The sequence below is a fragment of the Leisingera sp. SA215 genome (genome assembly GCF_055902035.1).
Window position 1 is genome coordinate 1 of the sequence record NZ_JBVVXU010000027.1, and the last position, 56738, is coordinate 56738.

The 56738-nt window shown below is 59.1% G+C and carries 53 protein-coding genes, 1 tRNA gene and 3 pseudogenes; 34 read left to right on the top strand and 23 right to left on the bottom strand.

The genetic code is table 11. The features are described from left to right. Both AC0KW6_RS19620 and AC0KW6_RS19625 read left to right on the top strand, forming a co-directional pair. The coding region (locus tag AC0KW6_RS19620) for an integrase core domain-containing protein (RefSeq protein WP_474035795.1) at positions 1 to 484 on the top strand (484 nt) is incomplete at its 5' end. Positions 485 to 550: 66 nt separating this feature from the next. After that, positions 551 to 778, top strand: a pseudogene (locus AC0KW6_RS19625) (type I restriction-modification enzyme R subunit C-terminal domain-containing protein); the annotation flags it as partial. A 189-nt stretch (positions 779 to 967) separates the two neighbouring features. Here AC0KW6_RS19625 and AC0KW6_RS19630 read toward each other — a convergent pair. The 7 genes and pseudogenes from AC0KW6_RS19630 to AC0KW6_RS19660 form a co-directional block, all read right to left on the bottom strand. After that, a complete protein-coding gene (locus tag AC0KW6_RS19630) occupies positions 968 to 1459 on the bottom strand; it encodes a helix-turn-helix domain-containing protein (protein WP_474035796.1) in 492 nt (163 codons plus the stop codon). A gap of 445 nt (positions 1460 to 1904) precedes the next feature. Continuing rightward, positions 1905 to 2102 carry a helix-turn-helix transcriptional regulator gene (locus AC0KW6_RS19635; protein ID WP_474035797.1) on the bottom strand — a complete coding sequence of 66 codons (198 nt, stop codon included), beginning with the start codon at positions 2100 to 2102 and terminating at the stop codon, positions 1905 to 1907. 130 nt (positions 2103 to 2232) lie between these two features. Beyond that, entirely contained in the window at positions 2233 to 3255 is a 1023-nt protein-coding gene (locus tag AC0KW6_RS19640; protein ID WP_474035799.1) for a hypothetical protein, read from the bottom strand. Then, on the bottom strand, positions 3252 to 4439 hold the full coding sequence (locus AC0KW6_RS19645; protein ID WP_474035800.1) for a tyrosine-type recombinase/integrase: 1188 nt from the start codon (positions 4437 to 4439) through the stop codon (positions 3252 to 3254). Before AC0KW6_RS19645 ends, AC0KW6_RS19640 begins: the two co-directional genes overlap by 4 nt. Positions 4440 to 4959: 520 nt before the next feature. Continuing rightward, positions 4960 to 5274: pseudogene (locus AC0KW6_RS19650) on the bottom strand (transposase); the annotation flags it as partial. Between the two features lie 802 nt (positions 5275 to 6076). Continuing rightward, positions 6077 to 6574 (bottom strand): cytochrome b/b6 domain-containing protein, encoded by a 498-nt coding sequence (locus tag AC0KW6_RS19655; protein WP_474035801.1) that lies wholly within the window; start codon positions 6572 to 6574, stop codon positions 6077 to 6079. A gap of 117 nt (positions 6575 to 6691) precedes the next feature. Continuing rightward, complete coding sequence (locus tag AC0KW6_RS19660) at positions 6692 to 7558, bottom strand: LysR family transcriptional regulator (RefSeq protein WP_323776341.1); 867 nt, start codon at positions 7556 to 7558, stop codon at positions 6692 to 6694. Between the two features lie 104 nt (positions 7559 to 7662). Between AC0KW6_RS19660 and AC0KW6_RS19665 the strand changes: the two genes are divergently transcribed. After that, positions 7663 to 8910 (top strand): NAD(P)H-dependent flavin oxidoreductase, encoded by a 1248-nt coding sequence (locus tag AC0KW6_RS19665; RefSeq protein WP_323776343.1) that lies wholly within the window; start codon positions 7663 to 7665, stop codon positions 8908 to 8910. An 865-nt stretch (positions 8911 to 9775) separates the two neighbouring features. On the opposite strand, the gene AC0KW6_RS19670 is transcribed toward AC0KW6_RS19665, so the two are convergent. Further along, a complete protein-coding gene (locus AC0KW6_RS19670; RefSeq protein WP_323776345.1) occupies positions 9776 to 10660 on the bottom strand; it encodes a LysR family transcriptional regulator in 885 nt (294 codons plus the stop codon). A 109-nt stretch (positions 10661 to 10769) separates the two neighbouring features. On the opposite strand from AC0KW6_RS19670, the gene gstA reads away from it, so the two are divergent. From gstA to AC0KW6_RS19690, 4 genes are all read left to right on the top strand, one after another. Continuing rightward, positions 10770 to 11381, top strand: a complete 612-nt coding sequence (gstA, locus tag AC0KW6_RS19675; protein ID WP_474035803.1) for a glutathione transferase GstA — start codon at positions 10770 to 10772, stop codon at positions 11379 to 11381. Next, positions 11378 to 11758, top strand: a complete 381-nt coding sequence (locus AC0KW6_RS19680) for a nuclear transport factor 2 family protein (RefSeq protein WP_474035804.1) — start codon at positions 11378 to 11380, stop codon at positions 11756 to 11758. The genes gstA and AC0KW6_RS19680 overlap by 4 nt, the downstream gene beginning before the upstream one ends. A gap of 3 nt (positions 11759 to 11761) precedes the next feature. Continuing rightward, on the top strand, positions 11762 to 11995 hold the full coding sequence (locus AC0KW6_RS19685) for a tautomerase family protein (protein ID WP_323776350.1): 234 nt from the start codon (positions 11762 to 11764) through the stop codon (positions 11993 to 11995). A gap of 318 nt (positions 11996 to 12313) precedes the next feature. After that, a complete protein-coding gene (locus AC0KW6_RS19690; protein WP_474035805.1) occupies positions 12314 to 12721 on the top strand; it encodes a nitronate monooxygenase in 408 nt (135 codons plus the stop codon). 376 nt (positions 12722 to 13097) lie between these two features. On the opposite strand, the gene AC0KW6_RS19695 is transcribed toward AC0KW6_RS19690, so the two are convergent. Continuing rightward, positions 13098 to 13616 (bottom strand): UvrD-helicase domain-containing protein, encoded by a 519-nt coding sequence (locus tag AC0KW6_RS19695; RefSeq protein WP_474035806.1) that lies wholly within the window; start codon positions 13614 to 13616, stop codon positions 13098 to 13100. Between AC0KW6_RS19695 and AC0KW6_RS19700 the strand changes: the two are divergent. Further along, positions 13569 to 13982, top strand: a pseudogene (locus AC0KW6_RS19700) (transposase); the annotation flags it as partial. The gene AC0KW6_RS19695 and the pseudogene AC0KW6_RS19700 overlap by 48 nt on opposite strands. 673 nt (positions 13983 to 14655) lie before the next feature. On the opposite strand, the gene AC0KW6_RS19705 reads toward AC0KW6_RS19700, so the two are convergent. After that, positions 14656 to 15624, bottom strand: a complete 969-nt coding sequence (locus tag AC0KW6_RS19705; protein ID WP_474035807.1) for a LysR family transcriptional regulator — start codon at positions 15622 to 15624, stop codon at positions 14656 to 14658. A gap of 112 nt (positions 15625 to 15736) precedes the next feature. Between AC0KW6_RS19705 and AC0KW6_RS19710 the strand changes: the two genes are divergently transcribed. The 8 genes from AC0KW6_RS19710 (at position 15737) to AC0KW6_RS19745 (ending at position 22636) form a co-directional block, all read left to right on the top strand. After that, positions 15737 to 16531, top strand: coding sequence for a transporter substrate-binding domain-containing protein (locus AC0KW6_RS19710; RefSeq protein ID WP_474035808.1), 795 nt, complete (start codon positions 15737 to 15739; stop codon positions 16529 to 16531). Positions 16532 to 16631: 100 nt separating this feature from the next. After that, positions 16632 to 17351, top strand: a complete 720-nt coding sequence (locus AC0KW6_RS19715) for an ABC transporter permease (protein WP_323776356.1) — start codon at positions 16632 to 16634, stop codon at positions 17349 to 17351. After that, a complete protein-coding gene (locus AC0KW6_RS19720; protein WP_323776358.1) occupies positions 17344 to 18018 on the top strand; it encodes an ABC transporter permease subunit in 675 nt (224 codons plus the stop codon). Before AC0KW6_RS19715 ends, AC0KW6_RS19720 begins: the two co-directional genes overlap by 8 nt. A 22-nt stretch (positions 18019 to 18040) precedes the next feature. Next, positions 18041 to 18787, top strand: a complete 747-nt coding sequence (locus AC0KW6_RS19725; protein ID WP_416361481.1) for an amino acid ABC transporter ATP-binding protein — start codon at positions 18041 to 18043, stop codon at positions 18785 to 18787. Between the two features lie 10 nt (positions 18788 to 18797). Next, positions 18798 to 19268, top strand: coding sequence for an arginase family protein (locus AC0KW6_RS19730; RefSeq protein WP_323776362.1), 471 nt, complete (start codon positions 18798 to 18800; stop codon positions 19266 to 19268). After that, positions 19265 to 20761, top strand: a complete 1497-nt coding sequence (locus AC0KW6_RS19735) for a M81 family metallopeptidase (RefSeq protein WP_323776364.1) — start codon at positions 19265 to 19267, stop codon at positions 20759 to 20761. The genes AC0KW6_RS19730 and AC0KW6_RS19735 overlap by 4 nt, the downstream gene beginning before the upstream one ends. Beyond that, positions 20754 to 21893, top strand: a complete 1140-nt coding sequence (locus AC0KW6_RS19740; RefSeq protein WP_474035809.1) for an NAD(P)/FAD-dependent oxidoreductase — start codon at positions 20754 to 20756, stop codon at positions 21891 to 21893. The genes AC0KW6_RS19735 and AC0KW6_RS19740 overlap by 8 nt, the downstream gene beginning before the upstream one ends. Before the next feature lie 185 nt (positions 21894 to 22078). After that, a complete protein-coding gene (locus AC0KW6_RS19745) occupies positions 22079 to 22636 on the top strand; it encodes a hypothetical protein (RefSeq protein ID WP_474035810.1) in 558 nt (185 codons plus the stop codon). Positions 22637 to 22998: 362 nt separating this feature from the next. On the opposite strand, the gene AC0KW6_RS19750 is transcribed toward AC0KW6_RS19745, so the two are convergent. Continuing rightward, positions 22999 to 23133: a hypothetical protein gene (locus tag AC0KW6_RS19750; protein WP_474035811.1), complete on the bottom strand. Its 135-nt coding sequence runs from the start codon at positions 23131 to 23133 to the stop codon at positions 22999 to 23001. A 180-nt stretch (positions 23134 to 23313) separates the two neighbouring features. Further along, positions 23314 to 23550 carry a hypothetical protein gene (locus tag AC0KW6_RS19755; RefSeq protein ID WP_474035812.1) on the bottom strand — a complete coding sequence of 79 codons (237 nt, stop codon included), beginning with the start codon at positions 23548 to 23550 and terminating at the stop codon, positions 23314 to 23316. 157 nt (positions 23551 to 23707) lie between these two features. Between AC0KW6_RS19755 and AC0KW6_RS19760 the strand changes: the two genes are divergently transcribed. Next, positions 23708 to 24442 (top strand): Crp/Fnr family transcriptional regulator, encoded by a 735-nt coding sequence (locus AC0KW6_RS19760; protein WP_323776370.1) that lies wholly within the window; start codon positions 23708 to 23710, stop codon positions 24440 to 24442. Between the two features lie 51 nt (positions 24443 to 24493). On the opposite strand, the gene AC0KW6_RS19765 is transcribed toward AC0KW6_RS19760, so the two are convergent. Continuing rightward, on the bottom strand, positions 24494 to 24682 hold the full coding sequence (locus tag AC0KW6_RS19765) for a hypothetical protein (protein ID WP_323776372.1): 189 nt from the start codon (positions 24680 to 24682) through the stop codon (positions 24494 to 24496). Between the two features lie 810 nt (positions 24683 to 25492). On the opposite strand from AC0KW6_RS19765, the gene AC0KW6_RS19770 reads away from it, so the two are divergent. The 4 genes from AC0KW6_RS19770 to AC0KW6_RS19785 all read left to right on the top strand — a co-directional run bounded on the left by AC0KW6_RS19770 (position 25493) and on the right by AC0KW6_RS19785 (position 27349). Next, positions 25493 to 25780 carry a hypothetical protein gene (locus tag AC0KW6_RS19770; protein WP_474035813.1) on the top strand — a complete coding sequence of 96 codons (288 nt, stop codon included), beginning with the start codon at positions 25493 to 25495 and terminating at the stop codon, positions 25778 to 25780. Continuing rightward, entirely contained in the window at positions 25777 to 26130 is a 354-nt protein-coding gene (locus tag AC0KW6_RS19775) for a hypothetical protein (RefSeq protein ID WP_474035814.1), read from the top strand. Before AC0KW6_RS19770 ends, AC0KW6_RS19775 begins: the two co-directional genes overlap by 4 nt. A 435-nt stretch (positions 26131 to 26565) precedes the next feature. Then, positions 26566 to 26724, top strand: a complete 159-nt coding sequence (locus tag AC0KW6_RS19780) for a hypothetical protein (RefSeq protein ID WP_323776377.1) — start codon at positions 26566 to 26568, stop codon at positions 26722 to 26724. A 55-nt stretch (positions 26725 to 26779) separates the two neighbouring features. Then, on the top strand, positions 26780 to 27349 hold the full coding sequence (locus AC0KW6_RS19785) for a hypothetical protein (protein WP_323776379.1): 570 nt from the start codon (positions 26780 to 26782) through the stop codon (positions 27347 to 27349). 24 nt (positions 27350 to 27373) lie between these two features. Here the strand turns inward: AC0KW6_RS19785 and AC0KW6_RS19790 are convergent, their stop codons facing one another. The 5 genes from AC0KW6_RS19790 to AC0KW6_RS19810 all read right to left on the bottom strand — a co-directional run bounded on the left by AC0KW6_RS19790 (position 27374) and on the right by AC0KW6_RS19810 (position 33013). Then, on the bottom strand, positions 27374 to 27652 hold the full coding sequence (locus AC0KW6_RS19790; protein ID WP_416361482.1) for a hypothetical protein: 279 nt from the start codon (positions 27650 to 27652) through the stop codon (positions 27374 to 27376). Between the two features lie 307 nt (positions 27653 to 27959). Further along, complete coding sequence (locus AC0KW6_RS19795; protein ID WP_323776381.1) at positions 27960 to 29000, bottom strand: GlxA family transcriptional regulator; 1041 nt, start codon at positions 28998 to 29000, stop codon at positions 27960 to 27962. A gap of 4 nt (positions 29001 to 29004) precedes the next feature. Continuing rightward, positions 29005 to 30969, bottom strand: a complete 1965-nt coding sequence (locus tag AC0KW6_RS19800; protein WP_323776383.1) for an ABC transporter permease — start codon at positions 30967 to 30969, stop codon at positions 29005 to 29007. Then, positions 30966 to 31997 (bottom strand): quaternary amine ABC transporter ATP-binding protein, encoded by a 1032-nt coding sequence (locus AC0KW6_RS19805; protein ID WP_323776385.1) that lies wholly within the window; start codon positions 31995 to 31997, stop codon positions 30966 to 30968. The genes AC0KW6_RS19800 and AC0KW6_RS19805 overlap by 4 nt, the downstream gene beginning before the upstream one ends. 68 nt (positions 31998 to 32065) lie before the next feature. Continuing rightward, on the bottom strand, positions 32066 to 33013 hold the full coding sequence (locus AC0KW6_RS19810; RefSeq protein WP_323776387.1) for an ABC transporter substrate-binding protein: 948 nt from the start codon (positions 33011 to 33013) through the stop codon (positions 32066 to 32068). Positions 33014 to 33199: 186 nt separating this feature from the next. Between AC0KW6_RS19810 and AC0KW6_RS19815 the strand changes: the two genes are divergently transcribed. Continuing rightward, positions 33200 to 33892: a response regulator gene (locus AC0KW6_RS19815; protein WP_323776389.1), complete on the top strand. Its 693-nt coding sequence runs from the start codon at positions 33200 to 33202 to the stop codon at positions 33890 to 33892. Here AC0KW6_RS19815 and AC0KW6_RS19820 read toward each other — a convergent pair. Continuing rightward, the gene (locus AC0KW6_RS19820; RefSeq protein WP_323776391.1) at positions 33873 to 36800 is read right to left on the bottom strand and encodes an ATP-binding protein; all 2928 of its coding nucleotides are present in this window, start codon (positions 36798 to 36800) and stop codon (positions 33873 to 33875) included. The two genes, AC0KW6_RS19815 and AC0KW6_RS19820, sit on opposite strands and share 20 nt — an antisense overlap. A gap of 92 nt (positions 36801 to 36892) precedes the next feature. Between AC0KW6_RS19820 and torT the strand changes: the two genes are divergently transcribed. The 5 genes from torT (at position 36893) to AC0KW6_RS19845 (ending at position 42943) form a co-directional block, all read left to right on the top strand. Continuing rightward, on the top strand, positions 36893 to 37945 hold the full coding sequence (gene torT, locus AC0KW6_RS19825) for a TMAO reductase system periplasmic protein TorT (RefSeq protein ID WP_474035817.1): 1053 nt from the start codon (positions 36893 to 36895) through the stop codon (positions 37943 to 37945). 143 nt (positions 37946 to 38088) lie between these two features. Next, on the top strand, positions 38089 to 39294 hold the full coding sequence (locus tag AC0KW6_RS19830) for a YcaO-like family protein (protein ID WP_474035818.1): 1206 nt from the start codon (positions 38089 to 38091) through the stop codon (positions 39292 to 39294). Beyond that, positions 39291 to 40628, top strand: coding sequence for a TfuA-like protein (locus AC0KW6_RS19835; protein ID WP_474035819.1), 1338 nt, complete (start codon positions 39291 to 39293; stop codon positions 40626 to 40628). Before AC0KW6_RS19830 ends, AC0KW6_RS19835 begins: the two co-directional genes overlap by 4 nt. A gap of 42 nt (positions 40629 to 40670) precedes the next feature. Next, entirely contained in the window at positions 40671 to 41969 is a 1299-nt protein-coding gene (locus AC0KW6_RS19840; RefSeq protein WP_474035820.1) for a gluzincin family metallopeptidase, read from the top strand. A gap of 149 nt (positions 41970 to 42118) precedes the next feature. Next, the gene (locus AC0KW6_RS19845) at positions 42119 to 42943 is read left to right on the top strand and encodes a hypothetical protein (protein ID WP_323780913.1); all 825 of its coding nucleotides are present in this window, start codon (positions 42119 to 42121) and stop codon (positions 42941 to 42943) included. Positions 42944 to 43019: 76 nt separating this feature from the next. Here the strand turns inward: AC0KW6_RS19845 and AC0KW6_RS19850 are convergent, their stop codons facing one another. After that, entirely contained in the window at positions 43020 to 44792 is a 1773-nt protein-coding gene (locus tag AC0KW6_RS19850) for a tetratricopeptide repeat protein (protein WP_474035821.1), read from the bottom strand. Positions 44793 to 44863: 71 nt separating this feature from the next. Continuing rightward, positions 44864 to 45514 (bottom strand): GNAT family N-acetyltransferase, encoded by a 651-nt coding sequence (locus AC0KW6_RS19855; protein WP_323780907.1) that lies wholly within the window; start codon positions 45512 to 45514, stop codon positions 44864 to 44866. A gap of 308 nt (positions 45515 to 45822) precedes the next feature. Between AC0KW6_RS19855 and AC0KW6_RS19860 the strand changes: the two genes are divergently transcribed. Continuing rightward, positions 45823 to 45899, top strand: a tRNA-Arg gene (locus AC0KW6_RS19860). 621 nt (positions 45900 to 46520) lie between these two features. Here the strand turns inward: AC0KW6_RS19860 and AC0KW6_RS19865 are convergent. Continuing rightward, a complete protein-coding gene (locus tag AC0KW6_RS19865; RefSeq protein WP_474035822.1) occupies positions 46521 to 46877 on the bottom strand; it encodes a hypothetical protein in 357 nt (118 codons plus the stop codon). Between AC0KW6_RS19865 and AC0KW6_RS19870 the strand changes: the two genes are divergently transcribed. From AC0KW6_RS19870 to fdhF, 4 genes are all read left to right on the top strand, one after another. Then, entirely contained in the window at positions 46852 to 47229 is a 378-nt protein-coding gene (locus AC0KW6_RS19870) for a winged helix DNA-binding protein (RefSeq protein WP_323780901.1), read from the top strand. The two genes, AC0KW6_RS19865 and AC0KW6_RS19870, sit on opposite strands and share 26 nt — an antisense overlap. 53 nt (positions 47230 to 47282) lie before the next feature. Next, positions 47283 to 48191: a LysR family transcriptional regulator gene (locus AC0KW6_RS19875; RefSeq protein ID WP_323780898.1), complete on the top strand. Its 909-nt coding sequence runs from the start codon at positions 47283 to 47285 to the stop codon at positions 48189 to 48191. Between the two features lie 95 nt (positions 48192 to 48286). Continuing rightward, positions 48287 to 49975 carry an NAD(P)H-dependent oxidoreductase subunit E gene (locus AC0KW6_RS19880; RefSeq protein ID WP_323780895.1) on the top strand — a complete coding sequence of 563 codons (1689 nt, stop codon included), beginning with the start codon at positions 48287 to 48289 and terminating at the stop codon, positions 49973 to 49975. Positions 49976 to 49978: 3 nt separating this feature from the next. Continuing rightward, complete coding sequence (gene fdhF / locus AC0KW6_RS19885; RefSeq protein ID WP_474035823.1) at positions 49979 to 52753, top strand: formate dehydrogenase subunit alpha; 2775 nt, start codon at positions 49979 to 49981, stop codon at positions 52751 to 52753. Between the two features lie 139 nt (positions 52754 to 52892). On the opposite strand, the gene AC0KW6_RS19890 is transcribed toward fdhF, so the two are convergent. Beyond that, the gene (locus AC0KW6_RS19890; protein WP_474035825.1) at positions 52893 to 53507 is read right to left on the bottom strand and encodes a TetR/AcrR family transcriptional regulator; all 615 of its coding nucleotides are present in this window, start codon (positions 53505 to 53507) and stop codon (positions 52893 to 52895) included. 139 nt (positions 53508 to 53646) lie between these two features. On the opposite strand from AC0KW6_RS19890, the gene AC0KW6_RS19895 reads away from it, so the two are divergent. Both AC0KW6_RS19895 and AC0KW6_RS19900 read left to right on the top strand, forming a co-directional pair. After that, complete coding sequence (locus AC0KW6_RS19895; protein ID WP_474035826.1) at positions 53647 to 55692, top strand: oxidoreductase; 2046 nt, start codon at positions 53647 to 53649, stop codon at positions 55690 to 55692. 1 nt (position 55693) lies between these two features. After that, a complete protein-coding gene (locus AC0KW6_RS19900) occupies positions 55694 to 56419 on the top strand; it encodes an NAD(P)-binding domain-containing protein (protein WP_474035827.1) in 726 nt (241 codons plus the stop codon). Positions 56420 to 56738 lie beyond the last annotated feature (319 nt).

The window sequence follows — 56738 nt, forward strand, 5'->3', positions numbered from 1 at the left end:
GACCTACGTCGACACCTATTGCAAGGTGGCGCATGCCAAGCTCTACACCACCAAAACGCCCATCACGGCGGCTGATCTGCTCAACGACCGGGTTCTGCCGTTCCACGAAGAGCACGGCCTGCCGGTGCTGCGGATCATGACCGACCGGGGCACGGAATATTGCGGTCGGGCCGACAAGCATGATTACCAGCTCTTCCTGGCGATCAACGACATCGACCATACCAAAACCAAGGTGAAATCGCCCCAGACGAACGGGATCTGCGAGCGGTTCCACAAGACGGTGCTGCAAGAGTTCTACCAGGTTGCGTTCCGCAAGAAGCTCTACGATAGCATCGACGCGCTTCAAACCGATCTCGATGAATGGCTGAATTGCTACAACCACGAACGCACTCATCAGGGCAAAATGTGTTGCGGCAGAACGCCGTTCCAGACCATGATCGAGGGCAAGGAAATCTGGAAGGGAAAGTTCCTGAACCAAACCTGACCTGACAGACGCCGCCGGAAATCCGGGCAACTGTCAGATCACATCTGAACCACTACAGCTAAGGAGGCCTTCAGCACCTTCGTATCACAAAATCAGCTGAATTCAGACCAAGCTGAATTCCTTGATATGGTTGTAGACAGTCTGACAGAAAGCGGCTTCGTTGACCCTGTGTCCTTCTACGAAAGTCCCTTCACGGATCTGGATGACATGGGCATTGCGGGTATCTTTGACCGTGAGCAAGCTCAAGAGATCATCAAGATCGTTAGAACGCTGAACGAAGCGGTGGCAGCCTGACAGCTAGCGGTTTTCGATCTGGATCAGGTCCGTGCTTGGCTGCAAGTTCGCTGATGTTTGCTTTTGTCGAGAAGAGCGCTCTTTCGATTTTTCAGGTTCGTAGAAAGTCGGCAAGGCCCAAAAGGGCCCTGCCTATGGCTAGATGTATATATGTCCTGCTTTTTGTGCCGCCCAAATTGAGAATTAGACCTATCCCGTCACGATTTTTAGGACGGGGAGCTCTCGTCCAGAGGTGTTTTCTGGCGTAGCGTCACATTGTTTGGGTCGCTTGTGCACAGAGTTTGTGCGGGGCTTTTCAGCTCCAGTCCAGCGCATAAATGCCTTTCGAGCAGGTTTGCTGTCTTGGGTTGGCAATTCATCCAATGCCCAATGCGCAGCCTCTCCTATTCCAGCAGGACCAAGGCAATAGCCGCGCGTCGCGTGGATGAGGCCCCGTTCCTCCAGTTCCCTGAAGTAGTCACCCACTGTGTTGCGGTGCACATTCAGAGCCTTTGCTGCGTCCCGGTGACTCAGAATGATCGCTCCATTATTATTGCCGTTGTAGCGGCGCTTCAGTTCAATATAGAGCGCGCGGGGGCCCGGCTTAAGGCTCCTCCATGCGAGGGAAGCCTGTAGCCACTCATGTAGTTGCACATGTCGGCCAGTGCCGCGCTTTTTCCTTTTGTACGGTTTGCGGCTCATGGTGCGGGCTCCTGCTGCGCTGCGGTCTTAGCCATCAGCCTGGAAATCCAAAGGCTTTTGCGATTTCCCAATTGCCGCAGGGCAATATCCGGCCCGCATTCTTTCTGTTGGCTAGGTGCGAGCTCTAGGTGGTCGCAGGATGACCAATCAACATTTCTCATGGGGGTGCCCTCCGAAATGGAGTTCTGCGTAGAGGGCAGCCTGAGAGCGGTTCAGGCCGAACCGTGTTTGTAAGTGCCGTATCTGGGTTTCGTGTGCTGCGGGGTGGTTGATACGTTTTTGATTCACACCGCAAGCGTTTCGGAACGGACTGCTGTAGCAGTGACCATTGCTCATTTGATATCCTTTGCTATGTCGGGGCAAAGGGCGTAGGATTGCGGGTGTCAAAGCCCGTAAGCAAATCACGTACAGCCCGCGCCCCAGTATTTTAGGGGGGCGGGTTTTGTTATGCCGCTTCGCGGCTATTCAGCCATTCGGTGATGACGCTTTCCGGCCATGCCACGGCCTTGCGTGTCAAACGCACAGGGCGAGGAAATTCGCCCCTGTTCATCATCGCGTAAATTGTGGTGCGGCTCAGGCCAGTGATCGCTTCAACATCGGTTCGGCGATAGTGTTTCTCGGGCATCTCGGCATACTCCTGCATCTGGTGGTCGATGCAGGAAGGGTGTGTCAGGCAATCATTTTTGTGAATAAAGGAGAGAGCCCAAATTCCGACGAATTGGCCCAGAACTCGCCACGTGTAGCTCGCGATTAATGGGCATATTTTTGGGCATTTACTTTGTCATCTTGGAAAATAAGGGCTTAAGGTGTCTCTGCAGGGTGGCGCGGGACAAGTCTTCTTCGAACAAATCTTGGACCCACGCGCGAGCTTCCTCAATGATTGCTTCTTTTTTTTCAGGTAGGTCCGAAGCAGCATGACGCTTTGAGAAGTGATTCAGGACAGCAGTCTTCACTGCTCCGCCACCCTTGAGTGGCCTCCCCTTCCCGCGGTCTTGGCCGGTGCCTCGGCTTTGGGGGGCGCCAATGTGTGTTAATGTCCTGCCGTATCTTGAGACGGTTAGGTTTTCACCTGGAAGGTCCGGCTGAGGAAACAGGGCCAGGAGTTCTTGGAATTTTACCCGGACAGCTACCCAAGATGGAGAACTATCCTCCCTTTTCCCGAGATTAGCACGTTGCCAGTCGATTTCACTCATGCGCCAGTGGCTGGTATTGATGCTTCGCTCCTCCCACCGAACCGTTTCAGAATTATCATCTTCTTGCGTGCACATGTGCCAACCGATGGCGTCAAGCTCTCCGGCTGATAGCGCATAAAACAATTTTGCCTTTGCCCGTTCTTCGTAGCTCAGGAGAGTTTCAATGGTCGGCTGAATGACTTTAGCTAACTCCATTTCACGATCACAGCGAGCTAAATTTTCGCGCAACATTTGAATGCGTATTTCCGAAAATTCAGGAGTGCTCCCGCTCTCATCAATGATGCCTAGCATGTTCTCATAGTTCTGGCGTTGTCGCTTAATCTCCTCGATTTCTGTTCCTAGCGTAGTGCCCAGTGCCTCCTGAAATGTTTGGAGGTCGATCCCTGAGAGGACTTCAGGAATCGCTTCTGGTAGATTTTGATAATCAACGTCGACCGCTGCTTTCAAGAATTCGAGCTCGGCACTTTCATCGCCGCGGATATCGAATTCGTCCCCCCACTCTGGAGAGCTATAGAATTCTGGAATCTTTCCGAATGCGATCCACTGGGCCGCTTCGTGTATGTAGGCGGTCTCCGGGGGCTCGATCTCAACAAAAAATCTCACACAGCTATCCTTATAATTCCACTGCGCCCCTTGGTCACAAAATCCGCCCAGCGTGCCATAAGCACGCGGCGCTGTTCTAAGTGGTCCGTGCGGCGGTAGGCGCGTTCAACGCTGCCGCCGACAACATGACCCAGCGCGGTTTCCGAAACCTCAAAGGACGTGTTGGTGGTCTCTGCCACCCAATCCCGAAAGCTAGACCGGAACCCGTGCGGACGGGCTTCCATCTCTCTGCGCTCCATCAGCCGCGCCATCGTCGCATCGCTGATGACCCCTTTACGCACGCTGGGGAAAAGAACCCCCTCGCGCTGGCGCTCTTTTGCGGCCTCAATGACTTCCAGCGCCTCCGGGCTGAGAGGCACGCGGAAATCCGATGTGGCATCCTTGCGGCCCTTCACGGTCTCCGCTGGGATGGTCCAAACATCGCCGTCAATCTGGTCAATATGCAGGTGTCGCAGCGGACCAGACCGAACCGCCGTCAGGATGAGCAGGCGCAGGGCAAGGTGGGTAACTGTGCCTTCATTCAGGCTGGCATAGAAGGCAGGCACATCGGCCCAGGGCAGCGCCGGGATATGCTTTGCCTTGTGGCGCTGTTTGCCTAGCAAGGCGCGCGCTTTCTCTACCGCCTGCAAGTCAACATCCAAGCCCAGCGCAGCGGCGTGCTTCAAGCAGATGCCTAGCCGGTTCATCGCCTTGCGGGCGGTTTCGGCCTTCTCGTGCCAAATGGGGGCCAGCGTGTCGCGAATGTCGATCTGGTCAATATCCGCCACGGGCACAGCTCCCAGGCGCGGCAGGACGTGGATTTCCAAGGGGGAGAACCAGCGGCCCGCCTTTCCGTCGCCTTTGAGTTCAGCTTTGCGCGCCTCGAAGGCGTCGGCGGCAATGTCCCGCAGTAGGTGCATGTTGCGCTCCGCCTGCCTGCGCTCCCGCTGGCGTTCCTTGATCGGGTCCAGCCCCTGCCGGGCCAAGGCGCGCCATTTCGCCGCTTCCTCGCGGGCTTCTTTGAGGGATACCTCAGGGTAAGGGCCAAGCCCCATTTCCCGGCGGCGGCCATGCACGGTCACGTACAACAGCCATTTGCCGCGGTCCGGGGTGCGCTTGTGAAGCCACAGATTGCCGCCGTCGCCATGTTTCCCGGCTGCGGCAGCCTTGACCCTCGCGGCGCTGAGTTTGTTCGTTTCCCTCATTGGGCTTGAACCGCTCCCGATTTCTGGCCCCACTTTTGGCCCCATTCCTTTATGTTGTAGGTAGAGGAACTCAGCGGAACAAGCGGGAATGGCGAGAATCCGTTAAACGGTTGAAAATACGTATGCCACCTCCGGTGCGGGAATGTCCGGGAACTGTTCAGAACCGATGTTCAAAGCAGCCCCCGGGCACCATTAGATCAGTCTTAAGTCTCTGTTTCTTCTGCAAAATCTGATGCAGGAGCTTAAGCGTTTGTCACACATTCCGTACACAATTCTGAGAAGTAACGTGCCATCAGTTCGCGGGGGCGGGTCGAACCTGGCGCTGGTCCGGTCGGCGTTTCCAGCCGCAGAACCTCCCGAAGCCGTCGAAGGGCATGGAGAAGTTCATCGTGGCGTTGGCCCCGGCAGAGGACGCCAACGGGCGCACTTTGTCGGAGTTTGAGCGCGCGAAGATCGGGTTTGGCATTCTGTGCGACGACATCGAAAACCTGACGATCCCTGAGTTCTGGGCAAAGTACGAAGCGTCCGATGTGCGGTGTGCCTTCAGATAGGTCGCATCGATCATTACCGTCTTTTTCTCGCCGTGTTCGGCGGCCAGCCCGGCCATCATCCGCGCGAAGATACCTTTTTCGCTCCAACGCTTCCACCGGCTGTAGAGCGTTTTGTGCGGCCCGTAGGCGTCGGGGGCATCTCCCCAGCGCAACCCATTGCGATTGATGAAGATAATCCCGCTCAGCACCCGTTTGTCATCGGCCCGAGGCTTGCCATGCGGCTTCGGGAAAAAGGGGGTGAGCTTGGCCATCTGCTCGTCGGTCAGCCAGAAAAGATCGCTCATGTCACAGCTCCATTTTCCGAGCCGTGAATCATGCAGTGCGGCGGAAATCAATGCATCCTGACCTGTTGACCCCATCTCTACGAGGCTGATAACCCTTAAATTGCTGGTGCTTACCGTGCTGACGGTGCCTGTGACGGGAACTGAACCGGATTGCACTCGGATCTAGACCAGATTTAGAACAGCCCCCGGACACCATTTTTATCGAATGAAAACAGCAACTTGACTGCATGTCTTGTCGGTTAGCCACCTTTGTAAAATGCTTTGGGTGTCCATTGGGCGTCTCAGTGCCACTCGAGCAATTCTGACCAGCTTCCAGCCGTAGCGTTAATTGCACCCATTTTGGTTGCGAGAGATTTTCACACCGTCTGGACACGGTTCGGTTGAGGAGGCACTCTCAGAGCAAAACCAAGAAATGTGAGTAGTGCGTTGTCAAAAGATGATTTTCCAACACCATCTGAATTTATGCGGGGGCGACGTCCGGAACAGTATTCGGCCTCGCGAGGCGAAGAGAACATCGATTTGGATGCAGGTTTTCTCGAATACAAGCTGGAAAGCATAACAAGCCGAAGTGAAGAAAAACAATTTGAACATCTTGCAAGGCGTCTCGCTGAACGACTGATTTGCCCTAACCTCATACCTTATACCTCAGACAGGGCCAACTGGCGGTGGCGACAGCAAAGTTGATACCGAGACATACCCTGTTCACGAGGATAACTGCGCCGATCAGCGTAAACACCAACCGGACTCCGGTCGCGGCTGGATGAAACTTCAGTGGAAGGTCAAGGGCCGTTGACATCGCGGATCAAAGCTCGGTGGTTATTCCCACCATGCGCTTCAGACTGTCACCCTTGAACTTGCACACATGGGTATAGACTCCGAAGAGGTGCAGCAGCAGGCCTAGCAGACAGCAAGTGAAGCCCATCCAGAATAGAGACGCGTACCACCAAGTCTGACCAATTGGGGACGCGATTGCGTCGCATTCCTTGAACCAGAACATCATCGGCAGCACGATGCCGGCCAGGAGCATGCCCAAAGCCACACCGCGCCCAACCAAAACCTGGGCCGGATTAGCACCGCCCAATGGGGCTGGGTGATAGTTTCTCAAACGCCAGATCAACCGGAACAGATGCAGGCAGGCAGTGAGCGCACCGATATGCAATGTCGCGTTTCGGATTTCATTCGCCTCGGTGATGGCCTCCCACAGGACGCCAGTTGCAAAAGATAGAATGCAGGCGGCGCCCACCCAATGCATGATCACGGTCACAAGGCCAAAATGCAGGCCGGTGTCTTCGAGCTTCATGGTGGTCTCCTCTGTGATTGAGAAGACCATACGGCGCGCCTTTAATCTCAAGTAGCGTGAAATAATGATGAATACGATCACAATTCCAGAATGATAAACGTCACAAATGACCGCGTTTTAATTTGCAAACAGTGTCGTTCGTGTGGTCTGTAGAAACGCATCCACCGCGCCATTGCGGACAGACTTAGGATTCAGCATAGCATAAGTATCGATGAAACGCTCCGGATCGTCCAATGTGTGAATGCGCAGCAGGTTGCGGGCCTGGCTGCCGTCTACGACAGAACGCGGCAGGCAACTGACCCCGACACCGGATGCAACACATCCCAGAATGCCATCCAGCGTCCCCAGTTCGAATACCTCGTTGGGCGCCAGGCCAGACATGCGCATCCAGCGCCGGGTATAGTCGCGGTAGGAACATCCCAGTTTGAATACGATCACCGGGAGGGAGCCCAAGTCCTCCAACGATTCGAATTCAAGCGCTGATATCATCACCATTTCTTCGGCGAACAGCGGGTGCCCCTGGAGATCGGCATGCCTGAACTTTCCACCAACCAAGGCAATATCAATTTGATCTTGAAGAAGTTTTTCGATCAACTCTTCAGTGGGCCCCGATTGGATCTGTAGCCGAAGGTCCGGGTTTTCCGCGCGAAATGATGACAGGACCCCAGGCAGGCGTACTGCAAGCGTGCTTTCCATGCTGCCGATCCTCAGCAACCTGACCGAGCTTTCGAAGGCCTCGACCGAAGCGCGGGCGCGTTCTTCTGCCTGAATGACCTCTTGAGCGTAGGGCAGGAATGCCACGCCTGCTGAGGTCAACGCCATTCCCGCCCGGCTCCGGTTGAACAGGCTGACCCCCAATTCCGCTTCCAACGCCTTGATCCGGGTCGTCACATTGGACTGGACGCAATTCAGTTCCTTGGACGCACCGCCAATGGTTCCGATGCTGGCGACAGTAGCGAAGGTGTGCAGTGTTTTGAGTTCCATTTCATTCTCATTTACAGAACGTACTATTTCATTATGTTCTGTATACAGGATGTTCAGCTGCCTGTCTAATGCAACAGCAGTTCACTGTAAGGGAGGTTGCTTGGATGAAGCAGGAAGCACACTGGGGAACAGGTGAGAAGGTCAGGCAGCCGTCGGCGGGCAATCAAGCCGGAACAGGCCTTGCTGAGACCTGCGGAATTTCAACTCCCGTCTTTCAGGCAGCTATGGCTGGCCTCAGCGGGCCGGATCTTGTCGCCGCCGTCAGCAACGCAGGCGGGCTTGGCCATCTGGGCGCCCTGCGTGTCCTGCCAAAAACGCTTAGAGGATGGATCCACCGCACCCGCGAATTAACGGACAAACCCTTTGGAGTGAATTTGGTGCCGCAATATGGCGGCCCCGAATTTTTCAATGCCGCTCTCTCGGTTGTTCTTGAAGAGCGCCCCAAGGTGCTTTCATTGTTCTACGGCGATTTTCAGGACGTCATTCCCAGGGCTCGGGATGCAGGGATTGTCACCATGGTTCAGGTGGGGTCCTTGGCCGAAGCCAAAAAGGCCGTGGCTGAAGGTGCCGACATACTGATTGCCCAGGGCATTGACGCCGGCGGGCATATCAGAGGACGGGTTGGCCTGATGGCATTGCTGCCCGCGGTGGCCGACATTGCAGGTGACAGACCCGTCATCGCCGCAGGTGCGATCAACGATGTCCGTGCTGCGCGGGCGGCGCGATGCCTCGGGGCGTCTGGAGTTTGGTGCGGTACCGCCTTTCTAGCATCGCTAGAATGCGATGCACACGATGCCTACAAAGAGAAACTCGTCAAGACCGACACGGATGGACCCAAGTTCAGAACCGGGTATTCTTACGGATGGAAGTTGGGCACGCCGCATCGGTCCCTCGATGGAAGGGGCGGTTGGAACTTGCTGCGTTTCATGGGCGGCGGCATTCGCAAGGTGGACAATCCGAAAATGGCAGAAAAGCTGAGTCTCTATGCCGGTCAAGGTGTCGGACAGATTCAGTCGATTAGGCCTGCGGCTGAAATCGTCGATGAGTTGTCCCGTGCATTTGATGTTAGGCCAGCCCTTCGTGCGGTATCCTCCGCACCAGAGAAGAATGAAGGGCATGGGTATTCGGACGCGGCTCTTCACTGCATTCGCCAGGAATGCCAGGCCGGGATTGACGCAAAAGCGCTAATTGAAAAGCATGGAGAGGATATGGTCGCGAAGGCAAGGGAACTTTGTCACAATGGCGCCATGCCGATACTCGATGAATCCATTTTGTCTGATGTGTCGAAAGAGTTGTCAGTCCTGACCTGCACGCTGCTGGATTTGCCGCCGCTAGACTGCAAATCAAGCTGACGCCAGCCAGTATTTTCCTGTGAACTTCGTGGTGCGCCGTATGGCCTCGTGCTGCGCCGTCGTTGACCTTTCAGCGGCAAGATACCTAGGAATAGGTACTTGCGGTTTTCTTGCTCGAGCAACGCTTGGAAAATGGGGGGGCGGCAGGTTGAGGCCACCTGCCAAACGGAGCCTGCAGAATCTAAGAGACTTGCAAAAAAAACGTTTGCGACGTGTCTTGGGGGGAGGGCCGATGTTGAGCGAGGCTGCGGACGTCGAGCGGTGTCGGCAGTGGGGCGACAACAAAAAACTCGGAATCCTGCTGGCAGCCGGTGCTGCCGGTGTGACACGGGCACGGGCTGCCCAGCACTACGAGGTGGCACGACCCTATACTTTTGGGCGCCGGCGAGACCTGAACAAGAAGGGCATCTGTCGCCCGGTCAGGGGACTCATTTTCTGCCGGTGAACGTCGATGGCATTCCGGCCCCGCCTGCTGCGGTTGAGCGGAGCAGAAATTCGTGCATCGCGCAGCATTGGTCACAATGGGCTCAGACTGCCAGTTCGTTGGATCGGGCACGAGCGGCCGATCCAGGGCTGAGCCGCTATTCGCGGCGACTGGCACGAATTCACCCCTGGCGGACCAACCAGACCTTCGCTGCAAAAGCAGCCTGGACAACCCAGCAGGTCAACATTTCGCAGGTAGCGCCCTTTGCAAACTCACCCGCCTGCCACCTGTCAGGTGCGCAAACTTACTTCACAAGGCTGCAGCGCGGCAGTTTTCACCGGGCCGGTCGCTCGAAGTTGTTTAGCTTGGAGGGAATGCGAACCGCAATTTTGCTGCGGCCGCTTCAATGACCGGGATCCGCAGTGCTGGACATAGCCTGCACTAGGCCGGTTTGACCTCCCCGATCTTGTCCCAAAGCTCACTGGCCACCACCCCGGCTGGCCGGTCTCTGCGCCTCATCTTGAAAATCATTGTCCGGCGCACGGCGAACCTTTCCAAGTTTAACGCAAGCAAAGCCCCGGACCGCCGCTCCTCTTCCGTCATATGGTCAGGCAGGCCGCCCCAGCCGAGACCGGCGAGGATCACCTTTTTCTTGGCCGCTAGATCGGAAACTGTCCACTTCAGCCCGCCTGGAAGCAAATCGCGGCTTTGGTCATGCCCAGCACCGCCGGTGCCCGCTGCGACCACTTGCACATGGCTTTGCAATTCGGCTGCCGAAATCGCGCCGGAGCCGGCCGGCAGGTTCAGATCGGGGCTGGCCACCGGCCGTATGGTCACCTCCGAAACCGGCTCGGCCTCCACTTCGTCAAGCGACACCCCGTCGAGCGACGCAAGCGCGATATCCGCCTTGCCCTCCATCAGCCGGGCGATCGGGCCGCCCATCATCTCCATCCGCAGCCGAAGGTGGGTTGCCGGGTGGCGCCGCCCGGTGCCGGCAAGCGCGGGCAGCAATGTGTCCAGATCCAGTGTCGCACTGACGGCAATGTTCAGCTCCGGCTCTTCACGGGCGCGCAGCCGGGCGGCGGTGGTTCCGAGCCCCTGCATCTGGCGCAGCACCCGTGATGCCTCGCGGTAGAATATTTCGCCGGCCGGGGTGAGCGCGGGCCGGTAGGCCGCGCGGCTGAACAGCTCCAGCTCCAGTTCCTCTTCCAGCTGGCGGATGGTGTGGCTGATAGCGGATTGTGACTTGTGCAGCCGATCAGCCGCGCCGCGGAAGGTGCCGGTCGCGACGATCGCCTCCAGGGCAAGGAGCTGCTCGTGTTTCATGGGTCCTCATCATGATCAATATTTCTCATCATAAGTGTGAAAACACAATATTATCAATCAATCATGTCGGGAGGTAGTCAGAGGGCATTGCTCAACACAGGAGACTGTCATGAAACTCTACTACAAACCCGGTGCCTGTCCGCTGGCTAGCCATATCGCCCTGCATGAAACCGGCCGCCCGTTTGAAATCGAAGCCGTGGATACCGCAGTAGGCCGGACCGATAGCGGCGCGGACTACCGCGCAATCAACCCCAAAGGCTATGTTCCGGCCCTGGGCCTGGACGATGGCAGCATTCTCACTGAAGGGGCGGCTATTTTGCAGTATATCGCAGACAGCCACCCGGAGGCAGGCCTGGCGCCGGCCGCCGGTACCTTGGCTCGCGCCCGGATGCAGGAACAGCTCAACTGGATCGGGACCGAACTGCACAAGGCCTTTGGCCCGCTGTTCCGCGAGGCTACATCCGAGGCAGGCAAAGACGACGCGCGCACCGCTGTGGCGGGCAAGTTCGATTTCATAGAGGCCCAGCTGGAGGATGGCCGCGAGTGGCTGGTTGCCGGCCGGTTCTCAGTCGCCGATGCCTATCTGTTCGTAGTCTCGAACTGGGCCAGTTTCACCGGCATAGATCTGGCCCGCTGGCCCCAGCTGGCCGCCTTTGTGGGCCGCATTGCCGCCCGTCCGTCGGCTCAGGCGGCAATGCGCGCCGAAGGGCTGATCCAATGACGCCCGCTGACCACAAAATGGTCAGCAACCTGATGGAGGCCTATTTCGAGGGCCTCCATCAGGCCGACAGCGCCATGCTCCGCAAGGTCTTTCATCCGCAGCTGGCCTATGTCTGCGCCACCGAAGGCGATGAACTGTATCTGAATCTGGAAACCTACATGCGCCGCGTGGACGGGCGTGAGCCGCCGGTCAAACGTGGTGACCCGCGCGAGGAGGAGATCCTGGAGATTGCTTTTGCCAGCGACCGGCTGGCCCGTGTCAGCGCCCGGATGACTATGATGGGGCGCGACTTCCACGATTTGCTCACCCTTGTCCGCTACGGCGCCGAATGGCGCATCATTGCAAAAGTGTTTTCCTATGTTCCGCGAAAGGACTGACCGATGCCCTATGTGAATATCAAAGTGACCCGCGAAGGCGGCCCCGACGGCACCGGCCCAAGCGCAGACCAAAAAGCGCAGCTGATCGCCGGGGTCACCGATCTGCTGCAGGACGTTCTCGGCAAAAACCCGGCGACAACCTTCGTGGTGATCAATGAGGTCCCGCTGGAGGATTGGGGCGTTAGCGGCCTGCCGGTGCAGGAGTACCGGAAGCAGGCGCAAAGAGGACGCGGCTGACAGAGGCGCTGGGGATCATCTGCCCGGTGATCCAGGCTCCGATAGCCTTTACGGCAGGCGGCGCGCGGCGGGCTGGGCCTGATCGGCGGGCTTACTGGGATGCCGCGTGGATCGGCCAGCAGTTCGACATCGCCGCGGGCGCCCGTGCGGGCTGCGGGCTGATCACCTGGAAGCTGGCGGAACAGCCGCAACTGCTTGATCAAGTGTGGGCGCGCATTCCAGCGGCACTGTTCCTGTCCTTAGGCCACCCGGCGCCTTTTGCGCCTGCGATCCGGGACGCCGGTGTGCCGCTGATCTGCCAGGTCCAGACCCTGCCAGATGCGCGTCAGGCGCTGGAGTGCGGACGCCGGCGGACTTGGCAAGGCGCGCGGCACCTTTGCACTGGTTCCCGAAATCGCTGATGAGATCGCGCGCCGGAACAGCAAGGCGCTGCTCTGTGCTGCAGTCGGTATCACGCATGGGCGCGGTCTGGCTGCGGCCTTGATGCTGGGAGCGGATGGCGCGGTGATCGGCACACGGTTCTGGGCCTCGCGCGAGTCGCTGGTGCATCCGCGCATTCTGGATCGCGCGCTGGCGGCGACGGGGACGACACAATCCGCAAGGGGGTGGTGGACGTGGTCCGCGGCCTCAAAAGGCCCGGCCGCTACAACGACTGTGTTCTGCGCAACACGTTTGTCCAGAAATGGCAAGGCTGCGAGGGCGCCTTGTGGCAGGATGCGGGTCTGAAGCGGCTAAATGGGCGGCGGCTCAGGATGCCGGGGATCCGGATGTTGCAACCGCCTTTGCCGGCGAAGGCATCGGGCTGATTTGCCCGGCGCCGCCTGCCAGCGATATCCTGGCGACCCTCACGGCGGATGTGCAGCGGTGTCTGGCAAGGGCAGCTTCATAGCTTGCGGTGATCCGGAAAGCGCCGGAAACACTTATACTGGAACAGGCGGGGGCATGGTTGCCGCCGCCTGCTCAGTTCGGGTGGGGATTTGCCGCTGTGGTCCAGAACGAACTTGCCAGTATGCCTGGGCGTTTTCAGCCATCGGTGCGTCTCTGCGATCCGATCCCGCGGCAGGAGGTCTTCGATCTCCGGGGTCAGGACGCCCTGGGCCAGTTAACATGCCAATGGAACCAGAACCTCCTGGCTGGCCCGGTTCTGAACCGTCACCGGCGTGATACCGCGCGATGCCGTGAAAAACCCGCCCGGCTTCCACCATTGCAGAACTATAGTTACATAGGCGCCGACATCCTTCACCGCAGCAAAAGCCTGCTTCGCATGCGCGCGGCCGCGCACGCCGAGACGGTGGCACCGGTCGCATCGTCGCCCATCAGCGCGGCGCCGCACTTGGATCTCGGCGGCGGCATGCCTGCTGTAGGCTAGAACTAAAATGCCCCGCGGATCCTCCCACTTCATGCGCAGCGGGTAGGAGATCCGATGCGCCAGCACCCGCGTCTTGCCCGGCCCCGGCCCGGCCAGGACCTGCACGTTCGTTCGCTCCCGATCATTGGTCACGATGTCCTGTTGGACCTTGTTGCCAAGCTTCTCGAGGATTGTATCCTTGGACTTTCTGGTGGTCAGGTGCATGGACGCCTGATTGGGCGAACCAAAGACGGCATGAACACGAAGCTGCATGAGATCTGCGACAGCCGCGGATGCCTTTTCAACCTGTTCGTGACGGCATGGCAAGTCGGCGACGACATCGGGGGGCGGGTGTTGTTGAGCAGCCTGCCGGATGCCGGCTGGCTGCCCGGAGGCCGTGGTTCTGATGCCGGCTGGTTCCGGGACGCGTTGAAAGACAAAGGGGTACGCGCCTGTATCCCTGACCGGAAACAGCGGAGAAAACCGGTGAAGTACGGCAAGTGCCGCTACAAACGCCGCAATCGGATCATGTTCGGCAGGCTGAAGGATTGGCGGCGCATGGCGACCCGATACGACAGATGCCCGAAGGTCTTTTTCTCAGCAATCGCGCTGGCCGCCCTCGTCACTTACTGGATGTGAGGTGCTGTAACGGGGCTTGCGTTGCACACCGCCCGTTACCGCTTGCATGCTGACAGGTCAGCTGCCGACGCGCCCCGTATCGGATCGACTTGGAGGGCTATGGGATGAGAATGTTTGTCGGACTGGACATGTCATTGGCCAAGACCGCGATCTGCGTGATCACCGAGCACGGCAGCCCAGCTCGCAGAGCGCCGTGGGCGCAAGCGCGCGATGGTTGACTTGGCTCGCCGTATTGCGGTGATACTCCATCGAATCTGGGCCGAAGGCGCAGTTTTCCAGCCGGATACCGCGCCGAACATGGGCCGACCGAATGCTGCACCACCCGCTGCCTGCCTGATCGCAGGCTTTCGAGGTCCCGCAGGGGCGTGGTTCCGGTGATGCCCCTCCCATGGTTAGCCTTGTTAACCACTGCCGGGCAGCGGAGGTCAGGACTGTCGCTGGCTTCCGTCAAGCACGCCAATGAGGTGGGCGCATCGGAATTGCAACGAACCAGCATCATGTTGGCAGCCAGCGCGCTGACCATGGACCGAAGCATGTACCCGAAGGACCTCAGCCGAAAGCCGCGGCAGAAAGCAGGACGGGCTACAATAGAACCGGTGAAACCGCTTTGGCGGATCAATTTGCCTGCTTAGAACCGCTTGACTGGTAGGTCCCCGTTACCGAAATCCTGACGCTAAAAGTCCTGTAGTTTCGTCACCTCGTTTTCCAACCAATCCCGGAACAGCCTGATCGACGAATTAGATTCTGCGCGCTCCTGCTTGAAGATGAATTTGTAGGAAGTTTCCGGGCGAAGATAATTCTCCGACAGGATGACGATCCGGCCGCGGGTGACATCCTCCCGGACCAGCGAACGATCGGCCACACCGATCCCCTGGTCTGAGCGTATGGCTTCCAGAATGGTGTGCTGGTCATCGAAGATGAGGTTCTGCGTGGCCGTGCGGCCGTTGCCGCCATAGAGTTTCAGCCAGTCGTCCCAGTCGCTCATGTCGCGGTAATGAAGCCGGGCGATGCCTGTGTCAGCGATGATCTCGTCATAGGCCTTGCCTTCCGCGGTCAGGGACGGGTTGCAAATCGGAACAAGCTTTTCCTTCAGGATTTCGACCGATACGGAGTTTGCGGGCGGCTGCACGCAATACTTGATCAACACGTCCTCGGACCCCAGCGATGCTGAATCCGGCTCAAGGTTGCTTAGATGCAGCTGCAGGCCGGGATTGGCGCTGAGAAATTCGGAGATCCGTGGCGCGATGACCTTCATTGCAAAAAACGGACCCGACCGGACCCGTAGAAGCTGCGTTTCCCGTCGTTGGCTGATCAATGACAGGGTTTCGCCAATCTCGTCAAAGCCTCGGCCGCAGACCTCTTTCAGCAACTCGCCCTCCGGTTCCAGTAAAACACCGTGGCGCGTTCGTTTGAACAGGCGGGTGCCGAAACGCTCCTCCAGCTGTTTGATCTGATGGCTGACCGCCCCTTGGCTGACCGCCAGTTCCTCGGCGGCAAGTGTGAAACTTTGATAATGTGCCACGGCTTCAAAGGCACGCAGGCCGCGCAGGTGGGTCAACAGGCGCCGAAGGCTTCGGGTTTGGCCATTAGTTTTTATCATAGTTAGAAATAGTTCTTTTGCTTTGATTTTTTCAACAGCCAACAAATATTTATGTGCTGAGTATGCGTCCTTTCGGCATCTCTAAAAAAACTAATTCCTATTCCTGGAGGGGATCAGGGACCGGCACAAAAAATTCAATCCAGGAGGAAAGACCATGCACACACCCATCAAACCCTTTACCGCCGCGGCAATGGGGCTGGCGCTGAGCGCCGGGCTGGCCCATGCCGAAAAAATTCATATCGGCACCGAAGGCGCCTATGCGCCGTTCAACTTCGTGTCGGAAAGCGGTCAGATTCAGGGGTTCGACATTGATATCGTCAATGCGATCTGCGCCGAAATGAAGGTTGAGTGCGAGTGGAGCACCCATGAATGGGGCGGCATCATCCCGGCGCTCAACGCGAACAAGTTCGATGTCATGGCCGCCTCTATGGCGATCACCGAAGCCCGCATGGAGAAGGTCAACTTCTCGGACCCCTATTACTTCAACACCATGCGTTTTGCCGCGCTGAAGGATCTGGGCCTGAAAGAGGCAACCCCGGCGTCGCTGAAAGGCATGGTGATCGGCACCCAGTCGGGGTCGGTTGCCGGCCAGGTGCTGCAGGAGTATTTTCCCGACAGCGAGGTCAAGCTCTACCCGAAACTGGGCGAAGCTTTCCTGGACATGGAAAGCGGGCGGCTGGATCTGGTTCTGGAATCGAAGTTTACCATTGGCGACTGGATGGCGGACGGCGTCGACTGCTGTGACTTTGTCGGTCAGGAATTCCTGCTGGACGGCACAATCGGTGCTGGTCTGGCCTTCCGCAAGGAAGACATCGATCTGCAGGCACGGGTAAACACCGCACTGGCCACGATCATTGAGAACGGCACCTATGACAAGGTCCGCGCGCAGTACTTTGCCTTCGACATCATGGGCCAGCCCCAATTCGTAAGCCAGCTTTACGGTCAGTAAGCTCGGCACCTGGCCGGGCATGCGCAATCTCAGCGGGCTGATCTTCGCATGAACAGCCCGCCTTTTTGGTTTCTTTTCCGACGCGAGGTTTGAGGTGGATGTGTTTTCTCTACTTGCCTACGGCGATGCAGGATGGGGTGATGAGCTTCTGCATGGGCTGATCGTTACGCTGGTTCTGGCGATTGCGACCTTTCCCGTGGCGATCCTGCTGTCCTTCATCATTCACTGGGCCAAGGTTTCCCCATTCCGGGCCATCCGCATCCTCGGACGCATTTATTCGACGGTTTTCAAGAGCCTGCCCGAGATCCTGACGCTGCTGATCATATATTTTCAGTCGCAGATCCTGATCTCCGTGGCAGCGAACTGGATCGTGCCGGGCAGTTCCTTTTCCATCAGCCCGTTTGCGGCAGGGCTTATCGCTCTCAGTCTGGTGATTAGTGCGTACGGCAGCGAAGTTGTGCGCGCGGCTTTGAACGCGGTGGGCCGGGGACAATTGGAGGCAGCACAATCCTTGGGATTGTCACCATTCAACGCCTTCTTCAAAGTAATCCTGCCGCAGCTCTGGCGACATGCCATTCCCGGATTCGGAAACCTTTGGGTAATCCTGCTAAAAGACACTTCTCTGGTGTCGGTCATCGCACTTAGCGACATCACCCATGTTGCCAATCTGGCCATTAACACAACCCGCGAACCGTTTTTTTTCTACCTCTTAGTCGCCTCGGTCTACATCCTGCTCGTCACGCTCTCCTCGCGTGCCCAGAAACGGCTGGAACAACGGTCTTCCAAAGGATTTGTTAGAATGGAGACCGCCAATGCTTGATCTGTGGCTCGACTTCCGAGGCCTGTGGTGGAACGGTCTTGCGACCACTGCATCGCTGACGGGGCTGGCGATTTTCTTCGGCTTTTTCCTCGCTCTGCCCATTGGCGTTGCGCGCTCGAAGTCCAAGGGTATCGTCGGGGTTTTGGCACTTGGATACACCAATCTGTTCCGCGGCATGCCGCTGCTGGTGCTGCTGTTTCTGGTCTATTATGGTGTTGGTCAGTTCAGCCGGGAATTGCGTGCGGCAGGCCTGTGGTGGTTCTTCCGCGATGCCTGGTACTGCGGGCTGCTGGCGCTGGTACTGAACACCGCCGCCTATCAGGCTGAGATCATCCGCGGCAGTCTTGATACCATCTCCACCTCCATTCTGGAGGCCAATCAGGCGTTGAACCTGACGCGCTGGACCGCCTTCCGCCGGGTGCTGCTGCCGATCGCCTTTGCCAAAGCGCTCCCTGCGATCGGGAACGAGTTCATTCTCCTGCTGAAGGCGACCTCGCTGCTGGCGATCATCACCGTTTTCGATCTGATGGGGCAGGCCCGCTACATCTTCTCAGAAACCTTTGATTTAAAGGTATATTACGTCGCTGCCGTGCAGTATCTGCTGCTGGTTCTGGTAATCGAATGGGTCCTGCGCCGGATGGAAGTGCGCATCAAATGGATGGCCTGACATGCTGCAAAAAGGTGAAATAATGTCCTCTTCCGACATCGCTATCAAGTTTAGCAACCTGAACAAGCACTACGGCGCCTACCATGCGCTGAAGGACATCCAGCTGGATGTCGCACGCGGCGAAAAAATCGTGGTCTGTGGCCCCTCCGGGTCCGGAAAGTCGACCCTGATCCGTTGCGTCAACGGGTTGGAGCCGCATCAGTCAGGTCAGCTGACCGTGGACGGGATTGTCCTGGACAACAGCAAGAGTGCAGTCCGCAATATCCGCGACCACGTTGGCATGTGTTTCCAGCATTTCAACCTGTTCCCACATCTGAGCGCGCTGGACAATTGCACCCTGTCTCCGGTTTACACCCGCAAGACGCCCAAAGCCGAGGCCGAAGCCGCCGCCATGGAGTTTTTGGCCAAGGTGCGCATGGAGCAGCACGCGCATAAATACCCCTCGCAGCTCTCTGGCGGGCAGCAGCAGCGCGTCGCCATTGCCCGCAGCCTGTGCATGAAGCCCGATATCATGCTGTTTGACGAGCCGACCTCGGCGCTGGACCCGGAATCCATCTCCGAAGTACTGGAGGTCATGAGCGATCTGGCCGACGCCGGAATGACCATGATGTGCGTCACCCATGAAATGGGCTTTGCGCGCAAGGTAGCGGACCGGATCGTCTTCATGGACGCCGGAGAGATCGTTGAAGTTGCTGACCCTGAAAGCTTTTTCACCAATCCGCAGCACGCGCGGTCGTGCAAATTCCTCGACCAAGTAATTAACCACTAAGGCCAGAAACATGAAAACTCAGAGCGATATTCTTTCCTTCGGGGAAGAGGGTGTCTTTTCGCGCGCGACCGGTCCCGGTGGCACCCATGTGGAGATGCCCTATTCCGGCATCCGCACCTTCTATGACGATGATCACCCGATTGCCGTGCTCTACCGCGACTGGCTGCACGATAACGGCTGGCGTGGCGCGCCGGCCAAGATGCGCGAGGTGGTGGGCAATCGCCCAGCCTATTTTTCCATCCGCATCGACAGTCTGTATCCGGCCTATGCGCCGGGCACAGGCACGCCGGTGGTGGACGGGCTCAGCCCCAATGACATCATACAGTTCCTGCGCGGCAGCGTGGACATGAATTTTGTTGGCAAGGATATTGTTGAGGTTTCGCCGCCTTATGACCACGCCGATGCGACTGCGGTGCTCGGGGCGTCGCTGGCGTTGGAATATATCGGCGCGCGTGCAGAACAGCCAAAGGCGGCAGCATGACCTACCGCGTGGCTATCATAGAATTCATAAACGAAAGCAATACGTTCACCGTGATGCGTACCGGGATGCAGGATTTTCACGCTTCGCATTATTTCAAGGGAGAAGAGATCCCAGCAAATTTCCGCGGCACCGGATCGGAAGTGGGTGGCGCAATCGACGTGGCCGAGGGGCGCGGCTGGACGCCAGTCTATATCACCGCCGCCCATGCTGAACCCGGCGGGCCGGTAACTGAGGCTGCGCGGCAGGAAATCACCGCTGAATGCCTGCGCCGGCTGCGCGAAGGCGGGTGCTATGACGGGGTGTTTGTGGCACTGCACGGGGCTATGGTGACCGAAAGCGACGAGGACGGAGATTGCCAGTTTCTGCGCGCGGTCCGCTCCGTCACCGGCAACGATATCCCGCTGGCCGTCACCTTGGATCTGCACGCCAATGTCTCGGATGAGCTGGCGGAGCTGGCACAGATCGCGGTCTCCTTCCGTACCTACCCGCATGTGGATATGCGCGAGGTCGGGGTGGAAGCCTGCACGCTGCTGCATCGGGCGATGCAGGGCGTGATTGCGCCGTGCCTTTCAATTGCCCGCCCGCCGATGCTAGTGGGCTGCGATGACGGACGCACAACTGATGACGGCCCGATGTGCCGCCTGCTGGACTTTGCGGCGACAGAAATGGAAGCCCCTGGCATTTTGAATGTGGCCATCAACGCCGGCTTCACCGATGCAGATGTCTGGGCCTCCGGGCCCTCCGTTCTGGTGACCCATGATACATATGCGGCGGACGCCCCTGCGGCAGCGGCTGTTGCAGACCGGGTCTGCGCGCAGATATGGTCGCACAGGGACAAATGGGACCGGCCCGTTCCGCTAGAGGACGGCATTGCTCGGCTGACGCAAGCCGCTCCCGGCAACGGCCCGATTGTGGTCGCCGATTATTCCGACAATCCCGGATCAGGCGCATACAGCGACTGCACCGCGCTGATTGCCGCAATGCTGGATGCCGGGATTGAAAACGCAGCAGCCGGGGCGCTTTATGATCCCTCAGCTGCGGCCGAGCTCGCCGCTCATGGGGTTGGCGCTGATGTCATGCTTTCCATCGGCGGCAAAACCGACCCAACCGTGGGCGGAGGGCCCCTGCAGGTCACCGGCCGGGTCGTGACCGTCAGCGAAGGCCGTTTCACCTTTGAAGGGCCTATGTTCACCGGATTACCGGGCTCTACCGGGCTTTCGGTTTGCCTGCGGGTGCAGGGTATCGACATTATGATCGTTTCCGACCGGATGCAGATGCTGGACAAGAACGTGTTTCGTGCCGCCGGAATCGAACCAGCTGAAAAATCCGTTCTGGCGGTGAAATCCATGCAGCACTTCAAAGGGGCCTTTGCGCCCATTGCCTCGGAAATCATCGTCACCGATGCGGGCGGGCTCTGCACGCCTGACGTCAGGCGGCGCAGCTATGCCCGGCTGCGGCGGCCTGTTTTTCCACTGGATCAGATCAATGACTGAAATCTATGATATCGCCATCATCGGTGGCGGCATCACCGGCACCTCTGTTGCGTATTTCCTCGGAAATCAGCGCTCGGTTGTGCTGCTGGAACAGGAAGCCTCGCTTGGTTACCACGCGACGGGGCGCTCCGCTGCCGAGTTTACCCGCCGCTTCCATTCGGATGTTACTGGACGGCTGACGCAGGCCAGCGCCGCCTTCATGACGTCCCCGCCTGAAGGGTTTTCCCAGGTCGACCTGCTGCGCCGGCGCGGCAACTTGCTGATTGCGCAGGCCGAAAAGGCGGACTACCTGCGTCAGGTCTTTGAGAAGGAACAGGCGAACACTCCAGACGGGGCTGCACCGGTTGAATTTCTGTCTGTCGAGCTGGCACTGGAGAAAATGCCCTTCCTCGACCCGGACTGGGTCAAGGGTGCCTTCTACGATCCAGATTGCTGGGATGTGGAGGTTGAAAACTTGCTTCAGGGCTATTCGCGCTCCTCCAAGAAAGCAGGGACTGAATTCCGCCAGTCCGCCGCCTTGATCTCTGCCAGGCGCGAAGGAAGCAATTGGATCCTTGAGACTGCGGGCGGAGAGCTGCGCGCCCGGACCGTCGTCAATGCGGCTGGCGCATGGGCCGATCCGGTTGCGCAAATGTGCGGCGCATCTCCCTTAGGTATCATCCCGCACCGCCGCACTGCTATCAGCGTTAAGGTACCAGGTTATGACACCGCCGAAATGCCGGAAGTAAACGAGATCGACGAAGTCTTCTATTTCAAACCTGACGCTGGCCAGCTGATGGTCAGCCCGGCGGATGAAACCCCGGTCGCCCCCCATGATGCCTGGCCCGAGGAACTCGATATTGCCTATGCGGCGCATTACCTCAGCGAATGCACCACGCTGGAAGTGAACCATGTGGCTCACAGCTGGGCCGGCCTGCGCACCTTTGCGGCTGACCGCCTGCCGGTCATCGGGTTTTCCGGCCAGGCCGAGGGGCTGTTCTGGCTGGCTGGCGTTGGCGGCTACGGCATCCAGACCTCGCCCGCCGTCGGCCAGATCGCCGCTGCCCTTCTGACCGGCGCGGAATTGCCAATTGATGTCGTCAACGCGGGCGTGACCGCTGCGATCTTCTCTCCCTCCCGTTTCGAAAGCTGAGCCATAAAGATCCTTGAAGCCCAAGCCACCGCAGAGGCTCTACCGTTCACGGACCTGATCGATCAGATGGAAGCGCTGTTCGACAGCGGTCTGGCCGCGCCGCGCAGGCACCACCATTCGATGCCGATGCAGGACGTGTCAGACGCCAAACTGCTTCTGATGCCGGCCTAGACCAATGCTGTGGGTTGCGTGAAAATTGTGGCCGCCACACCGGAAACCGCCGCGCGCCCTCTGCGGACATTGGCGGATCGGTCCTAGTGTTTGACCGGGCAACCGGCGTTCATCAGGCGCTGCTCGACGGCTCGGTTCTGACAGCGCGGCGCACTGCCGCCGCTTCTGCATTGGGGGCCAAACACTTGGCAAGCAAGGAGGCCCGCAACCTCCTGATCCTCGGGGCCGGTAAGGTCGCGGCGCAACTGCCCAAAGCTTTCCGCACCGTAAGCCCGATCAAAACAGTGCGGGTGTGGAACGTGACCCCAGACTCGGCTGAACGTCTGCCCGAAGACCTGCGCCCCATCGGCTGGGGCGCAGCAGCGGTATCCGGTCTGGCCTCGGCCGTTGGCGAAGCTGACATCGTCAGTGCCGCCACTCTTGCCACCGAGCCACTGTTGCAGGGCGCTTGGTTGAAGGAAGGCCGGCACGTGAATCTGATCGTCGCCTTCACCCCGAATATGCGTGAAGCGGACGACACCGTCCTGGAGCGTTCCCGCCTGTTTGTTAACTCGATATTTGCAGCCATTTAAGCAGGAGAGTTGAAGATCCCCTTGGACGCAGGCAAAGATATCACAATCTGACATTCTGGGAGATTTTTAAACGCTGACGCAGGGCAAGGCTGGGCGCAACAGCGCTTGGGAAGTCACTTTGTTCAAATCAATGGGAAATGCCGTCATGGACCTTGCAGCTGCAATCACTTCTACGGAATGGAAAATGCGTGCTACGAGACGAATGTGTGCTTCATGATTTCCGAACTAATCCGCTCACGCCTGCAGAGAGTGTCCGCTGGCCGCCTCTGAGGCGCTGGCGCAGCAGGTCTCAGACTGGACCCGCCCGCCTGAAGTCCACTCGGCCGAGCCCCCCAGTGGTTCACCGCTAGAAGCGTACTCCGCTACGATTTCTTCTTCTCCCCAACATTGACCACGGACCTGCCCTTGGTGAAGTCGGCTGTTGCGACAATCTTCTCCTTGACCTTCTTAGGCTTCTTCGCTTCGCGGTTGCCACGTTTCTTATCACCTTTTGACATTTGATTTCCTTTCAAAGTCGGTTGGTTGCGTTTGTTTCCCAGACGTGATCCTGCTGCACCCGGCTTTGAATAGCGCGTTGGCCGGATGAGCTTGAACAGTTAAACCTCGCGCCTGCATCGAACCTGTCATTGCATCGCGGCGGCTTGTCCCGGGCCGCAGGTGTTATTGGCCAGGCTGCATCACGGCCGCCGAACCGAGTTTCCCCCTGCGATAATCTGGTTTATCATGTCGGCGACTGTCCGGTGCATGTCAGCGTTAGAGCCAAGACCGGCAGCGTTCTCGTGGCTCGCGGCGGCGTCGCGGAGGACGCCCACGACCTCATGTTCCGGCAACAGATGGTAGTCGTTCATGGCAAGCAGGAGCGTCTCGCAAATCGTTAGCGCCGCTATTCCGGCATATTCAGTTTGCTCGGGCATCTTGGGCTATCCTTCCTTTGCCTCGCTCATCAAACCGCAGGTGGAGGGTGATGAACTTGATCATCCTCGCAGAAATTGCGCTATGCTGGACTGATAGAAAGCAGTCCCTGCGCTGGTTTCCTTGAGAAAGCCGTGCCGCGCCAATTCGGGAAAGGCCATGAACGCCATCGAAAACACTCCGCTCGCTAGAAAGCTCATGGCATTCGTCGCTCTGTCGGCGGGAGAGCTTGCGGTTCTGGAGCGTTTGCATCAGCGCCGAAGAACCTTTGCGGCAGGACGTGACCTTGTGCATCAAGGTCAGCCGGAACAGGCGGCCTACATTCTGTCGGAGGGTTGGGTCTGTTCCTACAAAATCCAGCCGGACGGGGCGCGCCAGATTGTCGACTTTCAGATTCCGGGCGATTTTCTGGGCCTGCGCAGTGTTCTGCTTCACACCTCGGACCACAGCATCGAGCCGATCATGCAGGTTCAAGCGGCAGAAGTTTTAGCAGACGACCTGATAACGGCATTTGCTGACACCCCGCGGCTGGCGATGGCCATTCTTTGGGCCGCCTCCCGGGATGAAGCGATGGTGGTTGAGCATCTTGTGGGGCTCGGGCGGCGCGACGCGGATGAACGCATGGCGCATTTCCTGCTGGAACTTGGTGCAAGACTTGAGCTGGTCGGGATGGGCAACAAAGCGGAATATGACTGCCCTCTGACGCAATATCATCTCGCCGATGCGCTCGGGCTAAGCGCGGTCCATGTGAACCGCGTCCTGCGGCAGCTGCGTGAGGACGGGCTTGTCACTTTCCGCACGGGCAAAGTGGTCTTTGACAACTATGACCGTCTGGTCGCATTGGCCGAGTTCGACCCAGCCTATCTGGATCAAGCCAGACCTTTCCTGAAATAAGGCGGGCCTCGCTGTATAGCGCGGCCCGTCCCGTAAGCCGGATGCCAGAAGTTACCCGAGTGCGTGCTGCGCCGCGCCGAGCTCCTTGTTCATATCGGTGTGGTTCTTTGCTGTCTGTGCCTTTTCAGCGGCTCGGTAATGCTTCAGGGCAGCATCCTTTTTGGGACCGGCAGGTGCCTTGTCGCAGGCGGCCTTGACTGCGGTCATTGTCAAGGCGGGTTTGTTGATTTCGGATGTCATTCGGTTGTCCTTTCTGGACGTTCCGAGAAGCAGAAGCGAGGACTGCAGGCAGACCTTCTAAGGGGGCGGCAGGCCCCCCACGCCTCTCGGGTACTCGGAAAAACACACCGGCATGTAACTGGCCGGCAGGGATCACCTAGCCTGCTTCCAGGCCACTCCGCACTGACGCAGGTTAGCGCGGAATTCCGCCGCAGGCTGGTTTCCGCACGCGCCTCAATCCGGGCCTGACGTCCGTTGTGACACATTGCCCCAAACGGGCGGGCGGCACAGCGCAAATATGGGAATTCCGGACGCCCTGCCTCACTCCACCGGGGTCTGCTGGTGCGACATGCGAACCCATTTTCCGTTGTCGTGCAGATAGGTGGATGCATATAGTGCCGTAAGGATTGGCGCCGCTGCTTTTTTGGCTGAGACCCGGTAGGCAAGAATGGAAAGACCGCCGCGCCGGCGTATGCGTCGGCCAGTCATTTCGACTGACCGTCAGGGCGTTCCCTGTTTCAGGCGGTTTTAGATTTGACTGCCCTGTAGAACGCCTTCCGGGTAAGGGAAGACCATGACGGCGTCCTTCGCGGTTGCAGCGCGCGCATTTACGGCCGAAAGCTTCAAGCGGCGGTAACGGCCACCATACTCAATAAATTTGCAGGCGCTAACATCGGTCAGCACAGGCTCTCTTCTGAAGGTTTAGAGTAATTCTAAATGCTAGGCCTTAACGGGACCTAGCTGCGGAGTGTCCAGCCGCGGGAAGCGCGGGCCAAGACAAGCAAGGAATGCAAGAAGGACCAAATGAACATACGCTCGTCCAGAACGGCAGTGGCGTTCTTCAATGCATTCACCCTGCCGGGTTATCCAGACAGTCTTCCTGCCGGAAAGTACCAGGTTGTCGCCGAAGAAGAGCTGATCCAAGGACTTAGCTTCGAGGCATACCGAAGGACGGCAACCTATCTGGAGATCCGCAACAGGGGCGGACAAGCGGGCCGGACCGAGCTGCGCCCGGTTTCCGAAAGCGCCTTGGAACAGGCACTCAGGCGCGACCGGGATTTGAGGCGGAACAGCAATGATAGCGAAGCGGAGCCTTCTCCGCAGGAGGACTTGAGATGAAAACACCCAAATGGTTAAAACCCGGCATTTACGGTGCGTTGGCCGGTGCGGTTATGATAGCTGTCGCAGGGTTTTCGTGGGGCGGCTGGGTGACCGGCAGCAACGCGACCAGAATAGCCAGCACCATGTCCCATGACAAAGTGATTGAAGCGCTGGTACCGGTCTGTCTCGACATTGCCAGAACCGATACCAACCGCGCTGCAAAACTGACGGAAATCCGAGAGGCATCCGCCTACAAGCGAAGAGATATTGTCATGGCTGCCGGCTGGGCAACTGTCCCGGGCTCCCAGGCACCTGACCGCGATCTTGCGCAGGCGTGCATGGGCAAGCTGGAACTGGATGCATCGTAACCCATTGAATAAATGTCCACCTGACGCATGTTCCGCGTCTGCAGCGGGAAACGCGCCGCTTCGCTCGTGTGCCTGCATGCTAGTACTGCTTTTTGCTGCATTGATGGCCGTTACCTCTCGCACCTCCGCGCGGCCGGCCTTTCACGTCACTCCGACAAATGCTCATGCCAAAGGTTTCGAAGGAAGCTGGGAATGCGACCCTTTCTACCGGCTCGAGGGCGGCAAATGCGTTGCTGTTCCGGTGCCCTGCAACCGGTATCCGGTGAACTGGACCTACAGTGCAGGATGGGCGCCCGGTACAAAGGAAACAGTGGCAAAAGCCTCCGTCCGGAGGCTCTGGAGTTAAGCGGGCAACTTTTGGACAGAAACATCCGCAAGCAAATTTCGTGCCTCATCACTGGCCTGAATTTTCTGCGGACAACCAAGGAGAAAATCATGTCTTTCAAAGAATTTCTGGCGAAATTGGCAGCTTTGCTGAATTTGAAACCTGCTGCGAAACAGAAGATGAAATCCAGAAGCGAAGAGCCTGCCAGCAAATCGCCAGAGCCCAGGACGGCCCCCCGAAAAAGCACAAAAGCCCGCCCGGAAGCGTGATCCTTCCATGCAAACGGCAGGAATGAAGTTACGCCGGCGAAGGAGAAAGGCGCTCATGGAGAACTTGACAAGCAAGACCATCGCAGAGTTCTCACGGCCCTTCCACGTGCCGGGTTTCGATGAGACCCTCCCGGCAGGAGAGTATGACATCGAAACCGAGCTCACTGCGCCGCCTGGCCATCTTGACCCTCAGGCTTGGAAAGCATCGGTCCTCGTACATTTGCACCCGCGCACCTCCCACCCCGGGCTGAAACGGAGCCTGACCGTTTCCCTCGCCGAGCTCGAAACTGCGCGCGCCAAGGACAAACTTTCCGGAAAAGAACTCTCACAGTTTTTTCTTGAAGAAATGCTGGATGACCCGATGGTTCGCCTTGTGATGAAGGCCGACGGCGTGTCCGAAACACAGATCCGCCAGCTATATTCCGGTTGGCATATGGCAGAGCCGGAAAGCGGATTGCCGGCCCGGGATGCCAGGGAGATTCCACAAGACGGTCTTTGGGAAAAGTACTCAATCCAAGCCGCTGAAAACGAAGGCATGCCAACCCGGGTGGCTCCCCCCTCTCCAAAGCGCGGCGGTACGGCAACAGAGCCGCCCAGAGCGAGGCAACCCGGCCATGAACGATGATACTGTTGAGACCCCGGTGAGGATTCAGGCGCCCGGGAAGGGAAAGTGCGACACCGGGTATCCGCCCTCGAAACCGTGCTCGTCAAGAAGCCGTTCGGAGATCCGCTTGGCTGTATGCCGCTGCTTGAGCATGCACTCCCGATCATCGGACAGCCATTTATTGATGATCCCGGTGAACCCGTCCAGCTTTGGCCGCCGGATCGGTGCAGTCCGCCGATAGCCAGGCGGAACTGAAAACGCCAAAATCTCCCGAACGCTGTCACGAGATATCCCGCAATGCCGGGCCGCTTCATGCTGGCTCATGCTCTCGGCGCAAGCCAGACGAACCTTGCGATTCAAATCCACGGTGAAGATCCTCCCCCCTTCCGTTAAAGAAAGGGCAAAGATGGACGACTTTTACGCCGCCTGCAGCAGGTTCATCCGACCGCTACCGTGGTCGACTTTCTCACCGCCGTTCTCATTCCGCAGCATGTGGCCAAAGTACCTCATTACAGGGCGGCCTGAAGATCAGGCACGAAAGCCAAAAGATGTCGCTCTCCAGCTTCGTCGGGATCAGTCTTTTTGCGTGAAATCCCTTGACTGGGACCGACCCGTTACCAAAGTCTGGGGCCTAAAGGCCACCCGGGGGCGGTGTCGCCGCTTGCATTGGGCGGCGACCGGGCGGTTGGAAGGCGTGTTTGCGGTCTTGAACCGGCGTAACGCCATAAAGCTTGCGGTAGTGCAGAGTCAGCGTCGAGGAACTGGCATAGCCGACCGCATGTGCAATGTCTGAGACCGGATCCCAGGAATAGAGCACCATTTGCCGGGCGGCCTTCAGGCGCTGGCGCCGGTAGTACTCGCCGGGGCTGAGGCCGGTCGCGGTGCGGAAACTGCGCTCTAGCTGGCGGGGCGAAATGCCGGCCATGCGGGCCACGTCGCGGATGCAGACCGGGGTTTCGAAGTGCTCCGTGAAGATCGCCATTGCCTCCTTTACCGCAGGCGGCATCTGGTCGACGGTGCGGTCGCTTTGCAGCACCGGGATCTTCTGGCGGGCACTGCCGTTGCGGATGACGGGGTGCTGGAACAGGCAGGCGATCTCGTTCATGGCGTCCGGCCCGAGAGCATTTCCGATCAGTTCCAGTGACAGGTCGAACATGGCGGTTGCACCTGAGACCGTATGAACATTGCCGTCCCGCACAATCAGCCGGTCAACGGCTGGGCAATCGGGAAAGGCGGCTTCAAAGGCGCTGCGGTAACACCAGTGAACGGCACAGCGCCGTCCGGACAAAAGCCCGCTGCGCGCCAACGGGAAGACACCGCCGGACACTGCGCCCAGAGTTGCACCGTGCCGCGATAGGTAGCGCAGCCGCGCATGCCCCGAGACAGGATCTTCGAATTCACCTTCCGGACCGGACAGCAGAAACAGGCAGTCCAGCCCTTTGATCCCGGCAAGGCTGGTTTCTGCTGGAAAAACAACCCCGGCTGAAGCCGCTGCGTCCGCGCCGGTTTCAGTCACCAAGGACCAGGAAAACACCTGATGCCCGGCGATTTCATTGGCGGCACGCAGTGGCTCCATTGCCGAAGTCAGACAGGCCATGGGAAAACCTGGAAACAGCAGGAAGCCTATGCGGGTGTACGGGGCGGGGCCAAAGTCGTTGGAATGGATAGTCATGATATCACTCCAGCCCCAGCGCATCTTTCTTGGTCTTTGCCCAGGTGGTGACCAGGTGGTCTACCATCAGCCCCATGAAAGCGACGGCAAGGCCAAGCACCAGCCCCTTGCCCACATCGGTGGAGGACAGCGCACGCTGCATTTCCTGGCCCAGGTCCTGGGTTCCGATGAAGGCGGCAATGATCACCATGAACAGCGAGAACATCACCGACTGGTTCACCCCAACCATGATGGTGGGAAGCGCCATTGGCAGGCGGACCTTCCACAGGGTCTGCATCCGGGTGGCACCGGACATGTCGGCGGCCTCGATCAGGGTTTCGGGCACCTGGCGCAACCCTTCGATGGTGTAGCGCACCAGCGGCACCGCGGCGAACAGGACAACGGCGCCGATCACTGCCACGTCATTCACCCCGAACAGCATGACCACCGGGATCAGGTAGATGAAGCTGGGGAAGGTTTGCAATGTGTCGCAGATCAGCAAGGCCAATGCGGCGCGTTTCTCGTGAAACGATCCCCAGATGCCCAGCGGAAAGCCCAGCACGGTGGCAATAGAGACCGCGACGACGACAGTATAGACTGTGATCATTGCGCGGTCCCACCAGCCGGACATGGCGATGAGGCCGAAGAAGGCTACGCAGACGAGGGCGGACCGCAACCCGCCGATGGCCCAGCCGACGGCTGCCAGCAACGCCAGCACTGCGGTATAAGGCATCCATAGGAAGGCATCGCGGATCGGGATCAGCACCCAGGTGATCAGGAACCAGCGCAGCCACTGGGTGACCGGGTCGATCAGCACGATGAACCAGTCTGCGACGGCATCAATCGGCTTGGAGATGGTAAAGGCTTCACGTCGCCCGATCTGGTCCATCAGGGGGATGAACTGGGCCAGCACAAGGCATGCCAGGGAAAGACAGACGCCGATCAGGAGGAATTTGTTGCGGACGGCAAAGGACGTGCCTTTCTCAAAGTGCTCAGGCTGCTTGGTCGCCCAGGCCTTGGTGCAGCGGTCCAGCATGACCGCTAGCAGCACGATAGTGATGCCGATCTCTACCGAGCGGCCGATCTTCAGCGCTTGCAGAAGTTGCAGCAGTTTCTGCCCCAGTCCGGGCATCCCGATGAAGCTGGCCAGAACGACCATTGCAAGGCATTGCATGATTACCTGGTTCACGCCCACCAGGATCTCGGTCCGGGCGGTGGGGATGCGGACGTGGCGCAGCAGCTGCCAGCGGGTGGAGCCGCACATGTGGCCGCTTTCAATTACCTCATGCGGAACTTTGCGCAGGCCCAGCAGGGACATGCGGATCATCGGTGGCACGGAAAAGATGATGGTGACGATTGCGCCGGCCTTGGGACCGACGCCGATGAAGACGACCACCGGAATCATATAGGCGAAATGCGGCAGGCTTTGCGCGATGTTGAGGACTGGGTTCAGAAACTTTTCGAAGGTTTTCGAGCGCCAGGCAAGCACGCCCATGACCAGCCCGAACAGAATCGAGAACGGGGCAGCGACGACGATAACCGACAGGGTTTCCATCGCCCATTTCCATTGCCCCATGACCGCGATCCAGACAAAGGTGCCGCCGGTAAGCAGCGACAGCCGCCAGCCTTGCAGCGCATAGCCGATGACAAAGCCGATGCTCGCAATCACGGTCCATGGAATGGGGCCCAGGCGGGGCCAGCGGTTCTTGCCGTAAAGCAGGTTGGCGGTCACATCGAGCAGCCATTCCACCCCGTCGGCAAAGGCACGGGTCAGATACAGCAGACCCAGGTCATCACGGAGAAAGGCAAAGATGGCATTGATCCAGTCAGCAAAGGGCAGGATCAGCCACTCTGGCGGCCGCACCAGCCCTGCGGGCAGGACGGAGTTTCCCACGGCCAGCAGGCAAGCTGCTGCAAAGATCGCCCAGCCGGTCTTGACGCGGGTCCAGCCGTGGGACTTTTCGGAAAGTATCAGGGCCTGGTCCGTCATGATGCCTCTCCCAAAAGAACGTCGAGCGCCTCCTGGCGGCTCATCGCTCCAATCAGGCTGCCTGCGTTGTTGGCAACGGGCAGAAAGTCGCGGCTGTCATTGACAAGCAGGCGGGCCAGTTCGGAGATGGTCTGTTTCTCGCCGATCGGCGCTCCGGTCAGGCTGTGGCCGTTCACCTCCCGTGCCAGAACGCCAGCATGCACGACGCGGGACTTCTCGATTTCTTCAGTGAATTTGGCAACATATTCGGTGGCGGGGTTCAGCACGATCTGATCGGGAGTGTCGCATTGCTCGACAACGCCGTCCTTCATGATAGCAATCCGGTCGGCGAGGCGCAGGGCCTCGTCAAAGTCGTGGGTGATAAAGACGATGGTTTTGCCCAGCATCTCCTGCAGCCGCAGAAATTCGTCCTGCATCTCGCGGCGGATCAGCGGGTCGAGCGCCGAAAACGGCTCGTCCAGGAACCAGATATCGGGCTCAATTGCCAGGCTGCGGGCAATGCCGACACGTTGCTGCTGGCCGCCAGAGAGTTCGCGTGGAAAGTAATCCTCTCGGCCCGACAGGCCGACCAGTTCAATCACTTCCAATGCACGGGCGCGGCGAGCATGGCGGTCTTGGCCGCGCATTTCCAGAGGAAAGGCCACATTGTCCAGCACGGTGCGGTGCGGCAAGAGGCCGAAGCTTTGGAAGACCATGCCCATCTTATTGCGGCGCAGTTCGATCAGTTCCCTTTCGGACATCTCACCAATGTTCTGACCTTCGACCCGGACCTCTCCGCCGGTGATATCAATGAGACGGGACAGGCAGCGCACAAAGGTCGACTTGCCGGAACCTGACAATCCCATGATCACCAGCATTTCCCCCTTGGCGATATCCAGGGAGACGTCACGCACAGCAGCGATGTAGCCAGCCTGGCGGATCTCATCAAAACCCGGGTTACCGGTAAGAGACTTCAGATATTGTTCCGGTTGGGCGCCAAACAGCTTCCAGACCTTTTTGCAGGAAATGACAGGGGAGGCGGCGGTCATGGCTTATCTTTCATTGGCTGGGAAACCGGGGCGGCGAGTCGCCCCGGAACAAGGGTCTGAATGTGGATTTAGGAACCAGTCCAGGGCTTCCAGAGGCCCTCATTCGCGGCCAGCCATTCCGCTGCGGCGTCCTCGGGCTCCATTTCATCGATGTCGACCAGCTTGGCCATTTCCGCAATTTGCGGATTGGTGAAGCTGATTTCAGTCAGCGTTTGATAGGCTGCCGGCCATTTTTCTTTCATGCCGTCCCAAGCGGCCTTCTTCAGATAGCCGTTTGCCGGGTTGCCGCAGTCATAGGTGGCATCCGGGTTCGGACCGACGGAAGGGTCCTTGTTACAGCCCTCGACCCACTTCGGGAACTCGACAAATTCGCCTGGCCAAACGGCCTCGGCAAAGTTCGGGGTCCAGTTGAAGATCACCACCGGTCTTTTGGTTTTCTCTGCCGCGGCCACTTCGGCCCAAAGCGCCGAAGCTGAGCCCGCGTTCACCACGGTGAAGTTCATGTCCAGCGCCTCCACGCGCTCGGCGTCATGTTTGAGCCAGTCGACGGGGCCGCCCAGGAACCGGCCCTTGTCGCCGGTTTCGGGCGTGGCAAAGGCGGCCGCGCAGTCGTTCAGTGCTTCCCAGGCTGGCAGGCCGGGGCAGGCTTCTTTGGTCCAGGCCGGATACCACCAGTCTTCGCGGGTGACGGCATTGTGATTGCCGGCGTCATGCAGGCCACCCTTGGACACCGCCTCATCGAAGGATTTGCCAAAGGCGCCTTCCCAGACTTCCAGTTCCAGGGTCACATCGCCAAGGCGGACTGATTCATAGACTGCCTGGCTGTCGGTCGACACGTATTCGACGCTGTTCCCCATCGATTCAAAGATTTGTCCGACAACGTGGCTCATCACGATCTGGCTTGACCAGTTGTGGATCGGGATGACGATGGGGTCCGGGGAATCTTCGGCCATCGCCATCGGGGCCGTCATCATTGCGGCCGCTGCACTGGCCAATAGGTATTGCCGGTATTTCATGTGTTTCTCCCTGTTGTCGCAGCTCTGGTCCTGACGGCCTGAGCTTTTTCGCGTTTTGAAAGCCGGGCTTTCGAGAAAGGAAGTTAAGCAGCAGTTGTGAACAGGTCAGCCCGGCGGGATGAACAGGCTGGTCAGTGATGTTAAAATTTGTTAACCAGCGGGAATAATCGCGGGGACGTTCAAATCATGGCGCATATTCTGATAATTGAGGATGAACCCGTCACCCGGGCCACTCTCGCCAGTTATTTGGATGCCCAAGGGTACAAAGTTTCACAGGCTGAGACTGCCGAAAACGCGGAAAGTATACTTGAAAAACAGGATGTTGACCTTTTGCTGGTTGATATCAACCTGCCCGGAAAAGATGGGCTGCAGATAACCCGGGAACAGCGTGCCAAGTCCGAGTTGGGGATCATCCTGGTGACCGGCCGGGACGATGAGATTGACCGGATCGTCGGACTTGAGCTTGGCGCGGATGATTATGTCTGCAAGCCCTTCAACCGGCGCGAATTGCTGGCGCGGCTGAAAAACCTGCTGCGGCGGACAGAAGATGTCCGGCGTTTGTCACGCCGGATCTACAGATTCGGGAAATTTCAGTTCGACGTTGCGGCGCGGCATCTGCAAACGGTGGAGGGCGGCTGCATTTCTCTGACCCGGGCCGAATTCGAAGTGTTGGACATGCTGGTCAGCCGAGCAGGGGAGGTTGCTTCGCGCGATGCGCTGATGAGCCGGGTCACGCACCGGCAGTACGGCGCCAACCCTCGGACCGTGGATGTGCTGATCCGGCGTCTGCGCAGCAAACTGGAGGAGGATCCCGCCAGTCCGCGGGTGATCACCACCGTGCATGGCGAGGGCTATGTTTTCACGGCGCCTTTAAACTGACAGTTTCACATTCGCGCAGCACTGCGGCCAGCGCGTGCAAGATGTGCGGGACCATGTCTGTCAGCCTTTCCAACTGCTCCTTGGCAGCGTTCCTTTCCCCTTTTTCGGCGTGTGTTTCCAGCGCAGCCAGCAGCGCAGCAAGATCCTGTTGGCCAAAAGTGCTGGCGGCCCCTTTGGCGCGGTGCGCATCCATTGCAAGGGCTCCGAAGTCTAGCGTTTTCAAAGCCTCAGTCATCCGGGCAAGGCCCAGCGGAAGCTCCTGTTCAAATATCCTTGCGATCTCCAAGGCTTGCTTTTCGCCAAGATCACGCATGTTTTCCTGCATCTGTTTTTGAAGACTGGCGCGGCGGTCCAGTTGTTCCAGGGCTGCCTGGCGGTCGGACAAGTAAATTGCGCCCTCGCGCCCCTGCATAACGCTGTCTAAAGCTTTGCCCAAACGTTCAGGAGAGACCGGTTTGGCGACAAAACCGTTCATACCAGCCTGCAAGTGTGTCTCGATCTGGTCCTTTTGCACATGCGCTGAAATGCCGATGACCGGCAATTCGGCAATCCGGCGGTCGGGCAGGGCGCGCAGGCGGCGGGTGGCTTCGGTGCCGCTGATGCCCGGAAGGTTCACATCCATCAGAACCAAATCAAACGCGGAACCGGGTAGCAGTTCCAGCGCGTCTTCGGCGCTGCCGGTGCAGTGGCAGCTGTGTCCCATACGCTCCAAGTACCCCTGTGCGACCATCTGGTTGATTTCATTGTCCTCGACCACCAGCACAGACAGGGGACGTTCGGCTTGCCTTGCCGGGACCGGCGGCTCTTCATACTCCAGATCGGCGGGATTGCCCGATTCCAGCTCCAGGGTCAGTGTGAAAACCGAACCCACAGCAGGGGTGCTTTCCAGCGACAGCCGGGCCCCGATGGTTTGGGCGAAGTGCCTACTGATAGCGAGCCCCAGCCCGGTGCCGCCGAACTTGCGGGCGGTATCTGTGTCCTCTTGTTCAAAGGCCTCAAAGATTCTGGACTTTGCTTCCGCCGATATGCCCTTGCCGGTGTCACTGACTTCAAAGGTCACCCGGTGGCGGCTGCTGGCAGTCTCGTTGATCCGGATCCGCAGAATGACCTCGCCGTCGTCAGTAAATTTCAGGGCGTTGGACAGCAGGTTGAACAGGATTTGCCGAAGCTTGGCGGCATCGCCCTGCACTGCCTCTGGCAGATTTCCGGGGGCATCAAGCCACAGGTGGACGCCTTTGCTGTCCGCGCCGGGCCGCAGCAGCACGACGATGTCGGTTACCAGTTCCCGCAGGGAAAAAGTGCTGATTTCCGGCTTCAGTGCACCGCTTTCGATTTTCGAGTAGTCCAGAATGTCATTCAAAATCTTCAGCAGATTCTGACCGGAGACCAACGCAGCCCGGAGCCGCTCCATCTGCTTGGCGGGCAGGCCATCGTCCGAAAGGCTGCGCAGCATGCCAAGCACGCCATTCATTGGCGTGCGGATTTCATGGCTCATCATGGCGAGAAATTCGGATTTAGCGCGATCGGCGCTTTCCGCCTTCCGGCGGGCCTTGTCATGGGCTTCGACTTCCTCCTGCAGCCGCTCGGTCTGTTCATTGACGAGGACCTGGAGATTGTTGCGGTGTTCGCGCAGTTCCTGTTCATTGCGGTCCCGGACACTTTCCAGTTCCAATTTGTCGATGGCTTGCTGCCGGAAAACTTCGACGGCCGCCTCCATACGGGCGATTTCGTCATACCCCCGGGGGTGCACAGGCTGGTCAAGCTGGCCGCGCATCAGGGCCGCCATTATCCCCGACAGCTGGTTAAGGCGCCGGGTGATGCTTCCGCGCACATAAAACCACAGGACTGCAAGTGACAGCACAAACCCTGCAATCGCAGCAAAGCCGTTGCGCAATTGGGCCCGCTGAACGTCGAGAGCGGCTGCGTTGCCTGATCGGATCACCCGTGCTTGGGCCTGATCCGCCACGGCTGCGGCCTCGTCGCCAAGCCGCAACGCGGTATCCTGCAGGCCCTGCTGCAGCGCGGTTATGCGGCCTTCGGTGGTCAGAATCCTGTGGCGCAGTACAAACAACCCAATGTCTTGTTCTGAGACGGTACGTAACTGCACGGCATAGCTTTCGGCCTGCTGGCGCCGTCCAGGGTCGCGGATCGCCTTGATCCGGCGGGAAACTATGAGCAACCGGTTGATCAGAGAGGCCTCAATCTCACCCAGTTCGGTTTCATCGCGTGCGTCTTCGATCCGGTTGATCAGCAGCCCGATTTCGGCGGTTTGCGACCGCAATTCGAACATCAGGCCCAGTTGGAACAGGTCAACCTCGATCAGCTTGTCCAGCGTATCGGTACGGGCTTTCTCCTCAATTGGGGAGGAACTGTGACCGTAAAGGCTTGATATCACTGCAGTGGTCCCCATCTCGGCATTTGCCACCAAAGTGTCGGCCATGCTGAGCAAGTTGTTTGCAGCGGCAAGATTCTGTCCGGCCAACTGGTTGAATTCGCTGTGCAGGGCAATGCGGGTCTCAACCAGGGCGTTCAGCAGCGGCAGCACGCGGGACGCCTCTGTCACGGTTTCACGCAACCGGGCGGACCCGATGCCGCCGGCTGTCTCCAGGGCTTCAAGTCTGCGGGTCAGTGCTTCGACTTGAGCCGACAGGAATTCCGCCCGCTTTTCCCGTTCGGACTGGGTGTCAACTGCCGCCAGCTCCGGAGCGATGGCGATGATACGGGTGCTTTCCTCGGCCATGCCGCGGACTTCGGCGATGGCCGGGATGGTTTGACTGATGACCTCTGCCTGGCGGCGTGCAAGCACTCGCAGTTCGACCAAGCCAAGGATGCCCGCAAGGGTGGGCAGCCCTGCAATGACGACGAAGGCGAGGCTTAATTTCCCGCCAAGACCAAGCTTTTTCAACATGCCTGAACTGTCGCGCGCATTTCTCTATTGTGCAATTTTGAATTTCCCTTTTGCGTTCTGCTGCATATCCTCGGTGCCTGGAAGGAAATTTAATGCGCGCAATCTGGTTTCTGATTTTCTCGGTGCTTTGCACCACGGCCGCCGCGGACAACTGGCGCCTGCAAAATCCACGAATCCCGTTCGACTACGAAAGCGGGTACGAGACCGACGTTTATCAGCCGTTGAAACGAGCCTCGCAGATATGGCGGTTGTGCATTGCATATCCCCATCTGAAGGACGCCTATTGGCTGAGCGTCAACTACGGAATGGTGGCTGAGGCGGCACGGCTGGGGGTTGCTTTCAAGCTGGTTGAGGCCGGCGGGTATCCGAACCTGCAGCGGCAGATCCGTCAGGCCGAAGACTGCGTGGAGGGAGGGGCTGATGCCCTGATCCTGGGGACGGTCTCCTTTGCGGGTCTTACCGGAACGGTGGAACGGATTTCGGCGAAAGTTCCGGTAATCGCAGCTGTGAATGATATCGCCGATGCAGGGATCACCGCCAAAGTCGGTGTGTCCTGGATAGAAATGGGCGCTGTAGCCGGGCGTATCATCGCTGCACGGCACCCCAAGGGCACGCGGCCAGTGAAAGTGGCCTGGTTTCCTGGCCCGGAGAATGCGGGCTGGGTGAACTTTGTCGAGCAAGGGTTTCGCGCGGCACTGGCGGAAAGTTCCGCGGTGGTCGCGGTGACGAAATACGGAGATACCGGACGGGAGATCCAGGTTCGCCTCGTTGAGGAGGCGCTGGATGAGGTGCAGGACCTTGACTACATCGCCGGGTCCGCGCCGGCTGCCGAGGCGGCAGTGTCGGTCCTCCGTGCCCGTGGTTTGCGGGAAAAGGTTCATATTGTATCTGACTATATGACCCACGGCGTCTACCGGGGGGTTCTGCGTGATCGCATCCTTGCAGCCCCGACGGATTTTCCTGTGCTGCAAGGAAGGCTGGCTGTTGAAATGGCGGTACGGGCAATTGAGGGAAAGCTGAAAGCCAAGCATACCGGGCCGGAAATCCAGGTATTTGATCAGAACGCGCAGCGCGGGGATATGCTTGAGCAGTCCCTGGCGCCGGCAAGTTTTGTACCGGTGTTTGATTTTCATCCGCAACGGTGACGATGCAGCGGCGGGGCCAGACTGGCAGCGGCAGCTTTGTTGACCGGCGGCGTGTGATCCTTCATCCTTGACCATATATTGCGGGATACCAACAGGCGGCCGGCAGACTTTCCGCGGCAGTCATGAAACATAAGGCCTGCCCCATGCAAAAGGCGCAGCGAAAGGGATATGTTTTGGACACCCACCGGCTGTGCGATCCGGCGCAGACGCTGGCAGCCGTTCGGCCGCATCTTGCCGGCATGGGCATCACACGGATTGCAAATTTGACCGGGCTGGACCGGGTCGGCCTGCCTGCCGTTATGGTGACGCGGCCGAATTCACGCTCTGTCGCAGTTGCGCTTGGAAAGGGGCTGACGTTGGAAGCGGCACAGGCCTCGGGTGTGATGGAAGCGATAGAGACCTGGCATGCGGAACGGATCACACTGCCCTTGCGGGCAGCCAGCTATCAGGACTTGCGGCAAGAGGCATTGGTCGCGGATGTTGGGCGGCTGCCACGTGTGACAGGCGGCAGCTTTGATCCTCACCATCCGATGCTGTGGATCGAAGGGGAGGATCTTGCGTCAGGCCAACCGCATTGGCTGCCTTATGAGATGGTGGACACTGACTATACCGCCCGGCCTTGCGGCGGACAGGGGGCGTTTCCGCGCACAACCAACGGTCTTGCCTCCGGCAACAGTTTGGCAGAAGCCACTTGCCACGCCATTTGCGAGCTGATCGAACGGGATGCAATCACGCTTTGGCATCATGCACCGACGGGCCCGCGGATCAATCCCGGGACCATCGAAGACCAGCGTTGCCGCGCGGCGCTGGCGCGGATTACCGCGGCAGGATTGGACGCCGGAGTTTGGAATATTGCCTCGGACACTGGCGTGGCGGCGTTCCATTGCATGATTTGCGAAGCGGGCAGCCGGCCCGGCCATATCGGCATTGGCAGCGGTTGCCATCCCGACCGGGCCATCGCGCTGCTGCGGGCGCTGACCGAGGCGGCACAGACGCGGCTGACCTACATATCAGGTGCGCGCGACGATCTGGACCCGGATGAGTTTACGCCCAAGGCGTCGGCAGAACGCGTGCAGTATGTCCAGGCGCTGTTTGATCGGAGCGAACCGACAGCCCGGATGCAAGATTGTCCTGCTTACGCGTCGCCGTCGTTTGAAGATGATCTGGCTTGGCTCCTGAGCCGGCTGGGGGATGCAGGGATTGAGCAAGTTCTGACAGTCGATTTGTCGCGTCCGGGTCTGGGCATCTCTGTGGTGCGCGCGGTGATACCGGGACTGGAAGCGCCGCATGACGATCCGGATTTCATACCGGGCCCGCGGGCCCTGAGCGCAGCGGGGGCGCAGGCTTGACGGCGGTTGTTTTTGCAGGCCCGACAATTAGCGCTGAGGAGGTCCGAACCCTGCTGAACGCCACTGTTCTGCCGCCAGCTGGTCAAGGCGACATTTACCGCGCCGCGCGTCAAGGGGCGACCGTCATCGGCTTGATCGACGGGTACTTTGAAGGCGTACCCTCGGTCTGGCACAAGGAAATCCTGTGGGCAATGGAGCAGGGGATCGCGGTATTCGGCAGCGCCAGCATGGGCGCGCTGCGGGCGGTTGAGCTGTCTGCCTTCGGGATGATTGGCACCGGAAACATCTATGAGGCGTATGCTGCTGGCGAAATTTGCGACGATGACGAAGTTGCTGTCCTGCACTGCCCGGCAGAAATGGGCTTTGCTCCGCTAAGCGAACCAATGGTCTCGATCCGGGCAACAGTGGCGCGCGCGGTAACTGATGCAGCGCTGGAAGCGGATCAGGCTGCCGAGCTGCTCAGAACGGCCAAGCTACTGTTCTACCACGACAGGACTTGGGAACAGATCCTTGCGGGGGTTGCGGACGCATCCTGGCTTGGCAGGTTCTCGGCCTGGCTGGAAACCGGGCGGGTGGATGCCAAGCGCGAAGACGCGCAGATGATGCTGAACCGCATGGCGGCCGTTCTGCAGAATGAAGCGATGGCCGCTTGCTTGCCGGCACTGAGGGTTGAACGCTCGCTTGCCTGGCAGGGACTGGTACGGCGTATCGAGGCAGAGGCGCACAGCCTGCCGGACGCGGATCTGCGGGTGCTGGATGAGTTGCGCCTCGAGCCGGAGCGATTTGGTGAATTCCGGACCCGCGCTGCATTGCGCTGTATGGCGCTGGAGGATGCCAAGCGAACGGATCTGGGTGCAGACCGGCAGGAGATTTTGGAGCAATTGAACCGCCACCGGGAAACACTCAAGCTTTTCCGCAGTCACGACCTAAAGCGGTGGCTGGCGGAAAACGGTCTGACTGCTGACCGGTATGAAGCTCTGCTTGGAGAAACAGTGCTGGCCGGCACTGCTGTGAACGCCCTGGACAGGGATTTGGACCTGCACTTGCTGGCGGAGCTACGGCAAGCAGACGCCTATGCGCGATTGAACTCCCGGGCGGTTTCCAAATCGCAGTGGTTGGCTGAGCGGGGCGGCGATCAGCCAGAACAGGACCGGGTGCACTTGACCGTCTGGTATTTTGAAACGCGCCTGCAGCGCGAAGTCCCGGATAACCTGGCCAAGTATGCTGCGGGCATCGGCCTTGGAACCCTTGATGATTTCTATGCGCTGATCCGGCGTGAATTCATGTATCATCAAAAGGGAAAAACACAGTCTGCACCGGAATGCAGCGATTAGGCAGGGCAAATACGGCGAAACCTCCGCAAGATTGGAGGGCACATGGATGACACCCTTGGGATGGCGGAGGAAGCGCCGGGAACGCGGTTTCTTTTATTTCCGCAATCGCCGTTCCGTACCGCGGATCCGGAACCGGAACTGATCGAGATTTCCGCGCCGCCGGGTTCAATCGGGCCGGGCCCGTCGGGGCCGCGGATGTATGCGGTCAATCCTTTGGGAAAAACAATTCCGTTTGGCGCCATCGTTCCTGGCCCGTCGGGGCCGGGTATGTATCTGCCGCCTTGGCTCGGAGGGATCCAAGAGCCTCCTGCGCCGGATGAAGATGGGCATTTTGTTCACGTTCAGCCTTCGGATCCCGGCTTTGAAGCGGTGCATTTGTTTGCCGCCGCCCATTTCACGCTGGATGTCTGGGAGGCGTATTTTGGGCACCCGATCCCCTGGCATTTTGAACGCGATTATGACCGGCTGGAGCTGTCGCTGCTGCCGAGCCTGGACAACGCGCATATCGGCTGGGGGTTTCTGGAAACCGGCGGCACCAGCGAACATGGCGGCGAATACCGCGCTTACAGCCTGAACTTTGATGTGGTCGCCCACGAGATCGGCCACGCCATCATCTACAGTGTAGCGGGAATGCCGGTCTCGGATGATGTGCCGGGTGAATACTTCGGGTTTCACGAATCTGCAGCCGATATGGTGGCGCTGATAGCCTCTCTGCACTTCGGGTCGGTTGTGGAGGAACTGCTAGAGAACACGAAGGGCAATCTCTACACGTTAAATCAGTTGAACCGCTTTGCCGAACTTGCCGGGAATGCGCAAATCCGGATGGCGGCAAATACCCGGACGCTTCAGGAGTTTGTGTCCGGCTGGAGCAGTGAACACGCGCTGTCCGAACCTCTGACGGGGGCGATGTTCGATATCCTCGTCGATATCTTTCACGAGCGTCTGCTGGTTCATGACCTGATCACACCAGAAATGGAGGACCTGTCCGACCGGTTGGAGGAAACACCCTATTACAGCGATGTCATGCAGGCCCTGTTTGATGCGCGCTATGCTCTTGATCCCGAAGGGTTCCGCATCTCTCTTTTGGAAGCTCGTGATTTTCTGGGCGCCTATCTGGCGGCAGCGTGGAGCATGCTGGATGCCGCAAACCTAACCTATGCGGCGGTGGAGAAAGCGCTGTTAATCGTTGACCAGGAAACAACCGGAGGCGCCTTCCGCACGATCATTGAAGGCAACTTCCGCATGCGGGGAATTGGCTTTGCCCAGGCTGGTCCGCGACTGGCCGGGGCGGATGAGGACAGCCACGCCCATTCAGTGAGAACAAGAATTCCCGGCGGCTGACTGGCTGATTGTCTACAAATTTTATTCATTTCGTGCTAATTTGCATTTCAGGGGGGACATTGAAGGCATCAGAACCTGCAGAATTTCCGGACCTGTCCTTTTTTGAACTGTCATCCTGAGTTGTTTCCATAGCCACAGGAGTGTGTACAGTGGCCGAGTCTTTGCTGAGTTTTTCTGAAGTGCTGTTATTTGGGCGTCTCCTGAACGATCTGCAAATTGTCAGGTCCGATATCAAGAAAACGGTCCGTGTTGCGACCGTTGAAAAGGTGAATCTGAATAATGTCGATACGGAATTGGATGGGGTTGAGCTTGCTGAAGGCGACCTGGTCCTGGTGCGGCGCAACAACGCAAATGAAAATGGCGTGTACAAAGTCACAGCCGGAGCCGGAAGCGCTTTCAAGTTGGCGGTCGAGAAGAAAATTTCGGCAGACGATCGCGTAGCCGTTCTGGATGGCATTGAACATGGGGATACGGTCTGGACGCAGACCAAGGATATTCCAAAGCAGAACTACAAGCAGGCAGGGCTTCGGGGGCGCGGGCGCAACAATCTTTTGGATGCCCAGCTCAGCTTGCATGCGAAGTTTGCCCGGATCTATGGCTTCGCCTATGAAGGAACCTATCACGAGTTGCCGGAACCGGCCTTGTTCCTGGTGCATGGCGAGGGTAAAAGTGCGACAGACAATATCCCCGCCAATCAGGGTGCACGGGCGCCTCAGAATCCTTCCATAACCGGTGTCGCCTCGGCAGAGTATCAGATCGCAAACGACATCCGGGTCTGGGATTATGACAAGGCGGATTACTCGATCAGGATGGACGTGATGACCGGCATGCTGGAACAGGTGCTTTTGGATGTTTATTTCGGTGGCGGCGGGCCTTCGGTTAGCGGTGCCAAGGTCAGCGGTGCCAAGGTCAGCGGAGCCAAAGTGAGCGGAGCCAAAGTGAGCGGAGCAAAAGCACGTGGATCCGGCGACTAGGCCTGAGGATGGCGCAGAGGTATGCTGTGAAGTTTCAGGGAAGGACTGACGTCTCTACCCGGGGCGGCGGTCGTTGTTAAAACCCGGCCTTTTTTAGGCCTTCGACAAAATGCAGCGTGTCTTCTTCCAGCCGGTCAGGCTGCACTTTGGTCCAGCGTTCCAGTGAAAAATTCGGATGTGCTTCGCGGTGCCGGGCGGCCATGTCCCGGGCCAGCTCCATCTTGCCCAGCTGCGCATAGCTGGCGGCCAGCATCCGCTGTCCTTCGGTCGGGTTGTTCATCTTGGTGAGCGTTTCGATGACCGCCTCATAGTGTTTCAGGTTGTAGTAGGCGCCGCCCAGATGCCAGAGATATTGATCGGGAAAATAGGGGTTCAGCCGCATCGCCTGCTGCAGGCTTGCGATGGCTGTTTCATTGTCGCCGGAATGTGCCAGCGCGTCAGCGTAATCCGACAGAAGGTCGGCATCGTTCGGATTAAGCGCAAGGGCGCGCCGGTAAGCGCCGATCGCTGCGTCATGCTCCTTCCGGTATAGGTGCACAAAACCCAGCTCGCCGAAACCGCGGGCATCGGTTGGATCCAGTTCCACTGCTTTCTGGGCATAAGACAGGGCTGTGTCCAGCGCGTGCTCGGCGTCCTTGGCCCAGGAATAGCGCCAATCTATGTTGAGGGTCCGTGAAATTGCAGCCGAAGCCCGGGCATAATCCTGGTCCCGGGCAAGGGCCCGTTCATACAGGGTCTGGGCTTCGCGGTTATCCTGCCGGGTGTAGCGGAAGATAAACTGTTGCCCGCGCAGCACAAAGCCATAGGCCGCAAGATCTGCCGGTGCTGCCTGTGCCATCCGTTTGCGTTCCTGGGCTTCGATTAAAACAGCGGTTGCCGCGACAATTGCGTCCGTCACCTCGTCTTGGATGGCAAATATATCGTCGATGTTCCGGTCGTAGCGTTCACCCCAGATCGTTCTTCCCGAATCCGCATCAATCAGTTCTATGGCGATGCGTACCCGTGCTCCGGCTCGGCGGACGCTGCCGCGCGCGACGTAGCGTACCCCTAATTCACGCGCGGCTTCTTGAGGCGGCATCGAGCGGGTCTTGAAGAAAAAGGCCGAGTTGCGGGCTATTACAAAGAGGTTTTTGAATTTGGACAGGTTCAGAATGATGTCTTCTGTCAGCCCGTCCGCAAACCAGCTGTCGGATTGATCGCCGCTCTGGCTGACAAATGGCAGCACGGCGACCGACGGGATGCCGGGGGGCGGACGGCCTGCTGGCTGAGCTTCCGGAGGGCGCAAGGTGGCGGCCATGGCTGCTCCGGCCACTTCGCTGCGGACACAATAGGACGGCACCGGTTCCGCGATATTCTTAAGCCGCTGCGGGCCAAGAAATTCAAAGCCGAAGCGCAACCGGTTGCGGATCTGTTCATAAACGGAACCGCTGACATAAACCCGGCCCGGTTCGGCGATTTCCTGCAGCCGGGCGGCAATATTGACATTGTCGCCGTGAATGCCGCGGTCATCGACCAGGATTTCGCCCATATGCACACCAGCCCGAAATCGTAGCTGCTGGTCCTCTGGCCGTGCACTGTTGCTCTGCGCTGCAATGCGGTGCAGTTCGACGCCGAATTTCACCGCGTCTGTCGCTGTCTCAAACAATGCCAGAATCCCGTCGCCGCGGACCGCAACAACCTTTCCGTTATGCGCATTACATGCTGCTTCCAGCTCTTCCAGCAGGGATTTCAGGGCGCTGTAAGTGTCGATTTCGTCATTGCCCATAAGCCTGGCATATCCGACGACGTCGGCAAACAGCACTGCTCCCAACTGGCGCCGGACTGTTGATGTTTTTTTATGGCCGCTCACAAGCTGTCCTCCTGCTGTGAGTGTCGGCAGGAATTGCCAGAGAAGCCGGCGCTGCCCATGTGCTTTGTCGCTCAGCCTGCCTGCGGATCTGCCGGACCCGGCGGCCAGGCCCAGCCTGTAATTTCCGCGCCGTGGAAGCTTGCTTGCGAACCGGCGTCAAGCGCCTGCGCCAGGACCCGGCGGCTGGTCTCCCATTCCTCCCTTAAGAGGCCCACTGTGATCATGTCGAAGTACCGGCCTTCTGCATACCAGGCTGCTCGCATCCTGCCTTCGGTTGCGAAGCCGGCGCGCGTGGTAAGTTCCTCGCTGCGGGTGTTGTCGGCACGGTAATAGGATGTAATGCGATTTAGCCCGATCTGACGGAATGCAAAGTCCAAAAGCAGCGCAAGCGCCCGGATGCCGATACCCTGCCGGCGTCTGGATTGCTCAATGAAAAGCGCAATTATGGCGTCACGGTTGACCATGGAGATGTTTTCCAGGCCGGCAATACCGCAAAGCGCATCGGTTTCAGTAACAATTGCAAACCAGCATTTGCTGGTATCCGGCACTGCATCCGCTGAAGGGCTCCAGGCCTGTTCGGTCGCCGGCAAGCTCAGGGGGGAACGGGCAGAACGGTCGAAACAGGCTAGATCGGTCACATTCTGAAACCAGCCGGCCAGAGTAGCCAGGTCTTCTGCTTCCAGCGGCCTGAGGCGAAAATCTGCGGACACCCGGTCCGGCATTTGCGGTCCCCTTTTTCCTTATCGGTATGTTGCTTCCCTTGGCTCCAGGGCGGCGGGAAGAACGTCGCTTTTGCCTTATACCACATTTGGCCGGGCTGGGGTTGCGGAAGCTGGCAGCGCTCAACCATCCTGCGCGCTTTCGCAGGGACCGCCATTGCTGCGAACGTTCGGCAAGGGTGACCGGGCCACCGGACGTCCTGCAAGGCAGGCACGAAATACAGGCGGCAAAGACAGGCAAGAAAAATACGGACCGAGCCCTCTTTTGGGGGTTGCGCCTTTGCTGTGCTGCGATTAAACCCCGCCGCAGTGGACCGATAGCTCAGCTGGATAGAGTACTTGACTACGAATCAAGGGGTCGGGGGTTCGAATCCTCCTCGGTCCGCCACTTTGGGAATAATGTAAGTCGAGCAAGCCTGGCAGTTTCGTCGGATTGCTGAGCCAAGCCCTCTCACGGCGCTGCGGGCATCTGCTCCCTCCTTTACGGTGTTAATTTCAACATCAACGCTCGCGCCCTCTGTCCCGCCAGTGTCGAATCATCCTTGATTTTCACTTCGGAAAACCTCGAAACTTACGGAAGACAAAGCAGAGCGGGCGCAGCCCGGACTGCAGCTGGGTAGTAATCTTACTTTCAGGTCCTGAGCGGTGAAACTGGGAGAGGCCCGCGCCGGGTGCGGGAGGCAACGGGTTTCTCCGTGGAGATTGGCACGCCTCCGCGTGAGAGCTGATATTCAGATCGCGGGCCGGATGGCAGGCCGACTAATCAAATGGGAAATTTCCAGGCGCGCTACAGCAGAACGAGGCGTGGCGGACTTCTGTACAAGAGATCGCCGCTACTTTGTTCCCATTCCGAATTTGGCAAGAAGTGCAGGGTAAGAACGGCCGGACATACCTGTCACAGAACCCTCGGGGTACATCCGTCCTGCGAAAGGGGAGTGCCGACCAGGCTAGGATTTTTCAATATGGATATTGAAATCGTTCGGATTTGGTTGGATATATTGAGAGTAATTTAAGTTGGATCTTCAGAAAAGGTCGGCGCCGCCTGAAGCATGCAGAGATTGCCTGCATACCATTGAAAGGGCGGCGGCTTCGGGCGGCGACATTTTCTGACCCATTGTCTTCGTGCCTTTTCAGGGCCGTTAAATTTATTCTTCCGGAGTTTTTCGTTGGATAACAAATTCGACCATCCGCCTATAATTTGTTCGACTTCTAGCCAGGCCGCTGACACCGCTGCGGAGATGCTGCCGGATGATGGCTTGCACATGATGGAATTGGCGCTTCTACGAGCGGGAGAGGGTTTGGCCCGATGGCAGGCGGTCTGTTTTGAACAGATCAGCACCGTGTCCTTGGCAAGTGCGGAGATCATTCTCCTGCAGTTGATCGGCAAAGGCGGCCGGTCCAAAACGATCAAGGAGCTTGCCCGGAACACCAACCGGACCGACATTCCCAACATCCAGTATTCCTTGCGCAAACTGGCCTCCGCCGGGCTGACCCGCAAACAAGGGGCCGGCCGCTCGGGGGTCACCTACCGCTTGACTGAGGAGGGCTGCAAGGTGGCAGGCAGGCTGCAGGATACCCGTGAACGTTTGCTGCTGCAGTCATTGGCGGGGCGTCCCGACCTGGCCAGGAGGTTGCACAGCGCTGCGGAAACACTGGAGCACTTGACCGAACTGCTCGGCGCCGCTGTTCGTCAGGCTGAAGCGCACGGCGGCCCCTGAGGACGCAGCAGATCCCATTGCGCGGCTCGGCAGAGGCAGGGTATGGTTCGGCTATGATCGAACTGAAGGACCTTCAGCTGCTGACTGCGCTGGCGCGGCACCAGCACTTTGCAAAGGCCGCTGCCGATTGCGGTATTTCGCAGCCCGCGTTCTCCATGCGGATCCGCAATCTGGAGGAACGGCTTGGTTTGTCGATCGTGCGCCGGGCCAACCGGTTCCAGGGGCTGACTGAAGAGGGCATGATGATCGTGCGCCGGGCGCGCTCGATCCTGGATGATGCCAAGGCGCTGGAGCAGGAGATTGCGGCTGCTCGCGGCGAGGTGACAGGCACATTGGTGCTTGGGGTGGTGCCGACCGCTACCGCTTGGGCCGCGCAGCTGGTGGATCAGGTGCATCAGGCCTATCCGCGGGTTCTGGCCCGCGTCGAGGTCACAACATCTCTGGCTATTCAGCAGCGGCTTTATGATGGTACAATTGATGCCGGGATAACCTATTCCGACAGCATGGGCCGGGATCTGATGACAGTTCAGCCGCTGTACGAGGAAAGCTATGTGTTGCTGGCGCCGGAGGAGATGGTGGCCGGCCGTGGCGATGCGATCAGCTGGGCCGAAGCCGCCGAGCTGCCGCTGAGCCTGCTGGACCAGCAGATGCAGAACCGGCGGATTCTGGACCGGATCTTCGATGACTTGGGGCTGAAACCTGAGATCGTATCCGAATCCAACGGCTTCATGGCGTCGATGGTGCTGGCGCGGGAAGGGTCGGTTGCAACGATTCTGCCGCGCGCGCTGATGCAGGCTTTGGGAGACCTCGGCGGAACCCGGGTGCTGTTGCTGATTAAGCCGGAACAAACCCGGCAGATTTGCATCGCCTCTCTGGACCGGACACCTGAACTCACAACTTTGCGCGCTTTGAAAGAGGTAGTTGCGACGTTTGTGAGTGATAGGATGCCGCAAATGGCGTGATAAGCAATGCTTATCGTGCAATCGGTATTCTAGATTTGACGATATTCATTCTTGATGGCATTTCGAGCTGGATTACGTGCTGACTGGAGGACCCCATGGCACCATTGGATGATAGCAAGGGCGTATGGAAGTCCGGCAAAGGCAAAGGGCGCAGAACGCCCAAAGGCCGCCAGGTTGACGACATTGCGCTGAGCGAGGTTCAGGAGCTGCTGGGTGACCGCCCGCGCAACCGCGACCTGCTGATCGAGTTTCTGCACCTGATTCAGGACAAATACGGCTGCCTCAGTGCCGCGCACATCCGGGCGCTGGCCGAAGAAATGCGTACGGGGCAGGCGGAAATCTATGAAGTTGCAACCTTCTATGCCCACTTCGATGTGGTGAAGGAAGGCGAGACCCCGCCGCCGGCGCTGACCATCCGGGTCTGCGATTCGCTCTCCTGCGAGCTGGCTGGGGCCGAACAATTGCAAAAGGCGCTGGAAGACGGTCTGGATGCCTCCCAGGTCCGCGTTCTGCGCGCGCCCTGCATGGGCCGCTGCGACACCGCTCCGGTGCTGGAGATCGGCCACAACCACATTGACCACGCCACCGTCGAAAAGGTGGAAGCGGCGATTGCAGCGGACGATACTCACGCGCATATCCCCGAGTATGAAACCTTCGCCGCGTATGAAGTGGAAGGTGGCTATGCTACGCTGAAAGACCTGCGTGCAAACGGCGACTGGGAAGCGGTTCAGGCGAAAGTCAAAGAAGCTGGCCTGCGCGGCCTTGGCGGCGCAGGCTTTCCGTCCGGCACCAAATGGGGCTTTGTCCGTGCCAACGAGGGCCCGCGTTACCTGGCCGTGAACGGTGACGAGGGCGAGCCTGGCACATTCAAGGATCGCTACTACCTGGAGCGCACGCCGCATATTTTCCTGGAAGGCATGCTGATCGCTGCCTGGGCGGTCGAGGCCGAGAAAGCCTTTATCTATATGCGTGACGAATATCCGGCGGTGCTGGAGATCCTCGCCACCGAAATCAAGGCGCTGGAAGACGCAGGCATTGTCGATGAAGGCTACATCGATCTGCGCCGCGGGGCAGGGGCCTATATCTGCGGTGAAGAAAGCGCGATGATCGAGTCGATCGAAGGCAAGCGCGGCGAGCCGCGCCACCGTCCGCCGTTTGTGGCGCAGGTGGGTGTCTTTGGCCGCCCGACTCTCGTCCATAACGTGGAAACCCTGTACTGGGTCTGCAAAATCAACCGCGAAGGGCCGGAATGCCTGAACTCGGTTGAAAAGAATGGCCGCAAGGGGCTGCGTAGCTACTCGGTGTCTGGGCGGGTGAAGAACCCGGGCGTGCATCTGCTGCCCGCCGGTTCCACTATTACTGACATCATCGAAGCCTGCGGCGGCATGATCGACGGTCATGCCTTCAAGGCATACCAGCCGGGCGGCCCGTCTTCGGGTCTGCTGCCTGCGTCGATGAACGACATTCCGCTCGACTTTGACACGCTGCAGCCGCATGGAACCTTTATCGGTTCTGCTGCTGTTGTGGTTCTGTCCGATCAGGACTCCGCCCGCGACGCCGCGCTGAACATGCTGCGCTTCTTCGAAGACGAAAGTTGCGGCCAGTGCACCCCATGCCGGGTGGGTTGCGAAAAAGCTGTGAAGCTGATGAGCGAAAAGAAGTGGGATCAGGGCCTGCTTGAGGAACTGAGCACGGCGATGGTCGATACGTCGATCTGCGGTTTGGGCCAGGCGGCGCCGAATCCGATCCGCCTGACCATCAAGCACTTCCCAGAGGAGGTATAAGCCATGAGCGACAAGATTACTTTCACACTTGATGGCGAAAAGGTCACGGCAGAGGCCGGTCTGACCATCTGGGAAGTGGCCAACGGACGCGGACTGAAGATCCCGCATCTGTGCCACAAACCGCAGCCGGGCTATCGCCCGGATGGCAACTGCCGCGCCTGCATGGTGGAGATCGAGGGCGAGCGCACGCTGGCCGCCTCCTGTATCCGCGAACCCGCCGACGGCATGGTTGTCACCACCAACAACGCGCGGGCTGAGAACGCCCGCAAGATGGTGATGGAACTGCTGGTTGCCGACCAGCCCAAGCGGGAAGAGGCGCACGACAAGTCCTCTCACATGTGGGACATGGCAGAGCTGAACGGTGTTACCGAAAGCCGCTTCCCCAAGCTGGAAGAGGGCCGTATTCCGCTGCTGGATGACAGCCACGTCGCCATGAAGGTGAACCTGGACGCCTGCATCTCCTGCGGTCTGTGCGTGCGCGCCTGCCGTGAGGTTCAGGTCAACGACGTGATCGGAATGGCGGGCCGCGGCCACGATGCCTTTCCGACCTTCGACATTGCCGACCCGATGGGGGCCTCAACCTGTGTGGCCTGCGGCGAATGTGTGCAGGCCTGCCCGACCGGCGCGCTGATGCCTGCAACCGTGATGGATGACAACCAAGTCGGTGACAGCAAGGATTTCGACTCCGAGACCGAAAGCGTCTGCCCGTTCTGCGGCGTGGGCTGCAAGGTGTCGCTGAAGGTGAAGGATGGCAAGGTCAAATATGTCGAAGGCATCAACGGCCCGGCAAACGAAGGCCGCCTGTGTGTCAAAGGCCGCTTCGGCTTTGACTATATCCACCACCCGCACCGCCTGACCAAGCCGCTGATCCGTCGCGAAGATGCGCCTGCTAAGGGCCTGAACGTCGATCCGGGCAACCTGTCGACGCACTTCCGCGAAGCGACTTGGGAAGAAGCGATGGATCTGGCCGGTAAACGCCTGATCGAGCTGCGGGATGAAGATCCGAAAGCGGTTGCAGGCTTTGGCTCGGCAAAATGTACCAACGAAGAGGCTTACCTCTTTCAGAAGTTCATTCGTCAGGGCTTTAAGCACAACAACGTCGACCATTGCACCCGTTTGTGCCACGCGTCCTCGGTTGCGGCGCTGATCGAAAACGTCGGGTCCGGTGCGGTTACCGCGACGTTCAACGAGATCGAAAACGCCGATGTGGCGATCATCATCGGCGCCAACCCGATTGAGAACCACCCGGTTGCGGCGACCTACTTCAAGCAGTTCACCAAACGCGGCGGCAAGCTGATCGTGATGGATCCGCGCGGGGTCGGAATGCGCCGCTATGCAGATGAAATGCTGCAGTTTCGCCCCGGTGCCGACGTATCGATGCTGAACGCGATCATGAATGTGATCGTCGAGGAGGAGCTGTACGACAGCCAGTACATCCACCGCTGGACCGAGAACTGGGAAGCCGAGAAAGAGCACCTGAAGCAGTTCACGCCCGAGAAAATGTCGGAAATCTGCGGTATTGAACCGGATCAGCTGCGCCGCGTGGCGCGCCTGTTTGCGGGTGCCGACGCCGGCCTGATCTTCTGGGGCATGGGCATTTCCCAGCACATCCACGGTACCGACAACTCGCGCTGTCTGATCAGCCTCGCGCTGATGACCGGCAATGTGGGCAAGCCGGGCGCCGGCCTGCACCCGCTGCGCGGCCAGAACAACGTGCAGGGCGCGTCTGACGCAGGCCTGATCCCGATGTTCCTGCCGGACTATCAGACCGTAACCTCGGATGATGTCCGCAAGAGCTTTACCGATGTCTGGGGCGGCGGCGACTTCTCGAACGAGAAGGGCCTGACCGTGACCGAGATCGTTGACCAGGCCTATGCCGGCAATATTAAGGGCATGTATATCCAGGGCGAGAATCCGGCGATGTCGGACCCGGATGCCGATCACGCGCGGGATGCCTTTGCCAAGCTGGAACTGCTGATCGTGCAGGATATCTTCCTGACCGAGACGGCAAACTTTGCCGATATCATCCTGCCGGCCTCGGCGCTTTATGAAAAGAACGGCACGGTCTCCAACACCAACCGCCAGGTGCAGCGTGTGCGTCCTGCCGTGGCGCCTCCGGGTGACGCGCGCGAGGACTGGAAGGTTACCGTCGAGCTGGCGCAGCGCATCGGCCTGCCCTGGGACTACAAGGATGTCAGCGAAGTCTTCGCCGAGATGAAGCTGAACATGAAGTCCCTCGACAACATCACCTGGGAGCGTCTGGAGACCGAGACCATCACCTATCCGTCGCTGCATGAGACCGACCCCGGTCAGGCGATTGTGTTTGGTGACGGCTTCCCGCGTCCCGAAGGACGTGCCCGCTTCACGCCGGCTTCGGTGATCCCGCCGGATGAGGCGCCGGATGCGGAATACCCGATGATCATGACCACCGGCCGCCAGTTGGAGCATTGGCACACTGGGTCGATGACCCGCCGCTCTTTGGTGCTGGACGCGGTGGAGCCGGAGGCGAACTGTTCGCTCAACCCGAAAACCCTGCGGACGATGGGTGTGGAGCCGGGCGAGATGGTGCGTCTCTCAACCCGCCGCGGCTCGATCGAGATCATGGCGCGCGCCGACCGGGCGATTGCCGAGGATATGGTGTTTGTACCGTTTGCCTATGTTGAGGCGGCGGCCAACATCCTGACAAACCCGGCGATCGACCCCTATGGGAAAATTCCCGAGTTCAAGTTCTCGGCGGTGCGGGTCGAGAAGGTGGAAAGCAAGATTGCCGCCGAATAAAACCTGTAGCGCATGAGTGAAATTATGGCGGGCGCGAAGCTGACGGTTTCGCGCCCGCTTTACGGTTTTGGGGGCCGGATTATCCATCAGGATATTGAGATTGGCCGACGGTCTGCTGTGCGCTGAGAGTTAAGTCCAGTCAGCTATGGCGGGCCAGAAAGCGGTCCAGGTCCCGTTGTGACGGCGGCGTTCCGGTGAAAACCTCGACCCAGCCGGGCATAAGCGAAATCCGGTAGCCGGTGCTTTCGCTCACTTGCATGGAGATATAGCCGATTTGGGTGTAGATCATGGCCCTGGCGCGGATCAGTGCGACGCCGGGGCTGAATCCAAAGCGGATGAACATCTCTGTTAATGCCTGCTCGCGCCGGGTATCGGCTTGGTCCAGCCGTGCCTGCAGGCCGGGATCGTTCCGCGCCCAATTGCGGATGGCCAGATCCAGCCGGGAATCGAACAGGTCGGCGTCAATCCAGCAGTCAAACAGGTTGAACAGCGCCTCGGCAATGGTTTCGGCATAAGCTTCGGACCGGGCGATCAGGTTTCCGGTGTTCTTTTCCTCCCATCGCTGCACCATCGCTTCCAGAAGCGCCTCGCGGTCTTTGAAGTGCCAGTAGAAACTGGTGCGGGCGACGCCAAGCCGCTTGGCCAGCGGCATCACTTTCACTGCTTCGACGCCGCTTTCGGTCAGTACTTCGTAGGCGGCTGATAGCCAGTCTTCTTCACCCAGCCGGGTGCGGGTTATGTCCTGAGTGTCCATGCGGCAGACATATCAGCAGGGCAGGACAGGTGCAACTTTTCTTGACAGGACTGGTTGTTTAAATGACATATGTGTCGAGTGCGGTTCGCGACTCGCCGAAACCGCATTTGTCCAGACACCGCTCCAGGAGATCCGCACCATGTCCAAGGACCCGCTGCTGCAGCCCTACAAATTAAAACACCTGACCCTAAGGAACCGGATCATGACCACCAGCCATGAGCCGGCCTACCCGGAGGACGGGATGCCCAAGGAGCGATATGCTGCCTATCACGCGGAACGGGCAAAAGCCGGCGTGGCGCTGACGATGACAGCGGGATCGGCGGCGGTCAGCAAGGACAGCCCGCCGGTTTTCAACAACATACTGGCCTACAAGGACGAGGTGGTGCCGTGGATCCGCAACCTGACCGACCAGGTGCATGAGCATGGCGCAGCCGTGATGATCCAGCTTACCCATCTGGGCCGCCGGACAGGCTGGAACAAAGGCGACTGGCTGCCTGCGGTGTCCTCCACACGCCACCGCGAACCTGCGCACCATGCGTTCCCCAAGCTGGCGGAAGACTGGGATATCGCCCGCATCATCACGGATTTCGCTGCCGCGGCGGAGCGGATGAAAGAAGGTGGCATGGATGGCATAGAGATCATGACCCATGGTCACCTTCTGGATCAGTTCATCTCCCCATTGACCAACGATCTGGACGGCCCTTACGGAGCGGGCGGTCTGGAAAGCCGGATGAAGCTGACCTGTGATGTGATTGATGCCGTGCGGCAGCGGGTGGGCAATGACTTCGTTATCGGTGTCCGCTTCGGTGCCGATGAGACGCAGAAAGGCGGGATCACTCCGGAAATGGGGCTGGAAATAGCTCGCATTCTTCAAGCCACAGGGCAGGTAGATTTCTTCAATGTGAACCGGGGCAGAATCCACACCGACCCTGCGATGACCGACATGATACCGGTGCAGGGAATGCGCAGCGCGCCGCATCTGGATCTGGCTGGGGCCGTGCGCGCGGAAACCGGCATGCCAACCTTCCACGCGTCCCGAATCCCGGATGTGGCAACCGCACGTCATGCGGTTGCAGAAGGGCTGTTGGACATGGTCGGCATGACCCGCGCCCATATGGCGGATCCGCATGTGGTAAAGAAAATCATTGAGGGGCGCGAAGATGACATCCGCCCTTGTGTTGGAGCTACTTATTGCCTCGACCGGATCTATCAGGCGGGGGATGCGCTGTGCATCCACAATGCGGCAACGGGCCGTGAGTTGACCATGCCGCACGAAATTGCACCTGCAGAGACCCGTAAGAAGATCGTGATTGTCGGAGCAGGCCCTGCCGGGCTGGAGGCCGCGCGGGTGGCCGCAGAGCGGGGCCATCATGTCACCGTGTTCGAGGCCGCGGCAGAGCCGGGCGGCCAAATCCGTCTGACTGTGCAGAACCCGCGCAGGGCCGAGATGATTGGTATCATCGACTGGCGCATGGCGCAGTGCGCCGCCCGTGATGTTGAGTTCCGGTTCAGCACTTGGGCTGATGCCGGGGACGTGGCCGCGTTGAACCCGGATGCGGTGATTATCGCTACGGGGGGCATGCCAAACACCGGATTGTTCGAAACCCGCCGGGATACTCCGCATGCGGTCTCGGCCTGGGACATCATTTCCGGCGATGTGAAACCGGCCGCAAATGTGCTGATCTATGACGAGGCTGGCGACCACCCCGGACTGATGGCCGCAGAAATTGCTGCCAATGCCGGTGCCGCAGTCGAGGTGATGACCCCGGACCGTACCTTTGCTCCGGATATCATGGCGATGAACCTTGTGCCCTACATGCGGGCGCTGCAGGACAAGGCTGTCACCTTCACCGTGACCCGCCGCCTGCTGGAGGTCGAACGAAACGGAAATAAGCTGACCGCGGCAATCGGGACCGACTACAGCGGTCATGTGTACAGGGCCGACTATGATCAGGTGGTTCTGAACTATGGGACGCTGCCGCTGGACGATCTGTATTTTGATCTCAAAGATCTCTCGTCCAACTGCGGCGAAATCGACCAGGATGCGTTGATTGCGGGCAACTCGCAAAGAATAGCGTCCAACCCGTCAGGTCAATTCCAGTTGTTCCGCATCGGTGACGCGGTGTCCGCCCGCAATACGCACGCGGCGGTCTATGATGCGCTGCGGCTGATGAAGGATATCTGATATGCGTTTGGGGTTTTTGGGGTGCGGCACCATTGCTACTGCCGTGGTGCGGGGGCTAGCTGGCAAGGGGCACCAAATTACGGTGTCGGAGCGCAGCAAAGTTCAGTCCGCGATGCTTGCCAAGGCGTTCGGAGATGTCAGGGCGGCTGGCAATCAGGCGGTGATCGATGCCAGCGATGTGGTCTTCCTCGGCCTGATGGCAGAGACCGCTGAGGGCGTTCTGAAGGAACTGGATTTCCGTGAAGACCAGCGGGTGATTTCTTTCATGGCTGGTGCGGATCTTGGCCGGGTGGCAGAGCTGACCGCTCCGGCTGTAGCCGCTTCAGTGATGATCCCCTTTCCGGGCATAGCCTTGGGCGGTTCTCCGGTCATGGTGTTGGGCGACACCGCGCTGGTGGGCCGGATCTTCGAGCCGGACAACAGGATTTTTGCGCTTCAGGACGGGGCGGAACTGAATGCCTACCTTTCGGCGCAGGCGGTGCTCTCGCCAGTGGTGCGCCTGGTGGGGGACGCCGCAGAATGGCTCGGCGATCGGGTCTCGGACAAGGCGCAGGGAGAGGCCTTTCTGCGGTTGCTGGTGTCGACCAGCCTCCACGCATCCGGCTGCGCGGAATTGATCGACGCGCTGAATACCCCTGGAGGCTATAACCAGCGGCTGCGGCTTCATATGGAGGAGGCCGGTCTGCGCAACAGCCTTGCGGAGGGTTTGAGTGCCTTCGGACACTGAGGGGCCTGGTTGTTTGACCTGAACGGCGGCTGTTCTGTCCGATCTAGTTCGGGTCTGATGCCGCATTGGGCTTTGGCGGCCTTTCCGGGCGAGTTGTTGCGGGGAAAGACGCGGGGCGACTCGTTTTTCGGGGGTGATTTTCTGTGATTCCGGAGGTGGCCTGTGGATAAGGCGGGGTGGTCTGTGGGTAAGTCCGCCGGATCCCGGGGCGGCGGGGTCCGGGGCGGGGTTTGGAGCGGGGTGCGGCGGTTCTGATGGCGGGAGGCGGGGCAGGGGGCGCGAGTTTATTCCGGCGTAAGTTATTGATTTTGCAGTGATT

Coding starts and splice junctions, on each gene's coding strand:
- AC0KW6_RS19630 (WP_474035796.1), bottom strand. CDS start 1,459: ATGAGCCGCAAACCGTACAAAAGGAAAAAGCGCGGCACTGGCCGACAT.
- AC0KW6_RS19635 (WP_474035797.1), bottom strand. CDS start 2,102: ATGCAGGAGTATGCCGAGATGCCCGAGAAACACTATCGCCGAACCGAT.
- AC0KW6_RS19645 (WP_474035800.1), bottom strand. CDS start 4,439: ATGAGGGAAACGAACAAACTCAGCGCCGCGAGGGTCAAGGCTGCCGCA.
- AC0KW6_RS19655 (WP_474035801.1), bottom strand. CDS start 6,574: ATGAAGCTCGAAGACACCGGCCTGCATTTTGGCCTTGTGACCGTGATC.
- AC0KW6_RS19660 (WP_323776341.1), bottom strand. CDS start 7,558: ATGGAACTCAAAACACTGCACACCTTCGCTACTGTCGCCAGCATCGGA.
- AC0KW6_RS19665 (WP_323776343.1), top strand. CDS start 7,663: ATGAAGCAGGAAGCACACTGGGGAACAGGTGAGAAGGTCAGGCAGCCG.
- AC0KW6_RS19670 (WP_323776345.1), bottom strand. CDS start 10,660: ATGAAACACGAGCAGCTCCTTGCCCTGGAGGCGATCGTCGCGACCGGC.
- gstA (WP_474035803.1), top strand. CDS start 10,770: ATGAAACTCTACTACAAACCCGGTGCCTGTCCGCTGGCTAGCCATATC.
- AC0KW6_RS19680 (WP_474035804.1), top strand. CDS start 11,378: ATGACGCCCGCTGACCACAAAATGGTCAGCAACCTGATGGAGGCCTAT.
- AC0KW6_RS19685 (WP_323776350.1), top strand. CDS start 11,762: ATGCCCTATGTGAATATCAAAGTGACCCGCGAAGGCGGCCCCGACGGC.
- AC0KW6_RS19690 (WP_474035805.1), top strand. CDS start 12,314: ATGCGCGTCAGGCGCTGGAGTGCGGACGCCGGCGGACTTGGCAAGGCG.
- AC0KW6_RS19695 (WP_474035806.1), bottom strand. CDS start 13,616: ATGCAGCTTCGTGTTCATGCCGTCTTTGGTTCGCCCAATCAGGCGTCC.
- AC0KW6_RS19710 (WP_474035808.1), top strand. CDS start 15,737: ATGCACACACCCATCAAACCCTTTACCGCCGCGGCAATGGGGCTGGCG.
- AC0KW6_RS19720 (WP_323776358.1), top strand. CDS start 17,344: ATGCTTGATCTGTGGCTCGACTTCCGAGGCCTGTGGTGGAACGGTCTT.
- AC0KW6_RS19725 (WP_416361481.1), top strand. CDS start 18,041: ATGTCCTCTTCCGACATCGCTATCAAGTTTAGCAACCTGAACAAGCAC.
- AC0KW6_RS19730 (WP_323776362.1), top strand. CDS start 18,798: ATGAAAACTCAGAGCGATATTCTTTCCTTCGGGGAAGAGGGTGTCTTT.
- AC0KW6_RS19735 (WP_323776364.1), top strand. CDS start 19,265: ATGACCTACCGCGTGGCTATCATAGAATTCATAAACGAAAGCAATACG.
- AC0KW6_RS19740 (WP_474035809.1), top strand. CDS start 20,754: ATGACTGAAATCTATGATATCGCCATCATCGGTGGCGGCATCACCGGC.
- AC0KW6_RS19750 (WP_474035811.1), bottom strand. CDS start 23,133: ATGTCAAAAGGTGATAAGAAACGTGGCAACCGCGAAGCGAAGAAGCCT.
- AC0KW6_RS19755 (WP_474035812.1), bottom strand. CDS start 23,550: ATGCCCGAGCAAACTGAATATGCCGGAATAGCGGCGCTAACGATTTGC.
- AC0KW6_RS19760 (WP_323776370.1), top strand. CDS start 23,708: ATGAACGCCATCGAAAACACTCCGCTCGCTAGAAAGCTCATGGCATTC.
- AC0KW6_RS19765 (WP_323776372.1), bottom strand. CDS start 24,682: ATGACATCCGAAATCAACAAACCCGCCTTGACAATGACCGCAGTCAAG.
- AC0KW6_RS19775 (WP_474035814.1), top strand. CDS start 25,777: ATGAAAACACCCAAATGGTTAAAACCCGGCATTTACGGTGCGTTGGCC.
- AC0KW6_RS19780 (WP_323776377.1), top strand. CDS start 26,566: ATGTCTTTCAAAGAATTTCTGGCGAAATTGGCAGCTTTGCTGAATTTG.
- AC0KW6_RS19785 (WP_323776379.1), top strand. CDS start 26,780: ATGGAGAACTTGACAAGCAAGACCATCGCAGAGTTCTCACGGCCCTTC.
- AC0KW6_RS19790 (WP_416361482.1), bottom strand. CDS start 27,652: ATGAGCCAGCATGAAGCGGCCCGGCATTGCGGGATATCTCGTGACAGC.
- AC0KW6_RS19795 (WP_323776381.1), bottom strand. CDS start 29,000: ATGACTATCCATTCCAACGACTTTGGCCCCGCCCCGTACACCCGCATA.
- AC0KW6_RS19800 (WP_323776383.1), bottom strand. CDS start 30,969: ATGACGGACCAGGCCCTGATACTTTCCGAAAAGTCCCACGGCTGGACC.
- AC0KW6_RS19805 (WP_323776385.1), bottom strand. CDS start 31,997: ATGACCGCCGCCTCCCCTGTCATTTCCTGCAAAAAGGTCTGGAAGCTG.
- AC0KW6_RS19810 (WP_323776387.1), bottom strand. CDS start 33,013: ATGAAATACCGGCAATACCTATTGGCCAGTGCAGCGGCCGCAATGATG.
- AC0KW6_RS19815 (WP_323776389.1), top strand. CDS start 33,200: ATGGCGCATATTCTGATAATTGAGGATGAACCCGTCACCCGGGCCACT.
- AC0KW6_RS19820 (WP_323776391.1), bottom strand. CDS start 36,800: ATGTTGAAAAAGCTTGGTCTTGGCGGGAAATTAAGCCTCGCCTTCGTC.
- torT (WP_474035817.1), top strand. CDS start 36,893: ATGCGCGCAATCTGGTTTCTGATTTTCTCGGTGCTTTGCACCACGGCC.
- AC0KW6_RS19830 (WP_474035818.1), top strand. CDS start 38,089: ATGCAAAAGGCGCAGCGAAAGGGATATGTTTTGGACACCCACCGGCTG.
- AC0KW6_RS19840 (WP_474035820.1), top strand. CDS start 40,671: ATGGATGACACCCTTGGGATGGCGGAGGAAGCGCCGGGAACGCGGTTT.
- AC0KW6_RS19855 (WP_323780907.1), bottom strand. CDS start 45,514: ATGCCGGACCGGGTGTCCGCAGATTTTCGCCTCAGGCCGCTGGAAGCA.
- AC0KW6_RS19865 (WP_474035822.1), bottom strand. CDS start 46,877: ATGATCTCCGCACTTGCCAAGGACACGGTGCTGATCTGTTCAAAACAG.
- AC0KW6_RS19875 (WP_323780898.1), top strand. CDS start 47,283: ATGATCGAACTGAAGGACCTTCAGCTGCTGACTGCGCTGGCGCGGCAC.
- AC0KW6_RS19880 (WP_323780895.1), top strand. CDS start 48,287: ATGGCACCATTGGATGATAGCAAGGGCGTATGGAAGTCCGGCAAAGGC.
- fdhF (WP_474035823.1), top strand. CDS start 49,979: ATGAGCGACAAGATTACTTTCACACTTGATGGCGAAAAGGTCACGGCA.
- AC0KW6_RS19890 (WP_474035825.1), bottom strand. CDS start 53,507: ATGGACACTCAGGACATAACCCGCACCCGGCTGGGTGAAGAAGACTGG.
- AC0KW6_RS19895 (WP_474035826.1), top strand. CDS start 53,647: ATGTCCAAGGACCCGCTGCTGCAGCCCTACAAATTAAAACACCTGACC.
- AC0KW6_RS19900 (WP_474035827.1), top strand. CDS start 55,694: ATGCGTTTGGGGTTTTTGGGGTGCGGCACCATTGCTACTGCCGTGGTG.